The 55124-nt window shown below is 67.6% G+C and carries 53 protein-coding genes and 1 pseudogene (2 of these 54 cut by a window edge); 28 read left to right on the top strand and 26 right to left on the bottom strand.

The window, feature by feature from the left end:
* Positions 1–1481, bottom strand: the 5' portion of a protein-coding gene (locus tag DTS01S_RS02615; protein ID WP_017405564.1) for a penicillin-binding protein 1A. The gene continues 1045 nt to the left of window position 1, outside the view; the window shows 1481 of its 2526 coding nt (coding positions 1–1481); the start codon lies at positions 1479–1481; its stop codon lies beyond the left edge, outside the window.
* Positions 1482–1644: 163 nt separating this feature from the next.
* Entirely contained in the window at positions 1645–2214 is a 570-nt protein-coding gene (locus DTS01S_RS02610; RefSeq protein WP_017405563.1) for a ferritin-like domain-containing protein, read from the bottom strand.
* A 232-nt stretch (positions 2215–2446) separates the two neighbouring features.
* Between DTS01S_RS02610 and DTS01S_RS02605 the strand changes: the two genes are divergently transcribed.
* The 3 genes from DTS01S_RS02605 to DTS01S_RS02595 all read left to right on the top strand — a co-directional run bounded on the left by DTS01S_RS02605 (position 2447) and on the right by DTS01S_RS02595 (position 4699).
* Complete coding sequence (locus tag DTS01S_RS02605) at positions 2447–2953, top strand: glutathione peroxidase (protein ID WP_013804566.1); 507 nt, start codon at positions 2447–2449, stop codon at positions 2951–2953.
* A gap of 109 nt (positions 2954–3062) precedes the next feature.
* Complete coding sequence (locus DTS01S_RS02600) at positions 3063–4127, top strand: asparaginase (RefSeq protein WP_017405562.1); 1065 nt, start codon at positions 3063–3065, stop codon at positions 4125–4127.
* Positions 4128–4240: 113 nt separating this feature from the next.
* On the top strand, positions 4241–4699 hold the full coding sequence (locus DTS01S_RS02595; protein ID WP_017405561.1) for an RDD family protein: 459 nt from the start codon (positions 4241–4243) through the stop codon (positions 4697–4699).
* Between the two features lie 102 nt (positions 4700–4801).
* On the opposite strand, the gene DTS01S_RS02590 is transcribed toward DTS01S_RS02595, so the two are convergent.
* The 4 genes from DTS01S_RS02590 to sbcD all read right to left on the bottom strand — a co-directional run bounded on the left by DTS01S_RS02590 (position 4802) and on the right by sbcD (position 11409).
* On the bottom strand, positions 4802–5410 hold the full coding sequence (locus DTS01S_RS02590; protein WP_017405560.1) for a hypothetical protein: 609 nt from the start codon (positions 5408–5410) through the stop codon (positions 4802–4804).
* 206 nt (positions 5411–5616) lie between these two features.
* Complete coding sequence (locus tag DTS01S_RS02585; RefSeq protein ID WP_026062422.1) at positions 5617–6555, bottom strand: GSU2403 family nucleotidyltransferase fold protein; 939 nt, start codon at positions 6553–6555, stop codon at positions 5617–5619.
* Positions 6556–6637: 82 nt separating this feature from the next.
* Positions 6638–10135, bottom strand: coding sequence for an AAA family ATPase (locus DTS01S_RS02580; protein ID WP_061287297.1), 3498 nt, complete (start codon positions 10133–10135; stop codon positions 6638–6640).
* Positions 10132–11409 carry an exonuclease subunit SbcD gene (gene sbcD, locus DTS01S_RS02575; protein ID WP_017405557.1) on the bottom strand — a complete coding sequence of 426 codons (1278 nt, stop codon included), beginning with the start codon at positions 11407–11409 and terminating at the stop codon, positions 10132–10134. The genes DTS01S_RS02580 and sbcD overlap by 4 nt, the downstream gene beginning before the upstream one ends.
* A gap of 135 nt (positions 11410–11544) precedes the next feature.
* On the opposite strand from sbcD, the gene DTS01S_RS02570 reads away from it, so the two are divergent.
* Entirely contained in the window at positions 11545–11931 is a 387-nt protein-coding gene (locus tag DTS01S_RS02570; protein WP_012202828.1) for a VOC family protein, read from the top strand.
* A gap of 139 nt (positions 11932–12070) precedes the next feature.
* Here DTS01S_RS02570 and DTS01S_RS02565 read toward each other — a convergent pair whose 3' ends face one another.
* Together DTS01S_RS02565 and DTS01S_RS29345 are read right to left on the bottom strand one after the other, a co-directional pair.
* Positions 12071–12472: a hypothetical protein gene (locus DTS01S_RS02565; RefSeq protein WP_016449868.1), complete on the bottom strand. Its 402-nt coding sequence runs from the start codon at positions 12470–12472 to the stop codon at positions 12071–12073.
* 32 nt (positions 12473–12504) lie between these two features.
* Positions 12505–13146: a peptidoglycan recognition protein family protein gene (locus DTS01S_RS29345; protein WP_016452080.1), complete on the bottom strand. Its 642-nt coding sequence runs from the start codon at positions 13144–13146 to the stop codon at positions 12505–12507.
* A gap of 368 nt (positions 13147–13514) precedes the next feature.
* Here DTS01S_RS29345 and DTS01S_RS02560 point away from each other — a divergent pair, with 368 nt between their 5' ends.
* The 3 genes from DTS01S_RS02560 (at position 13515) to DTS01S_RS02550 (ending at position 16614) form a co-directional block, all read left to right on the top strand.
* Positions 13515–14126, top strand: a complete 612-nt coding sequence (locus tag DTS01S_RS02560) for a class I SAM-dependent DNA methyltransferase (RefSeq protein WP_016449866.1) — start codon at positions 13515–13517, stop codon at positions 14124–14126.
* On the top strand, positions 14123–14971 hold the full coding sequence (locus DTS01S_RS02555; RefSeq protein WP_017405555.1) for a tRNA-uridine aminocarboxypropyltransferase: 849 nt from the start codon (positions 14123–14125) through the stop codon (positions 14969–14971). Before DTS01S_RS02560 ends, DTS01S_RS02555 begins: the two co-directional genes overlap by 4 nt.
* A 494-nt stretch (positions 14972–15465) precedes the next feature.
* Positions 15466–16614 carry an acyltransferase family protein gene (locus tag DTS01S_RS02550; protein WP_061287295.1) on the top strand — a complete coding sequence of 383 codons (1149 nt, stop codon included), beginning with the start codon at positions 15466–15468 and terminating at the stop codon, positions 16612–16614.
* An 81-nt stretch (positions 16615–16695) separates the two neighbouring features.
* On the opposite strand, the gene DTS01S_RS02545 is transcribed toward DTS01S_RS02550, so the two are convergent.
* Positions 16696–17343, bottom strand: a complete 648-nt coding sequence (locus DTS01S_RS02545; protein WP_017406185.1) for a DUF924 family protein — start codon at positions 17341–17343, stop codon at positions 16696–16698.
* Positions 17344–17543: 200 nt separating this feature from the next.
* A complete protein-coding gene (gene yjjJ / locus DTS01S_RS02540; RefSeq protein WP_061287293.1) occupies positions 17544–18896 on the bottom strand; it encodes a type II toxin-antitoxin system HipA family toxin YjjJ in 1353 nt (450 codons plus the stop codon).
* A 497-nt stretch (positions 18897–19393) separates the two neighbouring features.
* Here yjjJ and DTS01S_RS02535 point away from each other — a divergent pair, with 497 nt between their 5' ends.
* The 3 genes from DTS01S_RS02535 to DTS01S_RS02525 all read left to right on the top strand — a co-directional run bounded on the left by DTS01S_RS02535 (position 19394) and on the right by DTS01S_RS02525 (position 21982).
* Complete coding sequence (locus tag DTS01S_RS02535; protein WP_223275342.1) at positions 19394–19843, top strand: DUF1439 domain-containing protein; 450 nt, start codon at positions 19394–19396, stop codon at positions 19841–19843.
* A 237-nt stretch (positions 19844–20080) separates the two neighbouring features.
* On the top strand, positions 20081–20803 hold the full coding sequence (locus tag DTS01S_RS02530; RefSeq protein WP_017406182.1) for a glutathione S-transferase C-terminal domain-containing protein: 723 nt from the start codon (positions 20081–20083) through the stop codon (positions 20801–20803).
* A gap of 132 nt (positions 20804–20935) precedes the next feature.
* A complete protein-coding gene (locus DTS01S_RS02525) occupies positions 20936–21982 on the top strand; it encodes a pirin family protein (RefSeq protein ID WP_012202840.1) in 1047 nt (348 codons plus the stop codon).
* 16 nt (positions 21983–21998) lie between these two features.
* Here DTS01S_RS02525 and DTS01S_RS02520 read toward each other — a convergent pair whose 3' ends face one another.
* Genes DTS01S_RS02520 through DTS01S_RS02510 form a run of 3 tightly spaced genes read right to left on the bottom strand, consistent with a single transcriptional unit; the run spans position 21999 to position 24898 of the window.
* The gene (locus DTS01S_RS02520; RefSeq protein WP_016452075.1) at positions 21999–22451 is read right to left on the bottom strand and encodes a carboxymuconolactone decarboxylase family protein; all 453 of its coding nucleotides are present in this window, start codon (positions 22449–22451) and stop codon (positions 21999–22001) included.
* 16 nt (positions 22452–22467) lie between these two features.
* Positions 22468–23856, bottom strand: coding sequence for a lyase family protein (locus DTS01S_RS02515; RefSeq protein WP_026062583.1), 1389 nt, complete (start codon positions 23854–23856; stop codon positions 22468–22470).
* A 16-nt stretch (positions 23857–23872) separates the two neighbouring features.
* Positions 23873–24898, bottom strand: coding sequence for a Bug family tripartite tricarboxylate transporter substrate binding protein (locus tag DTS01S_RS02510; RefSeq protein WP_026062582.1), 1026 nt, complete (start codon positions 24896–24898; stop codon positions 23873–23875).
* 101 nt (positions 24899–24999) lie between these two features.
* Here DTS01S_RS02510 and DTS01S_RS02505 point away from each other — a divergent pair, with 101 nt between their 5' ends.
* Together DTS01S_RS02505 and DTS01S_RS02500 are read left to right on the top strand one after the other, a co-directional pair.
* Positions 25000–25893 carry a LysR family transcriptional regulator gene (locus DTS01S_RS02505; protein ID WP_016449855.1) on the top strand — a complete coding sequence of 298 codons (894 nt, stop codon included), beginning with the start codon at positions 25000–25002 and terminating at the stop codon, positions 25891–25893.
* A gap of 111 nt (positions 25894–26004) precedes the next feature.
* Positions 26005–26475: an FKBP-type peptidyl-prolyl cis-trans isomerase gene (locus tag DTS01S_RS02500; RefSeq protein ID WP_026062580.1), complete on the top strand. Its 471-nt coding sequence runs from the start codon at positions 26005–26007 to the stop codon at positions 26473–26475.
* Between the two features lie 86 nt (positions 26476–26561).
* On the opposite strand, the gene DTS01S_RS02495 is transcribed toward DTS01S_RS02500, so the two are convergent.
* Positions 26562–27407 carry a class III extradiol dioxygenase family protein gene (locus DTS01S_RS02495; protein WP_017406178.1) on the bottom strand — a complete coding sequence of 282 codons (846 nt, stop codon included), beginning with the start codon at positions 27405–27407 and terminating at the stop codon, positions 26562–26564.
* A 47-nt stretch (positions 27408–27454) separates the two neighbouring features.
* Entirely contained in the window at positions 27455–27796 is a 342-nt protein-coding gene (locus DTS01S_RS02490; RefSeq protein WP_016449852.1) for a protocatechuate 4,5-dioxygenase subunit alpha, read from the bottom strand.
* A 76-nt stretch (positions 27797–27872) separates the two neighbouring features.
* On the opposite strand from DTS01S_RS02490, the pseudogene DTS01S_RS02485 reads away from it, so the two are divergent.
* A pseudogene (locus tag DTS01S_RS02485) lies at positions 27873–28891 on the top strand (LysR family transcriptional regulator).
* Here DTS01S_RS02485 and DTS01S_RS02480 read toward each other — a convergent pair.
* A complete protein-coding gene (locus DTS01S_RS02480; RefSeq protein ID WP_012202849.1) occupies positions 28793–29674 on the bottom strand; it encodes a gamma-glutamyl-gamma-aminobutyrate hydrolase family protein in 882 nt (293 codons plus the stop codon). The pseudogene DTS01S_RS02485 and the gene DTS01S_RS02480 overlap by 99 nt on opposite strands.
* 371 nt (positions 29675–30045) lie before the next feature.
* Here DTS01S_RS02480 and DTS01S_RS02475 point away from each other — a divergent pair, with 371 nt between their 5' ends.
* The gene (locus tag DTS01S_RS02475) at positions 30046–30426 is read left to right on the top strand and encodes an HPF/RaiA family ribosome-associated protein (RefSeq protein ID WP_016449850.1); all 381 of its coding nucleotides are present in this window, start codon (positions 30046–30048) and stop codon (positions 30424–30426) included.
* 97 nt (positions 30427–30523) lie between these two features.
* Here DTS01S_RS02475 and DTS01S_RS02470 read toward each other — a convergent pair whose 3' ends face one another.
* A complete protein-coding gene (locus tag DTS01S_RS02470; protein ID WP_016452068.1) occupies positions 30524–31462 on the bottom strand; it encodes a pirin family protein in 939 nt (312 codons plus the stop codon).
* 191 nt (positions 31463–31653) lie between these two features.
* On the opposite strand from DTS01S_RS02470, the gene DTS01S_RS02465 reads away from it, so the two are divergent.
* Entirely contained in the window at positions 31654–31950 is a 297-nt protein-coding gene (locus DTS01S_RS02465; RefSeq protein WP_016449848.1) for a hypothetical protein, read from the top strand.
* 81 nt (positions 31951–32031) lie between these two features.
* Here DTS01S_RS02465 and DTS01S_RS02460 read toward each other — a convergent pair whose 3' ends face one another.
* A complete protein-coding gene (locus DTS01S_RS02460) occupies positions 32032–32442 on the bottom strand; it encodes an OsmC family protein (protein WP_016449847.1) in 411 nt (136 codons plus the stop codon).
* Positions 32443–32499: 57 nt separating this feature from the next.
* Positions 32500–33396 (bottom strand): MBL fold metallo-hydrolase, encoded by an 897-nt coding sequence (locus tag DTS01S_RS02455; RefSeq protein ID WP_017404645.1) that lies wholly within the window; start codon positions 33394–33396, stop codon positions 32500–32502.
* Positions 33397–33477: 81 nt separating this feature from the next.
* On the opposite strand from DTS01S_RS02455, the gene DTS01S_RS02450 reads away from it, so the two are divergent.
* From DTS01S_RS02450 to DTS01S_RS02435, 4 genes are all read left to right on the top strand, one after another.
* Positions 33478–33795 carry an ArsR/SmtB family transcription factor gene (locus DTS01S_RS02450; RefSeq protein ID WP_017404646.1) on the top strand — a complete coding sequence of 106 codons (318 nt, stop codon included), beginning with the start codon at positions 33478–33480 and terminating at the stop codon, positions 33793–33795.
* Positions 33796–33820: 25 nt separating this feature from the next.
* Positions 33821–34351 (top strand): rhodanese family protein, encoded by a 531-nt coding sequence (locus DTS01S_RS02445; protein WP_017404647.1) that lies wholly within the window; start codon positions 33821–33823, stop codon positions 34349–34351.
* A gap of 100 nt (positions 34352–34451) precedes the next feature.
* Positions 34452–35834 carry an aminopeptidase P N-terminal domain-containing protein gene (locus tag DTS01S_RS02440; protein WP_026062188.1) on the top strand — a complete coding sequence of 461 codons (1383 nt, stop codon included), beginning with the start codon at positions 34452–34454 and terminating at the stop codon, positions 35832–35834.
* Complete coding sequence (locus DTS01S_RS02435; protein ID WP_016449842.1) at positions 35827–36645, top strand: hypothetical protein; 819 nt, start codon at positions 35827–35829, stop codon at positions 36643–36645. The genes DTS01S_RS02440 and DTS01S_RS02435 overlap by 8 nt, the downstream gene beginning before the upstream one ends.
* A gap of 39 nt (positions 36646–36684) precedes the next feature.
* Here the strand turns inward: DTS01S_RS02435 and DTS01S_RS02430 are convergent, their stop codons facing one another.
* Entirely contained in the window at positions 36685–37956 is a 1272-nt protein-coding gene (locus DTS01S_RS02430; protein WP_017404649.1) for a TIGR03118 family protein, read from the bottom strand.
* Between the two features lie 466 nt (positions 37957–38422).
* Here DTS01S_RS02430 and pyk point away from each other — a divergent pair, with 466 nt between their 5' ends.
* Complete coding sequence (pyk, locus tag DTS01S_RS02425) at positions 38423–39859, top strand: pyruvate kinase (RefSeq protein ID WP_016449840.1); 1437 nt, start codon at positions 38423–38425, stop codon at positions 39857–39859.
* 140 nt (positions 39860–39999) lie between these two features.
* Here the strand turns inward: pyk and DTS01S_RS02420 are convergent, their stop codons facing one another.
* Both DTS01S_RS02420 and DTS01S_RS02415 read right to left on the bottom strand, forming a co-directional pair.
* Positions 40000–40584, bottom strand: coding sequence for a phosphatase PAP2 family protein (locus DTS01S_RS02420; RefSeq protein WP_061287291.1), 585 nt, complete (start codon positions 40582–40584; stop codon positions 40000–40002).
* A 12-nt stretch (positions 40585–40596) separates the two neighbouring features.
* Positions 40597–41373, bottom strand: coding sequence for a phosphatase PAP2 family protein (locus tag DTS01S_RS02415; RefSeq protein WP_061287289.1), 777 nt, complete (start codon positions 41371–41373; stop codon positions 40597–40599).
* A gap of 93 nt (positions 41374–41466) precedes the next feature.
* Between DTS01S_RS02415 and DTS01S_RS02410 the strand changes: the two genes are divergently transcribed.
* From DTS01S_RS02410 to fba, 3 genes are all read left to right on the top strand, one after another.
* Positions 41467–42165 (top strand): response regulator transcription factor, encoded by a 699-nt coding sequence (locus DTS01S_RS02410; protein WP_026062623.1) that lies wholly within the window; start codon positions 41467–41469, stop codon positions 42163–42165.
* Positions 42162–43547 carry a two-component sensor histidine kinase gene (locus DTS01S_RS02405; protein ID WP_016449836.1) on the top strand — a complete coding sequence of 462 codons (1386 nt, stop codon included), beginning with the start codon at positions 42162–42164 and terminating at the stop codon, positions 43545–43547. Before DTS01S_RS02410 ends, DTS01S_RS02405 begins: the two co-directional genes overlap by 4 nt.
* A 129-nt stretch (positions 43548–43676) precedes the next feature.
* Positions 43677–44741 carry a class II fructose-bisphosphate aldolase gene (fba, locus tag DTS01S_RS02400; RefSeq protein ID WP_013804528.1) on the top strand — a complete coding sequence of 355 codons (1065 nt, stop codon included), beginning with the start codon at positions 43677–43679 and terminating at the stop codon, positions 44739–44741.
* 55 nt (positions 44742–44796) lie between these two features.
* On the opposite strand, the gene DTS01S_RS02395 is transcribed toward fba, so the two are convergent.
* Both DTS01S_RS02395 and DTS01S_RS02390 read right to left on the bottom strand, forming a co-directional pair.
* Positions 44797–45633, bottom strand: a complete 837-nt coding sequence (locus tag DTS01S_RS02395) for a sulfite exporter TauE/SafE family protein (protein WP_061287288.1) — start codon at positions 45631–45633, stop codon at positions 44797–44799.
* Positions 45634–45765: 132 nt separating this feature from the next.
* Entirely contained in the window at positions 45766–46554 is a 789-nt protein-coding gene (locus DTS01S_RS02390; RefSeq protein WP_061287286.1) for a nucleotidyltransferase family protein, read from the bottom strand.
* 117 nt (positions 46555–46671) lie between these two features.
* On the opposite strand from DTS01S_RS02390, the gene tkt reads away from it, so the two are divergent.
* From tkt to DTS01S_RS02375, 3 genes are all read left to right on the top strand, one after another.
* Entirely contained in the window at positions 46672–48717 is a 2046-nt protein-coding gene (tkt, locus tag DTS01S_RS02385) for a transketolase (RefSeq protein ID WP_016449833.1), read from the top strand.
* Between the two features lie 109 nt (positions 48718–48826).
* Positions 48827–49828, top strand: coding sequence for a type I glyceraldehyde-3-phosphate dehydrogenase (gap, locus tag DTS01S_RS02380; protein ID WP_012202871.1), 1002 nt, complete (start codon positions 48827–48829; stop codon positions 49826–49828).
* Between the two features lie 151 nt (positions 49829–49979).
* Positions 49980–50339, top strand: a complete 360-nt coding sequence (locus DTS01S_RS02375; protein ID WP_026062619.1) for a tRNA-binding protein — start codon at positions 49980–49982, stop codon at positions 50337–50339.
* A 101-nt stretch (positions 50340–50440) separates the two neighbouring features.
* Here the strand turns inward: DTS01S_RS02375 and DTS01S_RS02370 are convergent, their stop codons facing one another.
* Positions 50441–51334, bottom strand: a complete 894-nt coding sequence (locus DTS01S_RS02370) for a LysR family transcriptional regulator (protein ID WP_061287285.1) — start codon at positions 51332–51334, stop codon at positions 50441–50443.
* A gap of 141 nt (positions 51335–51475) precedes the next feature.
* Between DTS01S_RS02370 and dkgB the strand changes: the two genes are divergently transcribed.
* Together dkgB and DTS01S_RS02360 are read left to right on the top strand one after the other, a co-directional pair.
* Positions 51476–52297: a 2,5-didehydrogluconate reductase DkgB gene (dkgB, locus tag DTS01S_RS02365; protein ID WP_061287283.1), complete on the top strand. Its 822-nt coding sequence runs from the start codon at positions 51476–51478 to the stop codon at positions 52295–52297.
* Positions 52298–52455: 158 nt separating this feature from the next.
* The gene (locus tag DTS01S_RS02360) at positions 52456–54135 is read left to right on the top strand and encodes a long-chain-fatty-acid--CoA ligase (RefSeq protein ID WP_016449826.1); all 1680 of its coding nucleotides are present in this window, start codon (positions 52456–52458) and stop codon (positions 54133–54135) included.
* Between the two features lie 68 nt (positions 54136–54203).
* Here the strand turns inward: DTS01S_RS02360 and DTS01S_RS02355 are convergent, their stop codons facing one another.
* Positions 54204–55124 carry the 3' portion of an L-lactate permease gene (locus DTS01S_RS02355; RefSeq protein ID WP_061287281.1) on the bottom strand. Its footprint extends 525 nt past the window's final position, so the window shows 921 of its 1446 coding nt (coding positions 526–1446); its start codon lies off the right edge, out of view — the gene reads right to left on this strand; its stop codon occupies positions 54204–54206.

The following is a 55124-nucleotide window of genomic DNA, read 5'->3' as shown; positions in this document are numbered from 1 at the left end:
TGGATTTCCACGGGGCTGTCCACGCGCTTGTCGTCGGGGGTGGCGCCCTGCTGCAGCGCGGCGCCATAGACAAAGGGCTTGAAGGTGGAGCCGGGCTGGCGCCGTGCCTGCTGCACGTGGTCGTAGGCGTCCTGCGTGAAGTCGCGGCTGCCCACCCAGGCCAGCACTTCGGAGGTGGCCGGGTTCAGCGCCACAAAGCCTGCCTGCACGCGCGTCTTGTCCTCGCGCAGCTGCTTCATGAAGGCCTTGTCGGCCAGCAGGGCCTTGAGGGTGTCTTCCTCGCTGTCCTTGTCCGTTGCCTTGTCCTTGCCTTGGCCGTCCGCGCGTTTGCGCGCCGCGCGCCAGGCGGGGGTCTCTCGCACCAGCTGTTGCACCAGCGGATTGGCGGCATTCCAGCCGTCGCGCTGGCTCCAGGCGCCATTGGCCACGCCCTGCAGCGTGCGCGTCTGGCGCGCCACGGCCTGGTTGGCCCAGTTCTGCAGGCGCGAGTCGATGGTGGTGTGCACCACCAGGCCATCGGTGTAGATGTTGTAGTCGTTGCGGTCGGCCCAGTCGATCAGCCACTTGCGCAGCTGCTGCGCGAAGTGGGGCGCCATGCCCAGGGGCTCTTCCTGGCGCTCGAAGTTGATGCGCATGGGACGCTTCTTGAGCTGGGCGAACTCGGCCTCCTGCAGCACGCCGCGCTTGACCATTTGCGACAGCACCGTGTTGCGGCGGTACAGCGCGCGGTCGGGGTTGAGCACGGGGTTGTAGTAGCTCGTGCCCTTGAGCATGCCCACCAGCGTGGCGCTTTCCAGCACCGTCAGCCGCGCGGCCGGCTTGTCGAAATAGGTGCGCGCCGCCATCTCTATGCCGAAGGCGTTGTAGAGGAAGGGCACGGTGTTCAGATAGGTCTCGAGGATCTCGTCCTTGGTGTAGAGCGCCTCGATCTTGAAGGCCGTGATCGCCTCCTTGAGCTTGCGGTTGAGCGTGGGCGCGCGGCCGATTTCGGTCGGGTACAGGTTGCGTGCGAGCTGCTGGGTGAGGGTGGAGCCGCCCTGCGGATCGCCGCGCAGCGTGTGCACCACCGAGCCCAGCGTGCGGCGCCAGTCCATGCCGTGGTGCTCGTAGAAGCGGTGGTCCTCGGTGGCGATCAGCGCCTTGATCACCGAGGGCGACATCTCGTCGAGCTTCACCCACTGCCGGTTGCTGCGCTTGAACTGCGCGAGCTGCTTGCCATCCGCGCTCATGATCTGGGCTGGCTGCTCCAGCTTGGCCTTGCGTATGTCGCGGATGCCGGGCGTGAACGGGATCAGGGCCAGCACATACAGCGCGAACAGCAGCGGCAGCGCAGCGGCGAACAGCAGCCATTCGCGCCGGGTGGGCCAGCGGTGCCACCAGGGCAGGGCCGCCACGCGCTGGCCGATGCGGCTGGCCAGCAGCCTTTGCCAGGCTGCGAGCACAGCGTCGGGCAGCTTCAAGTCATTGAAAGAAAAGCGCATATTGCAAGACGGCCCTGATGACAGGACATCAGGGCCGATAGGGCGGGACCATTCCGCGAAGGCTAGAGAATGCCCAAAAAAGCGGCACCCCGCTCGCGCGGGGTGCCTTGCCTATGGGCCAAGCCCCGGTATTGTCGGGCTGGCGTGTACTGGCGGGAAGTGCTTATTTCTCCAGCCAGTCGGACAGCTCGTCCGCGTGTTCCTGCTCCTGCTCCAGGATGGACTCGATCAGCCGGCGCGTGGTCGGGTCCTTGTCGCCGATCAGGTCGATCATCTGGCTGTAGGCCTCGATGGCCACGCGCTCGGCGATCAGGTTGGTGCGGATCATGGCCTTCAGGTCCGTCTCGCCGTTGTAGTCGGCATGGCTGCGCTGGGTCAGCGTCTGGGGGTTGAAGTCGGGTTCGCCGCCCAGCTGCACGATGCGCTGGGCCAGCTTGTCGGCGTGGGCCATTTCCTCGTTGGCATGGACCAGGAACTCGTCGGCGATGGCCGGCGAGGCCAGACCGACGGCGGTGAAGTGATGGCGCTTGTAGCGCATCACGCACACCAGCTCGGTGGCCAGCGAGTCATTGAGCAGCTTGATGATGTCCTCGCGCCAGGGCCCGAAATGCGGGGTCACGGCGCCATCGTCCAGGCTGCGCTTGGCAGCCTCCAGGGCCTTGGGGTCCAGCGCCAGGTGGCCGTTGCCGGGGTTGGATTTGGCTTGCTTCGTGGGGGTGCTGTTGGCGTTCATACAGGTGGTCTCTTCATCGTGGGACGGAAACTACGGCAGGCATGCGCCTATGCGGCTTGTAAACACCTGCCAGCGAAACGGGACCAGGCGGGCCGCTGTGCCCGCCTGTTGCCTTCCAAGGTAAGTTTTTGGCCGCCTGCTGTCTGTGAGACAAGTCCGCATCCCCATGCCCGGCCAGCGCGCCCCCGGGTGTCCCGGCGCTACCATGGATGCTCCACTTCAGGAGCACCGCATGAATGACACCGCCGCCGCGCCCCGCTCGGCCTACGACTTCGAGGCCACCTCCATCACGGGCCAGGCCGTCCCCCTGTCGGACTACCGTGGCAAGGTGCTGCTCATCGTCAACACCGCCAGCGCCTGCGGCTTCACTCCGCAGTACGCGGGACTGCAGGCGCTGCATGAGCAGTACGGCGAGCGCGGCCTGGTGGTGCTGGGCTTTCCGTGCAACCAGTTCGGTTCCCAGGAAAAGGGCAGCGAATCGGAAATCGCCAGTTTCTGCGACCTGAACTTTGGCGTGCGCTTCCCGCTCATGGGCAAGATCGACGTCAACGGCGCCAATGCCCACCCGCTGTACCGCTGGCTCACGGCCGAGGCGCCGGGCGTGCTCGGCACCAAGGCCATCAAGTGGAACTTCACCAAATTCCTCGTCGGCCGCGACGGCCAGGTCATCCGCCGCTATGCGCCACAGGATGCGCCGGCCAAGCTGTCCACGGACATCGAGGCCGCGCTGGCGCTTTGATGCGCTGACCGCGCCTGTCCATCGGGGTTTCACGCAGGGCCGGCAGCGCGGGCCGGCCGCACGCCATGGTTAGCATGCTCCTTGACATCACAACAAGGAGACAACACCCGTGAAAGCCTTCCGCCGCACCGCCCTCGCCCTGCTCACTGCCTGCACCCTGCCCATGATTGCTGCCAGCGCCGCCGCCCAGGACAAGCCCGTGGTCCAGTTCATCGCCACGGGCGGCACCATCGCCATGAAGATCGACCCGGTCAAGAACGCGCCCGTGCCCGCGATCTCGGGCGACGACCTGCTGGCCACCGTGCCCGACGTGGGCAAGTACGCGCGTATCCAGGTCAACAACCTGTCCAACGTGCCCTCCGACTACATGGACCCGGCCCGCTGGGTGCAGCTCACCCAGGCCGTACAGGCCGCGCTGGCCCGCCCTGAGGTGGCTGGCGCCATCGTCTCGCACGGCACGGACACGCTGGAGGAAACCGCCTTCTGGCTGGACCTGACCGTGCAGTCGTCCAAGCCCGTCGTGCTCATCGGCGCGCAGCGCAATGCCTCGGTGTCCGACTTCGACGGCCCGCGCAACCTGCTCAACGCCGTGCGCATCGCCGTGGACCCCAAGGCGCGCGACAAGGGCGCCATGCTGGCCATGAACAACCAGATCAACGCCGCGCGCTACGTCACCAAGACACACACGGCCAACGTGGAGACCTTCCGCTCGGGTGAATTCGGCTTCCTGGGCGAGGTCTACCCGGACCGCGTCAGCTTCGCCTCCGCCCCCGCGCGCCGCCAGCACCTGCCCATCCAGGCGCAGACCATGCCCGAGGTGGAGATCTTCCCCATGTACGGCGGCGCCAACGGCCAGGCCGTTCGCCAGGCGGTGGACCGTGGCGTCAAGGGCATCGTCATCGACGCCCTGGGCATGGGCAACATGAACGTCGCCATGCTCGATGCCGCCAAGTACGCCATCGGCAAGAACGTGCCCGTGGTCGTCAGCACGCGCGTGCACAACGGCCGCGTCATGCCCAGCTACGGCTTCGAGGGCGGCGGCAAGACCTCGTTCGAGGCCGGCGCCGTCATGGCCGACGACCTGCGCGCGCCCAAGGCGCGGATCCTGCTGATGCTGGCGCTGCAGTCCGGCGTGACGGGGCAGAAGGACCTGCAGGCAGTATTCGATCGCTAGTTCGACCGACAGGCCGCCGCAACGCTGCCGCGCAGGCCCTGGCCTTGCGCGGCATTTCTGGCGGGGCACCGAGGTGGCACACTGGCAGCCCCATATGCCAACCAGGGCGCACCATGCAGGATGACGATCTCGAATACGTGGGCTTCTGGGCCCGCACCGGCGCCGCGCTGATCGACACCGTGATCCTGCTCGTGCTCATGCTGCCGGCCCTGATCTCCATCTACGGATGGGAATACCTGGAGTCCGAAAAACTGTTGCACGGCCCGGCCGATTTCGTCATCTCCTGGGTGCTGCCTGCCATTGCCGTCGTCATCTTCTGGATCAAGAAACAGGCCACGCCGGGCAAGATGCTCATCGCCGCCCGGATCGCGGACGCGCAGACCGGCGCGGACATGAGCACACGGCAGGCCGTCATTCGCTACCTGGCCTATTTCGTGTCCATCATCCCGCTGTGCCTGGGGCTGATCTGGGTGGCCTTTGACCCGCGCAAGCAAGGCTGGCACGACAAGATTGCGGGCACCGTGGTGGTCAGGCCCAAGCACCGGGGCGTGCAGCCGGTGAAGTTCCACTGATATCCATATCGCACTGCTCCAGCGCGCTGGCCGTTTGTGCCTCGGCCTGCTTCAACGCCTTCTGGCTGTCTGCCAGGCTGCGGGCAAGGCCCGCCCCGTGGCTCAATCCTCTTCCAACCCCGGCTCGTCCACCACGAAGCCCGAGCCGTCCTCGTCGCAGAACACGCATTGCCGCACGAAGCTGTCCATGCTGCTGGCGTGGAACCAGATCAGGCCCTGGTCTTCGTCGCAAAGCATGTCGGTCTGCTCGTCCACGCTGGCGGCGGCAAAGCCGCTCAGTTCCATTTCTTCGAGGAACTGCTCCAGGTCCTCGCAGCCCGCAAACAGCTCATGGTCCAGGCTGCCGATGCGGCCCTTGAAGGCGCCGTGCAGCACTTCCACGAAGGGGTTGCCGCCGGGGTCTTGGCCAATGACCATGAAGTGCGCGGCAAACAGGTTCTCGCGCTGGTGGTCCTCCACGTCGCAGTGCTCCGAGCCTGCGCGGAAGTGGTGCAGGGTGCGCAGCCAGGCGTGGTTGTCGCCGGTCTCGTCGTCGGCCTGCAGGTAGTCCTCGCGGTCGGGCGCCGCTTCGAGCCGGTCGAAGTCCAGGCCGTTCTGCGTGATCAGGAACTGCGCGTAGGCGTCGGAGAAGCCTTGCGCGGCCTGGTACTCGCGCACCGCCTGGGCGTCGGGCAGGGCCAGGCCGAAGGGATTGGGAAAGCGCACTTGCATGGAGCGGTCCTTGAAAAGGAGTGAACGGCGGCCACGCAGGCCGTGCCCGCAGGATGGTGCAGGCGTTGGGAGGCAGTTTGGTGACAGTTCTGTATTGAGCTGCAGAGCTGAGCAAAGCAGTGGCACGCAATGACTTCCCATATGTGCGTTGAACCCAGGCCTGCCTGCTCACACATTGCACAGGTCTCAGACGTATCCGAAAGCACTCATAGAGGCAAGTACCCGTCCACCAGCGCTTGCACCACGTCCGCTTGCAGTACATCCCGCCTGCGCTTGATGGCCTCTCGCTCGCGCAGGCCGGCCATCCATCGCTTGAACGCGACGAAGGTTGCCGGGTGGACGGTATGCATGCGCGCCATGGCTCCATTGCTGGCGACGATGACGGCTGAAAACGGTGGCGCATCCAGCAGCACGTTGGCACGCCTGGCCTGGGCCACCCAGAAGTCTTCCTCGGCGTCGCTGAGTTTGATGGGGTGGGGATCGTCTGCCACACGTTCGCGACGGATGATGTCCACTTCAAAACCGTCTTTGTTGACGGCCGTGTAGAGCTGGCTTTTGCGCAGGCGGAACGTGCTGTCCACCTTCTTCAGTACGCCGAGCATGGAGCTGTCTACGCGGGCGAGTTGCGTGGCAAATTGCAGCCGCTTGCGGGTATCCCACAACAGGTCCATGTCGCGCGTGGCCAGGGCATCTGCCTGTAGCCGCAAGCCGGCTGCTGCCTCGTACGCGTAAAGCGCATGCGTTCCTACCACGCGAAAGTGCGGACTCAGCCCGGTGATCGACAGACGGTTGAGCAGCTCCACCACCAGCGGGTCCACCCTGCCTACGCGCAGCGCACGATTCAGTCGCTGGTGCTGGGCCAATGCGGCCTTGAGCCCGGCCAAACGCTCGGCGCTTTCCTGTTTGCGCTGCATGAAGCGTTCATAGATGGCTTCGGTTTCCGGCGTGCGAAGACCGAGGCTGGTTTCGGCGCCCGCAGGCGTGGTGCGGATCAGGTAGCTGGATTGAGGAGACGACGCCGGACCCGCATGCCAATACATGCCACCGCGTACTTGAGCCCCTTCATCCCGGGCTTCTTCCAGGGCTTCGAAGGTGGATACGGCGTCTATGTACTGGCGGGCCGCTGATGGCTGGAGGTCTTGCATTTCGGTATTTTTTTGAGAATTTCTCTTTTATACCGAAATTCTTTTAAAAACAACAGCCTAAGAGATTTTGAAACGCTTCGGATCACGAAGAAACCACCAGCCTCGAATGCCCCACGCCACCGCCTTTCTCCACCCGCACCTGCACGGCGATGCGCTCCTTGAGCGCCTCCACGTGGCTGATGATGCCGATCATCTTGCCGCTGTCGTTGAGCCGGTCGAGTGCGTCGAGGGCGATCTCCAGCGTGTCGGCATCGAGCGTGCCGAAGCCTTCGTCGAGGAACAGGGAGTCGATGGAGGTCTTGTGGCTGACCAGGTCGGACAGCGCCAGGGCCAGGGCCAGGCTGACGAGGAAGGCCTCGCCGCCCGACAGCGTGCGCGTGTCGCGCGGGGTGTCGCCCTGCCAGCTGTCGACGATGTCCAGTTCCAGCTCGCCTTCGGGCTTGCGGCGCAGCAGGTAGCGGCCGTGCAGGCGCGCCAGGTGGAGGTTGGCCAGGTGCAGCAGATGGTCCAGGGTGAGGCCCTGGGCAAAGCGCCGGTATTTGTCCCCCTTGGCCGAGCCGATGAGGCCGTCCAGGTGCTGCCACAGCTCGCTGTCGCTGGCCTGGGCCGCAATGCGCTCGAACAGGGCCTGCTGGCCCTGGCGGCGGCGCTGGTCGTCGGCCAGCTGGGTGCGGACGCCGCCCAGTTGTTCGCTGAGTGCGTTGCGGCGTTCCTCCAGCGTTTGCAGGCGGGCCTGGATTTCTTCGGGCGCCGCCTCGGTCAGGGCCTGGGCCTGCAGTTGCGCGTGCTCGCGCTGTGCGGCTTCGAGCAGGGTGGCAGCGCGCTGTTGTGCCGCCTGCAGTTGCTGGCGCAGCGCGACCAGGCGCTGGCGTTCGGGTGCGGGGAGCAGGGCCTGCAGGTAGGCGGGTTCGTCAGCAAAGGGACTGGCGGCCAGGGCGGCCTGCCATGCGGATTCGGCCTGCCCCGCTTCCTCGCGCAGGCGGGCCAGCGTGGCCTGGGCCTGTTGCTGCTGGCCTTGCAGGGCATCCTGCTGCCGCGTGAGAGCGGCGATGTCGCTGGCGCATTCGGCCAGGGCCTGCGGCAGCTGTTCCAGGGGCGGCATGGGGAGTGAAGGCGGCTCTGCCACAGCCGTATCGACGGGATGGTGCTGCGCCGTTCTCTGCACCTCGCACTGTGCCTCCCACTGTGTTTCCGACTGCTTTTTCCAGCGCTGCGCATCGGCCTCGGCCGCCTCGCATTCCTTGCGCTGCAAGGCCATCGATTGGGCCAGTTGCTGCAGGTCGTGCCGGGCCTGCTGCCAGTGCTGCCATTCGGCTTCGCGCGCTTCAAGCCAGGGCTGGGCGTCGTCGGGCAGGGTGTGGCCGGCCTCGCCGAGCGAAGCCTGCAACTGCGCGTTCAGCGCCTGGGCTTCGGCCTGCAGGCCGGCGATGGATTGCTGCAGCTCTTCGCGGCGTGCGCTGTGGTCGGCCAGGGCCTGCTGCTGCAGCGCAAGCTGGCCTTGCGCGGTCTGCAGTGACTGGCGGCTGTGCTGGGCGGCGTCCTTGGCCTGTTGCACGGCCTGCTCGCCTTGCTCGGCGGCCTGCACGGCGCGCTTGAGCGTGTCCAGCTGCCGGGCGCAGGCCTGGGCCGATGCGGCGAGGGTGTCGGCCTGTTGCCAACTGTCTGGCGCGAGTTGCAGGGGGTGCATGAGGCCCTGCCATGTGTCGTTCCATGTGTCGTGCCAGCGTGCGATGTCCTGTTCCAGTTCGTCGGCCTGGCGCTGGCGCGCCGCCTGCGCGGCCGTGGTGGCGGCCAGCGTGGCGCGGGCGGTTTCGCCCTGGGTTTGCAGGGCGTCGAGTTCCTCCTGCTTGCGGCGCAGCGCGGCTTCGGTGGCCGAGGCGTCCAGCGCTTCGTAGGCGGCCACGGCCGGGTGCTCTTGCGCGCCGCACAGCGGGCAGGGCTGGCCGGGCTGCAGGGCGTGGCGGTGCTCGGACAGGCTTTGGATGCGCTGCTCCTGCAGGAGCAGGGTCTGCTTGTCCGCGACCTGTTCCTTGACGCTCTTGTACTGCTGCCGCAGGGCTTGCAGCGATGTGTCCTGCGCCCGCGCCTGTGCCTCTCCATCGCGCAATTCCTGCTCCAGCGCAGCTTGCTGGCGCGCAAGTTCGCGGCGCTGCGCGGCCTGGGTTTCTGCCTGGCGCCACAGGTGCAGGCGGTCCTGCTCTGCCTGCTCGCGCGCGCGCAGCTCGGTCATGCCGCCGCTGCCTTGAAGGCGCTGCGCCTGTTCGTCCTGCGCGTGCTGGAGTGCGGCGCTGGCGCGGGCCTGGGCATCGGTGGCGGCCTGGACCTGGGCCGCGCCGGCTTCGACGCTTTGCGCCATGCGGGCCTGTTCGGCATCCAGCTTGCGCAGGGCCTGCTGCTGGTGGGCCGCCTGCTGTTGCTGGCTGGCGCGCAGCTTGAACTGCTGGCGCCAGCTGCCCAGGCGCTCGCCCAGCAGGGCATGGGCTGCATGGTGGGTGCAGAACTGTTCCAGCGTTTGGTGCTCGGCCTGCTGGCGGGCCAGGGTGTCTTGCGCAGCCTGGGCCAGGCGGGCGGACAGGGCCTGGGCATGGCGGTGCTGCAGCAGCAGGCGGGCCTGGGTCTGCTGTTCGTGCTCGCGCAGGTGCTGCAGTTGCTGGCGGCTGTCATCGCAGGCGGCAGTGCTGCGCTGCCAGGCCTGGTGCAGCGGCTGCAGCGCCTGCGCGGGCTCGTCATGGGCCAGGCTTTCCAGTTCTGGCGCGGCCTGCTCCAGTGCCTGTGCGGCGTCTGCGCAGCCGGTGCGGGCGGCCTGCAGTGTCTGGGTGGCCTGGGCCAGTTGCTGATGCCATTGGTGCTGGGCCTGGGTGCGCAGGTAGTCGGCCTGCAGCGTGGCCTGCTCCGTCACCAGGCTGTCGGCCTGGGCCTGCAGGGCATCGCGCGCCTCGGGTGTCAGCAGCTCCACGCCATCGGCCTGGGCCTTGAGCTGGTCCAGGCGCTGGCGGGCGTCGCGGGCGCGTTCGAAGACTTTCTGCGAGATCAGGCCGTAGATTTCCGTGCCGGTCAGCTCCTCGAGCAGGGCTGCGCGGTCGTTGGCATTGGCTTCGAGAAAGGCCGCAAAGCCGCCCTGGGCCAGCAGCATGGATTTGGTGAAACGCTGAAAGTCCAGCCCGGTGATGGCGGCGGTCTGCTCGAGCTTGTCGCGCGTCTGGCTGCTGAGGATGCTGCCGTCGCCTCGGGCCAGTTCCACCTTGGGCGCCTGCAGCGCGCCATCCACCCTGTCGCGTGCGCGGCGCTGGCTCCAGAAGGCGCGGTAGACCTGTCCCTTGACCTCGAATTCGACCTCGGCCAGACAGTCGGCCGTGTGGCGCGTCATGAGGTCGTTGGCGGATGCCGAGATGGTCTTCAGGCGCGGTGTCTCGTGGTACAGCGCCAGGCAGATGGCATCGAGCAGGGTGGACTTGCCCGCGCCCGTGGCCCCGGTGATGGCGAACAGGCCGTTGCCCGCGAACGGTGCCTGCGTGAAGTCGATGCGCCATTCGCCCTTGAGCGAGTTGAGGTTCTTGAGCCGCAGCGTAAGGATCTTCATGCGCGGGCCTCCTCGCCGTGTTCGCCGGCGCCTGGGTGGGGCGCATCAAGCCCGGCCACCACCTCCTGGTAGCGCCGGGTGAGGGCCTGGGCCATGCCAGGCTCCAGTGTTTCCAGCGCCAGGCGGCGCTCGAAGACGTCGGCGGGGCTGATCTCGTGCAGCGACTCGCCAGCGGCGGCGGCCATGCCGGCCACCGCCCGGCCGCGCTGGCGCCGCACGCGCAGCAGTTCCACGGGCAGCTCGTCGGCCAAGGCCTGCACGCGGTCGGTGAGCTGGAGCAGGTAGTCGTCCTGCTCCACCACCACCTCCAACCACACGGGCCGTGCAGGGCTGCCGGCCTGGGCGGTGGCGCGCATCAGATCCGGCAAGGCGGCCAGGCGGCCCGCGACCGAGGCCATGGGCTGAAAGCAGGGCACGGGCAGCGGCGTGACGGCCTGCAGCCCTTCGGGGCCCAGGTCCACCAGCAGCATCTGCTTGGACTGGCGGGCCTCGTCAAAGCTCAGCGCAATGGGCGAGCCGCTGTAGCGGATGTGCTCCAGGCCGCCCACTTTCTGCGGCTGGTGGATGTGGCCCAGGGCCACGTAGTCGGCGGGCGGAAAGGCCGAGGTGGGGAAGGCGTCCAGCGAGCCCACATAGATTTCGCGCACGGACTCGCTGCTGCTGGCGCCCACGGTGGTGAGGTGGCCCGTGGCGACGATGGGCAGGCGCTCGCCGCGTGTGGCGGCCAGCGCATCACGGCGAGCGATGGCGGCGTCGTGCACGTTGCGGTAGCAGGCCTCGATGGCGGCCTGCAGCGCCTGCTGTTTTTGCTCGGCGCTTTGGCCCGCCTGGCTCAGCATCACGTCGCGCGGGCGCATGAAGGGCAGGGCGCAGACGATGCAGCCAGGCATGGCAGGCTGGCCCGGCCGGCGCCGCAGCGGCAACTCCACCACGTGGCTGGCCGTCTCGCCCACGGCGGCCACCACGGTGGTGTCCAGGCAGGCCAGCAGCTCGCGGCTTTCGGCCAGCGTGGCCACGGAGTCATGGTTGCCGCCCAGCAGCAGCAGGGCCACGCCCGCCGCGTGCAGGCGCACCACGAGCTGGCTGTACAGCTCGCGCGCATAGCTGGGCGGCGCGCCGGTGTCGAAGATATCGCCCGCGATGAGCACGGCATCCACCGCCTGGGCATCGACCTGCTCCAGCAGCCAGTCGATGAGCGCGGCATGTTCTGCCTGGCGGCTCTTGCCCATGAAGTGCTGGCCCAGATGCCAGTCGGAAGTGTGAAGAAGGCGCATGGTTTCGGTATCGCGGGGTCCAATGTCCGCCGGCTCTGGCGGGGGCGACAGTATGGTCGCTGGCGCGCATGGGTGACAGCAGGACGGCTTGCCGCAGCTAACATCCCGGTTCGCATCAACCAAGGAGACACAGGCATGTTCAGCCACGTCATGGTCGGGGTCAACGACCTCGAAAAATCCAAGCAGTTCTACGACGCATTCCTGGGCGCGCTCGGCATTGCGCCGGGCATGGCCAACAAGAACCGCTATTTCTACCGCAGCGCGGGCGGCACGTTTGCCATTTCCACACCGATCAACGGCGAGGCCGCCTGCCACGGCAATGGCGCGACCATCGGCTTTGCGACGCAGTCGCCCGAGCAGGCCGACGCGGCCCATGCCGCCGCCGTGGCAGCCGGGGGCGTGACCTGCGAGGATCCGCCCGGCTGGCGCGAGGCTTCGCCCGGTGGCCGGCTGTACCTGGCCTATGTGCGGGATCTGGATGGCAACAAGCTGTGCCTGTTGCATCGGCCGCCGAAGGCCTAAGTTTCTGACCGTGCCGGACGGTGTTTTTTCGGGGCTGGAGCCCTGACGTCGAAACGCCAAAATGCAAATAGCCGATGTGCCATAGCTGCACTCGGCTGTTTTTATTGCGATTGGCCAACGTGGTGCCGCGCCAGAACAATCACCATTGAAATGGCTTGAACTTGCATTTTGGGCAGTGCAATACCGTCTTGTCCCTGCCCTCCAGGAACAGCGCACCGCCCCGGAACTGGTTGATGCTCCAACTTCCACGGCTGCCATCGCTGAATGCGATTTCGCCGCTTGCATAGCAGGGCGACCAGTCTAGCGTGTAGTGTGCGTCGTTTTCGTTGGTGGTTTTTGCCTGTTGAAAATAACGGCGCACCTGGGAGATGGTCAGGACAAAGTTGGCGCAACTCACCGCTGGGTCTTTTTCGACGGGCGATTTGGCCGCGTTTTCCTGGATGGTGATCTGGCTGATCTTGGGAAGTATCAGTGGGCACAGTGGCGGCTCGAACTCTGAGCCTTTTGTGCATTGATTGGCGGCGGAGGCGGTGCTAGCCATAACAACTAGCAGGGGTAAGGTTAATAGTGATCTCACCATTTTGCTGAAATCGCTTCCGTAGGATTTTTTCTAGAGACTTCTGGGTGCCTGAAAACTTCGCTCATAGATATTCTTAGTGTCAGCGTTAATTCCGCGATAAGCCACTGTAGTGCATTGTTCTGCTCGCTTGTAACGGCCTGATAAGTTTTCTTTTCGTCTGGTATGTTCCCGCCACGAGGAAGTGCTTCACCTACCAATTCAATGCCAATGCTGTCTTGGTTGGCCGGAAATCGTGCTGGAACCTTTTTCAGCATCTCGCGCTTGTTCTCTTGGGTTGGATTGAAGCGTTGTAACGATTTTAATTCAACTGGCGTGCATCGCTTTTCCAGTAAACAACGCGCTTTTATTTTGCCAATGTGCCATGTTTGTTTGTAAAGGGAAGCGGTTTGATATATTGTTCCATCTTTCTCTATCAGGAAATGTGCTCCATTTGCTGATGGGTTTTTGTAACTATCAATTGAAGACTGTGCTGTCGATCCTCCAGTTTGATGAACAATGATGCCATGAATTTCCTTCATTTCACCACGTTCAATGGTGGGTGCGATGGCTCGCTTTATAAGGGAGTGGATTGCTATTCCATTTCTATCAATTATTAGCATTTTAGTACCAATGATGTAGGCCTGCCGATGGCCCATGGGTGTTAATTTGGTATTTTGCTGGATATCGTAATTGCCGTTGATATGTTAGCCATGATGGGTATTGAGTGGTTGGGTTGAATTTGTAAAATTATGCAATCCTGATCTTTTTGTCATATCTCGCAGTTTTTTAGATGTTTGGGCGGCTGTTGTTGTGATCTGATATGCAAATCAGTCTGTCTTGCGGAGTAGCAACTGTCTTGGCTTATGCGGGCGATCAAGAAATTGGTCGACAACCGGGCAGGCCCGGCCTCGGAAAAAAGCATCACCCGGCAGGGGCAAAAAACACGCGTTCCCATACCCACTGCCCTCTGCGCCATACTCCCGCCCGAACGCGCCCACCGGGCGCTCACCCCCAAGGAGAATGCGTGCAATCAGCAAGTGACCAGTGGTTCGACGAGGCGTACTACCAGCGCTACTACTTCGACAAGAAGACCAGCGTGGTCGACACCGAGCATGTGAACCGGCTGGGCGCTTTCGTGTGTTCCTATCTGAACTATGTGCGGGTGCCGGTGCGCCGCGTGCTGGATGTGGGCTGCGGCATCGGTCTGTGGCGCGAGGCGGTGCAGCGCCACTTCCCCGGTGCCAGCTACCACGGCGTGGAGTTCAGCGAGTACCTGTGCGGGCGCTTCGGCTGGGAGCGCGGCTCGGTGGTGGACTATGCGGCGCATGATCCTGCAGAGCCCTTCGATCTGGTGATCTGCCAGGGCGTGCTGCCCTATCTGAGCCCGCCGGATCTCAAGCGCGCGCTGGCCAATCTGGGGCGGTTGAGCCGAGGCGGCCTGTATGTGGAGGCGGTGGCGCGCGAGGATTACGAACGCGGCGTGATCGATGAGGATCTGACCGATCCGCGCCTGTTCCGCCACCGGGCCGATCTGTACCGGCGCGGGCTGGCCGAGCATTTCAAGGAACTGGGCGGCGGCGTGTGGCTGAGCCGCCGCGCCGAGCTGCCGCTGTTCGAGCTGGAAAGCGTGGGATGAGCATGGAGCTGCCTGACCAGGCTCCGGCGTCTCCGGTGCCCCTGTCCTATTTGCGTGGCGTGGATTCGGGCGTGGCGCCGCATGCGGTGTCGCGCCTGCGCACCCAGCGGCTGGCGCGCAGCACGCGGCCGTTCCTGTCGCGCGGCGGGCCGCGCGGCGAGCGCTGCGAGGGTTGCCGGCTGCGGCCTTCGCACTGCATCTGCGCGCTGCGGCCCATGCTGCCGACGCGGGCGGGTTTTTGCCTGCTGATGCACGATGCAGAGCCGCTCAAGCCCAGCAACACGGGCTGGCTGATCGCCGATGTGGTGGAGCAGACGCACGCCTTCGGCTGGGCGCGCACCGAGGCCGATGCGGGCCTGCTGGCGCTGCTTGCCGATCCGCAGTGGCAGCCCTATGTGGTGTTTCCGGGCGAGTTCGTACAGCCGCCGCAGCGCGTGGTGCACACGCTGCCGGTGCCCCAGGCCGCGGTCATGCCGGGCCAGGAGCGGCGCCCGCTGTTCATCCTGCTGGACGCGACCTGGCCCGAGGCGCGCAAGATGTTCCGCAAGAGCCCTTACCTGGACCACTTTCCGGTGCTGAGCCTGCACCCGGATCAGGTCTCGCAGTACCGCCTGCGCCGCTCCCAGCGCGAAGACCACTTCTGCACCAGCGAGGTGGCCGCCCTGTGCCTGGAGCTGACGGGCGATGCGGGCGACCGGCGCGCGGGCCGCGCGCTGGAGAGCTACCTGGCGCTGTTCACCGAGCACTATCTGCGCGCCAAGAACCAGCAGCCGGTGCAGGCAGACAGTGCCGCGCACCGGGGTCTGCAGGACGCCGTCTCATCCCGCTGTACGCCTGAAGAATAAAAACGATAGCGGTAAACGCTTGTGTTCATTGGGATTGGCGTCGTTTTGTTCCAAATTGTTGACGGCACATCCATCGCACCGGCCCGGTGTGCGCCGGTGGCTTCACGGGGTGGAATGGGCCAGGGTGCAGCGGCGCCAGCACAAACCTCCTGTTACGTTCTGGCTGCAGGGCGCCTCCCATACTCGCGGCGTGCGAAGAAAGGCGGGTGGACGGCAGGGCGGGGGCATAGGATCCCGGGCTGAATGTCCATCGAACCTCGTCCCCGGGCGGTGATGGCTAGAATCGGATTTCGCTGAAATTCATCGGCCTGGCCCCGCTCAAGCGGGGCTTGTTCGTGCACGCAGGGCTGCCCGTCGAGGTGGCCCGCATCCTCAGGGCGCGCCGCACCGCGGCACGCGGATTGCTGTTCACCGCATCCGCCGGGAACCTTGGGACGTGCCGTCTCTCTTATCGCGCTGGACCATGCGTTGCACCCTTCGGGGCCGGTTGCGCCATGGCCGCGTGCTCCATTTTCTTGGGGTTTGTTCATGGCTCGGGGCCCATTGCTCCGGCGTTGGAAAGGTGTCCGGTTTTGGTGGTCAAGGATTTCAAACTGCGCTACAACCCCGCCCTTGACGGGCTGCGGGGCGTGGCGATCCTGTTGGTGATCTTGTCGCACTCCCATGCGCCTCTGTTTGATGGCGCGTTCTTCGGGGTCGACCTGTTTTTCGTGCTCAGCGGCTATCTGATCACTTCGCTGCTGCTGATGGAGAACGATTCCGAGGGCCGCATCGGCTTCTGGCGCTTTTACCGCCGCCGCTTCTTCCGCCTGATGCCGGCGCTGGCCCTGTTTCTGGCCGCGTACTGCATCTTCGCGCCCATGCTGTGGCCGGACCTGAACGACATCTACTCCGATGCGCTGGTCTCCATCCTCTATCTGGCCGACTACGGCATCGCCTTCTTCGACAGCCCGGACACGCTGCTGCACATGTGGTCGCTGTCGGTGGAGGAGCACTTCTACCTGATCTGGCCGCCGCTGCTGGTGCTGCTGCTGCGCTTTTCCAAGCCGGGCCGCCTGTGGCGCCCCATTGCCCTGCTGTGGGCGCTGAGCTGGCTGTGGCGCGTGTACTGGGTGGACCAGGGTCAGCACTTCTATGAGATCTTCTTCCGCTTCGATACCCGCGCCTCGGGCCTGTTCGCCGGTGCGCTGCTGGCGGCGCTGATGATCGAGCGCCCGGACTTCATCGCTGCGCTGAAGGCGCGCATTCACCACGCCATGTGGGTGCCGCTGGCCGTGCCGCTGTTGATGGCGCTGCAATGGGACAACCAGGACGCCATGGTCTGGGGCATCACCGTGGTGGAGTGCGCGGCCGTTGTGCTGCTGGTGGCGGTGAGCCAGGGCTCGGGCCTGGTCTACGACATGCTGTCGTCGCCCATGCTGGTGAAGCTGGGACGCCTGTCCTATGGCGTCTATCTCTGGCACTACCCGGTGGTGCGCTATCTGCGCGCCGACTTCTCGTGGCCCGTGGTCGTGGTGCTGGGCCTGGCGATCTCGGTGGTGCTGTCGGCGCTGTCCTTCTACACCATCGAGCGCTGGGCGCTGCGCATGCGCGATGGCGAGCGCAAGGGCGGCGAGCGCCAGCCGCAGGCGCAGCCGGCCTGAATGCCGGCAGCGCGCCGAAAGCAAAAAAGGGAACGTTGGCACGTTCCCTTTTTTTGTGGGTGAAGGAGATCCGCTGCGCTCTCAGAACCCTGCGCCGGGCTGGGACAGGTACTGCAGTTCCTCGGGCGTGCTGGTGCGGCCCAGGATGGCATTGCGGTGCGGAAAGCGGCCGTAGCGCACGATGGCGTCGCGGTGCCTGTGGGCGTAGTCCAGCGTGCCGGCCAGGAACTCGCGCACGCCCTCGCCGACAGCGTCACTGGCCTGGTCGGCCAGGGCCTGGAAGGCGGCCACGCTGCGGTCCTGCAGGGCCAGGTCCTCGGCATGCTCCAGCGGCAGGTAGCAGAAGATGCGCGCCACGGCAGGCAGGTCGGCATGGCGGTCATGGCCCTGGGCGATGCCGTCCAGCGCCAGTTGCAGCGCCTGCGGGTCGCCTGCAAAGCTGCGTGCCGTGCCCCGGAACAGGTTGCGCGTGAACTGGTCCAGCAGCACGATCAGCGCCAGCCTGCCCAGCGCCGTGCCTGCCCAGGCGTCGAGTCGGCCGGCCAGCGCGTCTTCGACCAGGGCACCGAAGCGCTCGCGGATCTGGTTGTCGGTGGCATCGGACTTGATAAACCACAGGTTCTTGCAGGCCAGGGCGCTTGCATTGTCGGGGCGGGTGGAGCCCAGCCAGTAGCCGAGCACGTCGGCAATGCGGGGGTCTGCGGCGGAGGAGGGTGCAATGCTGGTCATCGGGGGCCCGTGTCTGGTCGGATGAGGAAAGCTTCGATTGTGCAGGCGGTGGCGGGCCGAGGCTGTGGATGGCCGGTTCTCCGCAGATGGATAACAGTTTGTGCAGAGGTATTTCCAACCAATATGCACAGATTTTTCAAGAGGATTTCTATTGGTTATCAACAGGTGGCGTCATTGATTCCATTGGAGGTGCTTGAAAATCAGGCGGCAATGGCATCAAGATTGCTTTCGGCAATACTGCGGAATTCCCCGGAGATGCGCGCATCCTGCGCCACGGCCCGCCAGAAGCGCCGCGCCATTGCCTGGGCGCGCGGCCATTCGGCCAGCGTGGCGGCCGTGGGGCGCGGGGGCTGGGCGCTGAAGTCGCGCTCCACGATCTCGCCATTGATGGGCATGTAGAGCATGGGCAGCATGTCGTAGGTGGGCGACAGCGCCCAGTCGCCCTGCGGCTGCGGCAGCACGAAGGAGATGTTGCCGTAGTGCCGGTCGGTGTTGGCGATGAGCTGGCCGTAGGCCTCGAGCAGGCGCAGGCTGCGCGCATCGGTCTCGGTGATGAGGCCACGCGCCGCCAGGCGGCTGGCCGTGGCGGCCCAGTTGTCCACCTCGCCCACGTACTGGGCATTGAGCACCTGCAGGGAGACCATGCCTATGCGTCCGGGGTTGCGGTCCGGCGGCGGTGCGCAGCCCGGCTCGGGCTGGCTGCGATCGAAGCGCTCCGATTCGAGAAAGGCCCGGCCGCCATCAATGAACAGCCGCGTGCGCGCGGCGGGCAGGCCGTCTTCGGCCAGGGTCTGCAGCGCCAGATGCTCGCAGACCAGCAGGTCGCGTATGCGCTGCTCGGCCGGCGCGTCGCCTGCCGGGGAGAACTTGACGATGACGCTGCGCCCGGCCGTGGTGCAGCAGAACTTGGGCTGCTCGCCGCCCGCCGACGAGCCCGGATGCGTGCCCTGCATGGCCTGCATGGCCAGGCGCGGATACTCGGCCGGCGACTCGGCGCGCAGCGCGCGGGCGGGCAGGGTGTGGAAGCGCTCGAACGCGGCTTCGCCCACGATGAGGTTGCCCGGCAGGTCCTCGCCGAAGCGGGCCAGGGCGCGCAGCACGTCGTCCTCGCCCCATTGGCGCGGGTCGCCGCCCAACTGCAGTTCGGGATGGCTGTGCGCAAACGTGCGGCCGATGAAGCCCTGGGGCCGCATGTCGTCCAGGAACCAGGGCAGGCCGTCGTGCTGCTCGCTGAGGCCATCGGCCTCGTCCACCCAGAAGCCGCCGCCGTGCAGCGCGATCATGCGGCCGAAGGGCGATGCGTGGCCTTCGGTATCCACGCGCATGATGGCCACCTCGGCGCCCACGCCCGTCACCTGGCGCGGCAGCACATAGCGCTGCGTGCGCGCCGCACCCACCTTGCGCACCTGGCCCGACCGGATCAGCGGCGCCAGCGCGCGCGACACGGTGGGCTGGCTCACGCCCAGCATCTGCTGCAGCTCGCGCGCCGCCAGCGCACCGCCCTGGCGGCGCAGTGCCGCCAGTACCTGGGTGGAGAGGTCTTCCAAGGCCATGGGAATCAATTGATGAATGAATAAAAATAGAGAGTAATTTATTAAAAATCAATGATTTATGCAAATCAGTGAATGAATATATGAATAGATTCATGCGCCGGTGGAGGGCTGTGCCCAAGGCCGCGGCAAAGCTGGGCGGGCGGGAGGGCCGGCCAGAAGGATTGGGTGATGTTTCCGTACGGGTGGCGGTACTGCCTATGTCCGATGGGCACTCGCTGTGAAGCGCCTTCGCGCAGGTGCCGGGCAACACCCACTGCAGGGACAGGGAATAGCCCCTGGCGGGACAATGCCGATCTCAAAAAACATAGCGCCATGCGTATGGCATGCATGGCGCTTCAGGGTTTCGTGTCGGGCTTTCTGGGGCTTGTGCTGTCGTGATGAATCGCCGCTTTTTGTTGATGGTCCTGGCCGCGGGCTGCAGCCTGGCTGCGACCGGATGTTCGGGAAAGTCCGGGCCTGGAAATGTCTCGATTTCGCGGCAAAGGCTGCAGGAGGTGGTGGCCCAGCGCTTTCCACGGCAATTCCCCGTGGCCGGCATGCTGCAGCTCAAGCTGCATTCGCCGGTGCTGGGATTGCTGCCCGAGCGCAACGCGCTCAATGCGGTGTTGCAGGCCGATCTGTCGGGACCCGTGCTCAAGCAAGCCTATGGCGGCCATCTGAACCTGGACTTCGCGCTGCGCTACGAGCCCACGGACCGCACGCTGCGCGCCCACCAGATCAAGGTCAACAGCCTGGTCATCAACGACCTGGCCCCCGCCATGAGCGACATGATCACCACCTACGCCAGCGCCCTGGCCGAGCAGGCGCTGGGCCAGCTCGTGCTCTACCAGCTGCAGGACAAGGACCTGGCCCTGATGGACTCTCTGAACATGGAGCCCGGCGCCATCACGGTGACGCCGGACGGCCTGAGCGTGGCCCTGGTCCAGAAGCCCGTCGCGCCGCGCTGAGAGCTGCGCCGGGCGGGCGGTGCTCGGTTCAGCCGTGCGCCTCCATCCGAGCGCCTCGGTAGCCGGTGCATGGCGGCGAGCGGGGAGACTGGCCATGCAATCTGCGTGGGTTGTCATGACCCGGCGGCAGGGCCGGGTCCGCCGTTATTTGGCGTGCCAAGCATGGCTGGGCGCCGAACGCTACGATGCAGCGGCCATCGATTTCTTGGCGAACCCGTCCAGCCTTCAAGGTGCCCCATGACTCCACAGAATCCGCTTTCCGCCTTTTCCGTCACGCGCAAGTGGCCGGCCATGCAGCCGGACCGCATCCAGCTGTATTCCCTGCCCACGCCCAACGGCGTCAAGGTGTCGATCGCTCTGGAGGAGATGGGCCTGCCGTATGAGGCGCACCGCGTGGGCTTCGAGAGCGATGACCAGCTCTCGCCCGAGTTCGTGGACACCTTTCCCAACAACAAGATCCCGGCCATCCTGGACCCGCAGGGTCCGGGCGGAAAGCCGCTGGCGCTGTTCGAGTCGGGCGCCATCCTGGTCTACCTGGCCGAGAAGTCCGGCAGCCCGCTGCTGCCCGCCGGCCCGGCCGCGCGCTATGAAACGCTGCAGTGGCTGATGTTCCAGATGGGTGGCGTCGGCCCCATGTTCGGCCAGCTGGGGTTCTTCCACAAATTCGCGGGCAAGGACTTCGAGGACAAGCGCCCGCGCGACCGCTACGTGAACGAGTCCGTGCGCCTGCTGGGTGTGCTGGAGCGCCGCCTCGCAGGCCGCGCCTGGGTGATGGGCGAGCAATTCACCATTGCCGACATCGCCCTGTGGCCCTGGGTGCGCAACATGGTGGTGGAGCAGGGCTACAACGCGGCCGAACTGCTGGGCTGGGAGCGCTTTCCCGAGCTGCAGCGCGTGCTGGCCGCCTTCGTGGCGCGCCCGGCCGTGCAAAAGGGCCTGGTGACGCCGCCGCGCAACTGAGCCGGCGGGCGGTGCATTCCTGGGCCGCACTGTCCCAGCCATGGTGGCTTTCAAAACCGGCGCGGGGGCCGCATCTGTCCGAGAATGCAGCGCCCCCTTTTTTCTTGCGGGCGCAGCCTCACAGGAGCCACGATGACCGCAGCCACCACCCCCGTCCTCCAGAGCCAGCCGCTGGGCCCGCTGTGGCCCACCATGGACCCCTTCCTGTTCTGTGCCCACCATGACGATGCCTATCCGCCCAGCGATGGCCGCCTGGGCGTGCAGGCCGTGGACCTGGAAGGCCGCCAGATGGGCAGCGACTTCAGCCGCAAGGACGGCTTTTCCATGTACCACGGCGATGGCGTGCCGGGCTTTCCCGGCCATCCGCACCGTGGCTTCGAGACCGTGACCCTGGTGCGCAAGGGCCTGATCGACCATTCCGATTCGCTGGGCGCGGCCGCGCGCTTTGGCGGCGGCGACGTGCAGTGGCTCACGGCCGGCAAGGGAATCCAGCATTCGGAGATGTTCCCGCTGCTCAACAGCGACGCGCCCAATCCGCTGGAACTGTTCCAGATCTGGCTGAACCTGCCTGCGCGCTCCAAGATGGTGGAGCCGCACTTCACCATGTTCTGGAACGAACGCATCCCCCGCCTGGAGCATGCGGATGCCGCAGGCCGAAGGACCGTGGTCACCGTGGTGGCAGGCAGCCTGCCCGGCACGGCGGCCGCCCTGCCGCCGCCGCCCGAATCCTGGGCCTCGCAACCCGAGGGCGACGTGGCCATCTGGACGCTGCGCCTGGAGCCCGGCGCACGCTGGACGCTGCCGCGCGCAGCCGGTGCGGACACGCAACGCATGCTGTATTTCTTTGCGGGCCAGGCACTGCAGGTCGGGCCCACGGCCCTGGCCCAGCATGCGGCCCTGCATGTGGATGCCACGCAGGACTGGGAGCTGCACAACAGCGGCGCCGACGCCGTGGAATGCCTGGTGCTGCAGGGCCGCCCCATTGGCGAGAGCGTGGCGCAGTACGGCCCCTTCGTGATGAACACGCAGCAGGAAATCATGCAGGCCATGCAGGACTACCGGCGCACCCAGTTCGGCGGATGGCCCTGGGCCGAGCAGGACCCGGTGCATGGCGCAGAGAACCGGCGCTTTGCGCGCTACCCGGGCGCTGCGGCCGAGGAACAGCCTCCGGCCGCCTGAGTCCGGTCAGGCCGTGTCAGGCCGTGTCTGAGGGTGGATGAAAGCTGGCCGGCGCGGGCGTGCGCCCCAGCTCCTTGAGGATCTTCAGCGTGATGGCCATGCCGGTGTTGCCTGCGGGCACGCCGGCATAGACGGCGGTCTGCAGCAGCACTTCGCGGATGGTGTCCAGGTCCAGCGGCGCGGCCTCGGCATCGGCCGGGTCGGCCAGCAGCCCTGTGCGGATGTGCAGCTCGAACTCTTCCCAGCGGCCCATGGAGGCCGTGATGGCCAGCACCATGATGCGGCGCGTGCGGCGCTCCAGGCCGGGGCGGCTCCAGATGCCGTCCCAGGCATAGGCCGTGATCATGCGCTGGAACTCCACATTCAGTTCGTTGGCGCGCGCCACGGATTGGTCCACCCATTCATCGCCCAGCACGCGGCGGCGGTTGGCAAGGCCGCGCTGCAGGGCGTCGGCGGAAGGTTCGGTCATGGCGGGGGGTCCTGTGTCAGGCATGGGCATGGGCATTGGCGTTGGCGTTGGCGTTGGCGTGGGTCTGCGGCGCTGCCAGCAGCGCCAGGCACGCATCATGCGATGCCTGCACGGCGCGTGCCGGGTCGCAGGCCCGGGCCAGCGCATCTTGCAGCGCTTGCAGGGCTGCTGCGTCCAGCCGGGGCGCGGCCCATTCGGCCAGCAGCAGGCGCAGCTCGCGCCCCTGCTCCAGCGCCTGCGGGGCCAGCAGCTCCACGGCGGCCAGGGCCTCGGGCTTGCCCGTCCAGGGCGCCATGGCGTGCACGCAGGCCTCTGAAAACACCAGTCCGTGCAGGCCCCGCACATGGCCCAGCATGCGCTGCGGAAGCACCTGCAGCGACTGGGCGGCCTGGCGCAATGCGGCGGCGGCGCCATGCACATGGCGCCACAGGTCGGGCCAGTGCGCGACCTCGGCCTGCCACTCGCCCAGCGCGCGTTCATGCGCCTGGGCCATGCAGCCCAGCAGCAGGGCCGCGAGTTGGGGGATGGCCTGGGCCTGTGCCACCGCCTGCATCAGGTGCACGGGATTGCGCTTGTGCGGCATGGCGCTGGAGGTGCTGCCGCGCGGCGCCTCGGCGATCTCGCCCACCTCGTACTGCGCCATCAGCGACCAGTCCCGGGCCAGCTTGGCCAGGCTGCCGCCGCACACAGCCGCCTCCATGGCCAGGCGCATCCAGTCGTCGCGCTGGGTATGCCAGCTGCGGCCGCAAGCCGACAGGCCCAGGCGCCGGGCCAGTGCCTGCTCCACCTCGGCACGGTGGCTTCCCAGCACGGCGCCATTGCCCACGGCGCCGCCCAATTGCACGCACAGCGCAGCGGCGGCAAGCCTTTCAAACTGTTCGATGCTGCGCTGCACGGCGGCAGCCGACTGCGCGCACTTGAATCCGAAGCTGGTGATCTGCGCGGGCTGCAGCAGGCTGCGCGCCAGCATGGGCGTGGCCGCGTGCGTGCGGGCCAGGGCCTGCAGTGCGGACTGCAGCGCGTCCAGCTCGGCCAGCAGCGCCTGCAGGGCCTGCTGCGTGAGCAGGGCCTGCGCCGTGTCCACGGCGTCCTGCGTGGTCGCACCCCAGTGCAGCCAGGGCAGGCCTTCCGGGGCGTGGGCCTGCAGCCACTGCTGCAGCGGCCGCACCACGGCCAGGCCCAGCGCGCCGCTGGCGCGTGCCTGCTCCACCACGCCTTCGCACGTGAGCGGCGCCTGCGCGCAGGCGCGCGCAATGGCCTCGGCGGCCGGGCGCGGCACCAGGCCGCAGTCGGCCTGGGCCTGGGCCAGCGCGCTCTCGAAGCGCAGTAGCGCGTCCAGCCAGCGCGCGTCTGCAAACCAGTGGCCGCTGTCGGCCGGGCCCAGATAGTCCTTCACCAATGACATGCTGTCCTTGCCGGTCTCAGGCCGTGGCGCCCGAGGCCTTGATCACGGCCGCCCACTTGGCGCTCTCCACCTGTATGCGGGCCGCGTACTGCGCGCCATCGCCCAGCAGCGGCACGGCGCCCTCGATGCCCAGGCGCGACTGGAAGGAATCGGCAGACGCCACCTTGAGGATGTCGCGCCCCAGCGCGCGCACCGTCTCGGCAGGCGTGCCCTTGGGCGCGAGGATGCCGTAGGTCAGCGAGCTTTCGAAGTCGGCCAGCGCACGCACGCCGGACTCGGCCACCGTGGGCACGTCGGGCAGCTGGGGCTGGCGTTTGGCGCCGGTCACGGCCAGGGCGCGCAGCTTGCCGGCCTTCACCAGGGCCATGGCCGCGGGAATCACGCCAAAGCTGAAGTCCACATTGCCGCCCACCAGGTCGGTCAGCGATGGGGCCGTGCCCTTGTACGGCACATGGATGGCCTTGGCGCCCAGCGCGTGGGCAAACATCTCGCCCGTCAGGTGGCCGCCCGTGCCCGAGCCGCTGGAGGCGTAGTTCATCTCGCCGCTGCGCTTGCGCATCTGCTCGGCCAGGTCGGCCACGCTGCGCACGGGCGAGGAAGCCGGCACCACCAGCAGCAGGGCCGACGATGCGAACATGGCCACCGGCTGCAGATCGGTGGCCGCATTGAACTTGAGGCCCGGATACAGCGAGGGATTGATGGACACCGTGCCCGTATGGCCCAGCAGCCAGGTGCCGCCGTCGCCGGCCGCACGCACCACGGCTTCCGTGCCCAGGTTGCCGCCCGCGCCGGCCTTGTTCTCCACGATCATCCCGTAGCCGAAGGACTCGTTGAGGCCATGCGCCATCTGCCGCGCAAATACATCGTTGCCGCCGCCCGGCGCAAACGGCACCACCAGGCGGCTGCCGCGCTTTTGGGCCCAGGCCGGCAGCGCACAGGCGGCCAGCGCGGCGGCGGCGGCGGACAGCCACATCCGGCGCGGCAAAGAGGTCTGAGAGGCTTGAGCGGTTTGAGAGGTTTGAGCGGTGGGCCGGGAATCCATGCGTCTGTCTCCTGGAAATAGTCGTTGTCACGCAGTGTGGTGCAGCGCAGCCTGGGAAAACAGCAGTTGCATCTGCGTTGTGATTCAAGAAAATGTGTGAAATGGACGTGAGATACATACACAATTTCTTGAGAGTGGTGGACACCGGCTCCATGTCCGAAGCTGCTCGCCAGCTGGATCTGAGCCCCTCGGCCATTGCCCAGCAGATGCGCGTGCTGGAGGGCGAGCTGGGTGCGCCGCTGCTGGTGCGCCATGGCCGCAGCGTGCGCGCCACCGAGGCGGGCGAGCGGCTGTTCGAGCGCGGCCGCCAGCTGCTGCAGGACTTCGAGGGCCTGCGCGAATGGGTGGCCTCGGATACAGACGGCGGCGAGCTGCGGCTGGGCACCGTGAACACGGCGCTGCACGGCTTTGTGCCCGCCGTGATGCGGGCCTTCGTGGCGCGCCACGCCGAGGTGCGCATCAGCGTGCGCGCCGGCCTCACGCCCGAGCTGTACACGGCCCTGGTCCAGTCCGAGCTGGACGTGCTGATCTGCCTGCAACCCTCGTTCGACCTGCCCAAGACCGTGTGCTGGGCCGAGCTGCGCCAGGAGCCATTGGTCGTGCTGTGCCGCGCCCGGGATGCGCAGCAGGACCCGCTGGCCCTGCTGCGCACCCGGCCCCTGGTGCGCTACGACCGCTCCCTGGCCGGTGGCCGGCTGGCCGACCGCTATCTGCGCTCCCAGGGCATTGCGCCGCTGGAGCGCATGGAGCTGAACTCGGTGCTGGCGGTGGCCATGATGGTGGACCAGGGGCTGGGCGTGGGCCTGGTGCCCGACATCGGCCCCGTGCTCTCCCAGGGCCGCGACGTGCGGGTGCTGGCGCTGCCCGATCAGGCCGGCGGCGAAGGCCCCCGGCCTGCCGATGCGCGCAAGGTCGGCCTGCTGTGGCTGAACACCTCGGCCCGCGCGCGCTGGGCGCGCAGCCTGCTCGAATGCGCGCGCGAGTGCCTGGGCTGAGGCTGGGCAGCCGGTGAACCCCCGGTCCCGACGCTGGAATGCCCCAGGTCGCCGACAATGGCGGCTTTGCGCGGCGCGCCTTTTGCGCTGCGGTTTTCCAAGGCCTTTGCCATGAACATCACCAAAGACACCGCCGTCACCATCAACTACAAGATCACCGACAAGCTGGGCAAGCTGCTCGACAAGGGCGATGTGGCCTATCTGCATGGCGGCTACGACAACATCTTCGCCAAGGTGGAAGCCGCCCTGGACGGCAAGACCGTGGGCGACACGCTGACCGTGGACCTGGCCGTGGAAGACGCCTTCGGCGCGCGCGACGAGAGCCTGACCCGCACCATCCCCAAGGGCGAGTTCCCGCCCGGCGTGAAGGTGGGCGGCCAGCTGCGCGGCACGGATGACCAGGGCCAGCCTCAGATCTACCACGTGGTCAAGATCAAGGGCCCCGTGGTGCTGCTCGACGGCAACCACCCGCTGGCCGGCATGGCGCTGCACTTTGCCTGCAAGGTCACCGAAGTGCGCGCGGCCAAGCCCGAGGAAATCGAGCACCGCCACGTGCACGGCGGCCACGGCCACCACCATTGAGAGGCAGGGCCGGGATACACCCGGTCCGCACGGCCCCGCAATGCACAAAGGCCGCCTGGCATGCCCGGCGGCCTTTGTGTTTCCGACTAGACCGCCTCCAGCGCCAGCAGCGCCGTGGCGGTGTTGGAGATCGGTATGTGGTAGTTGCCGTGCACGCGGCGCACGCCGGGCGCAGCCGCGGACAGGGCGCCGCGCATGGCCAGCCACATCAGCAGTTCCACGCCCTGGGTGCCGGTCTTTTCCACGAGTTCATGCACGCTGAACTGCGTGGCCCATTCGGGATTGGTGGCCATGCTTTCAAGGAACTGCAGGTCGAAGGCCTTGTTGATGAAGCCCGCGCGCTCGCCATCGAGCTGGTGCGACAGGCCTCCTGAGGCAATGACGGCCACGCGCTGGTCGCTGTTCCAGCGCGCAATCGCCCGGCCCACGGCCTGGCCCAGCGCATAGCAGCGGCGCGCCGAGGGCAGCGGGAACTGCACGGTGTTGATGCACACGGGCACGACGGCCACAGGGCAGTCGCCCTCGGGCCAGAACAGCTTGAGCGGCAGCGTGCAGGCGTGGTCCACCAGCATCTCCTGGCAGCTGACCACATCGAAGTCCTCGCCCACCAGGGACTCGATCAGGTGCCATGACAGCTCCGCGTGGCCGCGCAGCGGTGCCAGCGTGGGAATGCCCCAGCCTTCGTCGGCGTTGCAGTAGCGCTCGGCCGCGCCCACGGCGAAGGTGGGCATCTTGTCGAGGAAGAAGTTCAGGCCGTGGTCGTTGTAGAACACCACCACCACTTCGGGGCGCTGGGCGGCCAGCCATTCGCGGATGGGCGGGAAGCCGTCGAAGAAGGGCTTCCAGTACGGCTCGTTCTGCAGGCCCTTGTGGATGGCGTTGCCGATGGCGGGAATGTGCGAGGTGCCGAGGCCGCCGATGAGATGTGCCATGGTGGGTGTCTCCTGTACTGTGTCTTGCGTGTGGTCTGCGGCGGGGCTCAGGCGTGCGAGCGCAGCAGGGCCTGGAACTCGGCCTTGGTCATGCCGGTCTGCTGGGCGCCTATGTCCTGCATGTCCAGGTGGAAGATGCCGGCCAGCTTGGCCAGGTAGTAGGCGTTGCCGCCGGCCGCGATCATCTGCAGCACGTTGCGCGCGCGCACGGCCTCGGCCTGCTCCTGGTTCAGCCCGTAGCTGCGCATATAGGCCTCTTCGTCGGCCAGGAAGGCCTGGCGGTTGGCCAGCTCGTTGAAGGAAAAGCACATGCTGTTGAGCGCATAGCCCTTGCGGGCCTGCCTGCCGTCGAACAGGGTGGTGCCGGGAATCTGCGGCTGATCGGCCATGTTTTGTCTCCGGTATTTGCGTTGGATCAGCGGCAGTGTCCGGCCCGCGTTGCCAAAGATAAAGCGGCGGCCAATCATGGAATGCATGAGACAAATCGATGGATCGCAGCTCGATGGCAGGCTGCTGCAACTGCTGCTGGCCGTGCTGGAGACCGGCAGCGTCACGGCGGCGGCGCAGCGCCTGGGCGTGACGCAATCGGCCGTCAGCCATCTGCTGGACAAGCTGCGCGCCATCACGGGCGACCGATTGTTCGTGCGGCAGGGGCGGGGCATTGCGCCCACGGCCCATGCACTGGCGCTGCAGGGCCCTGCGCGCGAGCTGCTGCGGCAGATGCAGCAGTTCGGCCAGGGGCCCAGCTTTGACCCCGCGCACTGGCGTGCCGAGATCACCATTGCCGCCAACGACCTGCAGCGCGAGCTGCTGCTGCCCGCACTGGCCCGGCGCCTGCGCTCAGCCGCGCCCCGGACGGTGCTGCGCGTGATCGACAGCGGCGCGCCCGATGCCGAACTGCTGCGCTCGGACGCCTGCCTGCTGGCCATCAGCCCGCGCCCGCCCGATGCCACGGACATCGTGCAAAAGCGCCTGTTCAGCGATGAGTACGCCGTCTTCTATGACAGCGCCGTGCGACAGCCGCCGGCCAGCCTGGCCGACTATCTGCAGGCCGACCACGCCACCGTGGCCTATGCCGACCGCCAGGCGCTGGACCTGGACCTGCAACTGCAGGCGCGCGGGCTGGAGCGCCGCTTTGCCGTGCGCGTGCCGGGCTTTGCGGCGCTGGCCGCCTTTGTGCGCGGCACGCCGCTGCTGGCGACGGCGCCATCGCTGCTGGGCCGCACGGCCCTGTCATCGCTGGCCAGCGTTGCGGTGCCCGTGGACTGCCCGCCGCTGCCCATGTTCATGTCTGGCACGCGCGCCACCAGGCCGATCCCGCCCATGCGTGGCTGCGCGGGCAGTTGCAGCAGGTGGTGGCGCAGGCGCTTGGCGGCGCCGGGCCGTCAATGCCTGCGAAGCAAGGCGCGGCGCAGCAGGCGCGCGGCGCGGTTGCGGATCTGGAAGGGGCTGTGGCTCACGGCCGGGCTCACGCGGGCGCGTGAGCAGGCGGCCAGGAAGTCGCGCAGCAGCACGCTGTCATCCAGCGTGCTGGTGTCCGGGTTGCGGAACTGGAATTCGGGGTGCCACTGCGTGGCCGCGATATAGCTCTTGAGCGTGCCGGGCTTGCGGAAGATGGCCTCGGGAATGCGGTCGGGCAGGCTCCAGGCCTCCACATCGAACTCTGGCGCCACGTCCTTGATGCCCTGGTGGTGGATGCTGTTGACGCGTGCGCGGTCCAGCGTGGGGTACAGCGCCTCCAGCCGGCTGCCGGGCACGATGGCGATGTCGTGGTAGTGGCGGTCGTACTCGGTGGGATTGCGGTGCAGCTGCGAGCCGGGCACCTGGGTCTCGATGTCCTGGTAGAGCGTTCCGCCGAAGGCTACGTTGATCAGCTGCAGACCGCGGCAGACGCCGAAGATGGGCTTGCCGGCCTGGGAAAACGCCTCGACCACGGCCAGGTCGTAGAGATCGCGCACGCGGTCGCCCAGCCATTCGGGGCGCATGGGTTCCTCGCCATAGCTGCCGGGCCAGACGTCGGCGCCGCCATGCATGACCACGCCATCCAGCCACTCGGCATAGTGCTCCAGCGTCACATCGCCGCGCGCGGTCTCGCCTGTGGGGCAGGGCACCATCACCACCATGGCGCCGGCCGACATGATCCAGTGCGCTATCGATTGCTCCACGTACTGCAGCGTCTTGCCCGTGAAAAGCGGACGCTGCGGGTCCGCATGGGAGAAACAGGCCGAAAGGCCGATCTTGAGGCGGCGTGAGGCAAGTGGGCTCATGGGGTGGGGGGCAAGGGGAAAGTCCTGATGGTCACGTTGTAAGCCCAATCGTGCCTGCGACCTGTAGGAAGGGGTTGAACGCCCGCGACCGGCGCAGGGCCATCACCGCAAATAGGTGTAGGTGAATGCAAGAGTTGTCTTGAGGCATCTCAAGCTTCTTCAGCGCGCTGAACCCGGCGTCGCCCCTCTGGGTGTAGCCTGTAGGCAGGGTGGGGACTGCGGATGCTGCAGTGCGAAAAACCTGACGACGCAGGGTGCGACTTGCTGTGCAGGCAGCCCGCATGGCGTTACGATGGTTTCGCCAGTTCATCAATGGCCCCGACAACCCCGCCGCGCCGGTGGTGCGGCTTTTGGCGACTAGGAGGATATGCATGCAAGTTCAGGTTCATGCCGACGATTCGATCCAGGGTGGCGAGTCCTTGGCGCAATGGGCGCAGGAAGAAATCAACGCCAAGCTGGCGAGATTGAAGGACTATGTGGTGCGCGTGGAGGTGTTCCTCACGGGTGTCGATGCGCTCAAGACCTCGGGGGCTCCCGGCAAGCGCTGCGTTCTGGAGACCCGGGCCAATGGACGCCCGCCGATCGCCGTGAACGCCGAGGCCGAGAAGGTCAAGGACGCCTTCAACGCCGCCATCGATAAGCTGAAGCGGGCGGTGGAAACCGATCTGGGCAAGCTCAAGGACAAGCATGGCCGCGAGAGCGTGCGCGGCGTGGAAGATGGCACCGAGGTGGATGCGGCCAGCCCGGCCTGACCCTCGAAACTCCCGCAACATCAACGGCAAGGCGCCCCTTTCGGGGCGCCTTTTTGCTGGGGCGGCGATCGCCGCGAAGGCTGCGGTACGGCGCGTTTCAGCGCGAGGCGCGCAGCACCACGCCGTCCAGCGAAGGCGCATGCAGCGGCGCCAGGGGCGAAGCCAGCGGCGGTCCGAAGCGGCGCGCCGCAGTGGCGGGCTGCCGGGTCTCGGCCTCCCACTGCGCGCGGGCCTCGGCGATTTCCTCTCCCGTGCGCGCCACGAAGTTCCACCACAGCAAGATGGCTTCATCCATGGGCTCGCCGCCAATGACCAGCAGGCGGCTGCCGGGCGCCGCTTCGATGGCGACCGAGGGCGTGCCCAGGGGCAGGTAGAGCAATTCCTCCACCGGCAGCGGCTGGCCGTTCACGCGCACGTCACCTTCCAGGCTGAGCACGGCATGCTCGAAATCGGCGCGCAGCGGCAACGTGGCGACGGCATTGGCGCTGCGTGCGCTGTCCGCATGCAGGTCCACGCTCATCAGGGGCGTGTGCACCTCGGCGGGCGACGTCAGGCCCAGCGCCTCGCCGGCCAGCACCGTGGCCGTGAAGTCCCCCACCGTGGTCCTGGGCAGCTCGGGGTAGTGCTGGAAGCGGGGCGGACCGTTGCGGTGCGATTCGGGCAGCGCAATCCACAGCTGGGCGGCGTGGATGTGCGAGGGCGTCTGGCTTTCCTCGGAATGGGCGATGCCGTGGCCTGCCGTCATCAGATTGACCTGTCCGGGCCGGATGATCTGGGTGTTGCCCAGGCTGTCGCGGTGCAGCACTTCGCCGCGGATCATCCAGGTGAAGGTCTGCAGGCCGATATGGGGATGCGGGCCGACCTGCATGCCGGGCGGCGCGGGATCGGCGGGGCCGGCGTGGTCGAGAAAGCACCAGGCACCGACCTTGCGCAGGGCGCGCTGCGGAATGGCGCGCTGGATGGGAATGCCGCCCACGTCGGCGGTGCGGGTGGGAAGGTGCTGGGGCTGGGAGTTGGGTGGGGACGTGTCGGACATGGGCGGATCGGCCTGGTTCGTGGGGGAGGCCACCAGTGTCGTGCAGCTCGGCGCAGCAGGCAAACCAGGATCGCAGATATTGGGCCTGTTCGCTGACAGCGCATTCTCAGGAACATTGTTTACATTCGAGGAACGGCCCGGCGCCCGTCCTTTTGGCGGGCGCCGGCCTCACTCTTACAGGAGAAAACGCCATGAATACATCCGTACAGACGCACGCCGAAGCCGCTGAAGAGGCGGTCCAGAGCGCCGTGGAAGTCCAGCGATTCCCCGAGAAATTCGAAGCCACGGTCACCGGCAATGTGCAGCACCGGGTAGGCGATGGCCAACTGGAAGACATTCCGCGTGGCACCCGTGTGCAGGTGGCCACGGCCATCGGAAGCTATGTGCTGTCCTGGACCCAGGAGGATCAGCCGATCACCGTGTCGCTGGCCAAGCGGGAGTTCGAACTCTATGTCGATACGGGGGAGATCGAGGTCAGCGAAGCCTGACGCCGGCCATGTCCCCGTCCACTCCGAAGGCCCTGCGGCATACCTGCCGCAGGGCCTTTTGCATGGTGGCCAGTCCTTCGCTCAGGCGGGCAGCTGCAGCGCGGTCTGGATGTGCACTTCGCCGGCCAGCAGCTTGTGCACGGGGCAGGCCTCGGCCACCTGCAGCAGGCGCTGGCGCTGTTCGTCGTCCAGGTCGCCTTGCAGGGTAATCTGGCGTTCGATCAGGTTGCCGCTGGCCGGCGTGCCTTCGGGGTTCAGGCGCAATTGCACATCCACCTGCTCCAGCTTCCACTGCTTGCGCGCCGCATACATCTGCAGCGTGACCGTGGTGCAGGCGCCCAGGGCCGACAGCAGCAGCTGCAGGGGGTTGGGCGCCGTGTCGCCGCCGCCCTTGTCCGCGGGCTCGTCCACGTGCCAGCGGTGTCCTTGGGGGTCTGCGAGCGTGACGCGATAGGGGGTGTCCGTGCTGGTGGCATGGGCGCTGTGGATCATGGAAGGTCCTTTGTCCTGGGGGTGTCGCAAGAGGGGTGGGGGAGCCAACGGACGACTCTACGCCTGCTTCGCGTCCGCTGCCTGGGGCCGATGCTTCATGCGCAGCGGAATTTTGAGGTAGTGCACGCCGTTGGCCTCGGCCTCGGGCCAATGGCCTGCGTGCATGTTGACCTGGATGGCGGGCAGCAGCAGGGCGGGCGCCGACAGCGTGGCGTCGCGCCGGTTGCGCATGGCCACGAAGCTGGCCTCGTCCACGCCCGCGTGCACATGCACGTTGCCGGCACGTTGGTCGGCAACGGTGGTTTCCCAGGCGTGGCGGTCGCGGCCCGGCGCCTTGTAGTCATGGCACATGAACAGGCGTGTTGCGGGCGGCAGGGCCAGCAGGCGCTGGATGGAGCGGAACAGCGTGCGCGCATCGCCGCCCGGAAAGTCGGCGCGCGCCGTGCCGTAGTCGGGCATGAACAGCGTATCGCCCACGAAGACCGCATCCTCGATGCGGTAGGACACGCAGGCGGGCGTATGGCCGGGCGTGTGCAGCACCTCGATGCGCAGCCCGCCCAGGGGCAGGCTGTCGCCGTCTGCCAGCAGTCGGTCGAAAGGCGGCTCCCCGGCGGGCGCGGGCAGGTTGAAGACGGGGCGGAAGATGCGCTGCACCTCGCGGATGTGCTCGCCCACGGCGATCGGGGCGCCCGTGCGCTCGCGCAGGTACGGGGCCGCGCTGAGGTGGTCGGCATGCGCATGGGTTTCCAGGATCCAGCGCAGGCGCAGGCCCTGGGCCTGCGCGGCGGCCAGCACGGCATCGGCCGAGCCGGTGTGGGCCTGGCCGCTGGCATGGTCGTAGTCGAGCACGGGGTCGATGGCGGCGGCCTCGCCCGTGTTCGCATCCCAGACCAGGTAGGTCACGGTATGGGTGGCTTCGTCGAAGAATGGCGCGATGCGCAGCGGCGAGGTCATGAAAGCACTCCTTTGTCGATGGCTCCAGTGCAGCCTGCCGGCAAGTATATTAGAATTTGCTAAATTAGATTTTTCTTAATCATGAACCAACCCATCCTCTCCTCCGAACAGGCTTTCCTGCAGCAGGGTGCGGCGCGCGCCGCCGCCCTGCTGCGCGCCGTGGGCAACGAGAGGCGCCTGCTGGTGCTGTGCCTGCTGATCGAGCATGGCGAGCTGTCGGTGGGCGGGCTGCTGGAGCGCATCCCGCTGAGCCAGTCGGCCCTGTCCCAGCATCTGGCGCGCATGCGCGAGGAGGGCCTGGTCGCCTACCGCCGCGAGTCGCAGACCCTGTACTACCGCATCGCCGATCCCGATGCGCAAAAGCTGGTGGCGGCACTCAAGAGCATCTTCTGTCCCTGAAAACCCCCACCCCAGGAGTCGTCCCATGTCCCTTCCCCTCATCTCGGCCCAGGCCGCCCGCCAGTTGCAGGCGCAAGGCGCCTGGCTCATCGACATCCGCGCGCCCGACGAACATGCGCGCGAACGCATGGCAGGCGCCCGCAGCATGCCCATGGAGCGCCTGGGCGCCCAGGCCTGGGGCGATGCGCCGGCCGCCGTGGTCTTTCACTGCCGTTCCGGCAACCGCACGCGGCTCAACGCCCAGGCCCTGGCGGCTGCCTTGCCGCCCGGCTGTGCCGGCCATGTGCTCGACGGCGGCCTGGACGCCTGGAAGGCCGAAGGCCTGCCCGTGCTGCACGACAGCCGCCAGCCGCTGGAGCTGCAGCGCCAGGTGCAACTGGGTGCGGGCGGGCTGGCACTGCTGGGCGCCGTGCTCGGTGCCACGGTTTCACCGTGGTGGCACCTGCTCTCGGCCTTCGTGGGCTGCGGTCTGATCGTGGCTGGTGCCACCGGCTTTTGCGGACTGGCGCGCATGCTGATGAAGGCGCCCTGGAATCGGCGCGCCCTGGGGCAGTGACGGTGTCTGCGCTGAAGTCCACCTGACGCCGGCCGACTGCCCCCCTCCTTCCCCTGTTCCGGGGACTGTGGAGAACCCCGGACGGCAGTACGATAGCTGCATGACATCTGTTTATGCCCAACGCCGCGCACGCTTGGCCGCCCAGTTGGGCGCCGGCGGCATCGCCATCATTCCCACCGCTCCCGAGCGCCAGCGCAACCGGGACACCGGCTATCTGTACCGCCACGACAGCTATTTCTATTACCTGACCGGCTTTGCCGAGCCCAATGCCTGCCTGGTACTGGCCGCCGATGGCTCCAGCGTGCTGTTTTGCCAGCCCAAGGACCTGGAGCGCGAAATCTGGGACGGCATCCGCCTGGGCCCCGAGGCTGCCGTGGCCACGCTGGGCGTGAGCCAGGCGTTCTCCAGCTCCGAGATCGATACGCGCCTGCCCCGCCTGCTGGAGAACCGGGGCCGCCTCTGGTATCCGTTCGCCACGCACGAAGGGCTGGCCGTGCGCGTGGAAGGCTGGCTGGGCCAGGTGCGCGCACGGGTGCGCTTTGGCGCGCTGTGCCCGTCCGAGCAGGGCGACCTGTGCACGCTGCTGGACGAGATGCGCCTGGTCAAGGACGCCCACGAGCAGGACATCATGCGCCGCGCCGCCGCCATCAGCGCCCAGGCCCATATCCGCGCCATGCAGCGCTCGGCGCGCATGCTGCGCGCAGGCCAGGAAGTGCGTGAATACCACCTGGATGCCGAGCTGCTGCATGAATTCCGCCAGCAGGGCTCGCAGTACGTGGCCTACGGCTCCATCGTGGCCGCCGGCGCCAATGCCTGCGTGCTGCACTACCAGGCCGACAAGGCCCCCGTGCGCGCGGGCGAACTGGTGCTCATCGACGCCGGCTGCGAGCTCGACGGCTACGCCAGCGACATCACGCGCACCTTCCCCGCCGATGGCCGCTTCACCGGCCCGCAGCGCGCGCTCTACGAGCTGGTGCTGGAAAGCCAGAAGGCTGCCGTGGCGGCCACGCGGGCCGGCGCGCGCTTCAACGATCCGCACGACGCCACCGTGGCCGTGCTGGCGCAGGGCATGCTGGATCTGGGCCTGCTGGACAAAAAGGTCTATGGCAATGCCCAGGACGTGATCGAGCAGCGCGCCTTCTTCCAGTTCTACATGCACCGCACCGGCCACTGGCTGGGCATGGACGTGCATGACTGCGGCAGCTATGTGGAGCCTTCGGAGCTGGGCCAGTCGCACGAGCGCAAGGACCCGCTGTCGGGCGAGACCATCACCAACCGCCCCAGCCGCATCCTGCGTCCGGGAATGTGCACCACCATCGAGCCGGGCATCTACGTGCGCCCTGCGGCCGGCGTGCCCGAGCAGTTCCACAACATCGGCATCCGCATCGAGGACGATGCCATCGTCACCGAGACCGGCTGCGAGCTGATCACGCGCGGCGTGCCCGTGGAGCCCGACGAGATAGAAGCCTTGATGCGTGACTGACAACGCCAGCCTGCCCACCACCGGCCCCGTGTCCACTCTCATGCCCGCGCCATCGGCCTATGCCGCACCCGCACTGCCCCGGCTGAGCTGGCGCATCTTCACGGTGCTCTGGCTGCTGGGGCTGCCCGGCGTGGCGGCCATGGCCTGGTTCGTGCTGCCCGACTGGATGCGCATGCTGGGCCTGCCCGTGGAGCCGCTGGTCACGCCGCTCACCGGCATCGGCGTGATGGCCGCGCTGCTGGCCCTGCCCGTGGGCGTGGGCGTGTGGCTGGGGCCGCGGCTGGGCCTGTCCGCACCGCTGCTGACCACCTGGGTGGCCGGGCGTTCGCCCCAGCGCGCCGTGCGCTACCTCACGCTGCCGGGGCTGGCCGGCGGCGTGGTCGGCGCGGCCTGGCTGGTGACCCTGGCCCTGGCCTGGCCCGACGACCTGACCCTGATCGACCCCGTCTACGCCATGCCGCTGGGCGCCAAGATGCTGTACGCGGGCATCACGGCCGAGCTGGTGATGCGGCTGGGCGGCATGACGCTGGTGATGTGGCTGCTGTGGCGGCTGAGCGGGCGCACAGACCGCCGCCCGGGATGGACGCTGGGCTGGTGGTCCGTCATGCTGTCGGCCCTGCTGTGGGGCATGCTGCAGCTGGCCCTGGCCTGGAGCACCTGGGGCGGCCTGTCGGACGCGCTGGTGCTGCAGTTGCTGCTGTTTGAGGTCGTCCACGGCGCCGTGGGCGGCTTCCTGTTCTGGCGCTATGGCCTGGAGGCGGCCATGGTGGCCCATGCCATCACCTACCTGCTCTCGCACGGGCTGGTGTGAGGCCTGGCGTCTGCGCAATGACACCGCCAGGATGAAGCGTCACAGAAGCCTCAGCGAGCCGAACAGGCCCTCGGTTTCGTCCTCGGGGCCGGCGGCGAAGTAGAGCGCGTCGCTGTCGCCCAGGGCCACGCCGTTGCCGAACTGCAGGGCCCACAGGCCGGGGATGGCCACGGGGCGGTGCTGCGCGTCGCGCAGATCGTCCACATAGCGGCCCGTGGACAGGTCGAAGGCACAGATGCGGCCTGCTCCCCCGAAGTTGCCGACCAGCAGGTGCCCCGCCAGTGCGCCAAAGCCGTCAGGAGCGATGGCCACGCCCCAGGGCGCATTCAGGCGTCCATCGTCCTCATACATGCGCAGCAGGCGGCCGTCGAGGTCGAACTCGGCCAGCCTGCCGCGCGCAGGCTGGTTGCCGCTGGCCGCTTCTGCGGCTGCGTCCAGCGCATCCTCCTCGCCGGCATGGAACGCCAGGGGATCGTCCGGATCGGGCTGGCTGATCGCATAGAGCACGAACACGCGGTCGCGGCGGCCGTCGTTGACGACCTGGATGTTGAAGGGCACCGGATCACCGGGCCGGGCCTCGCCTGCCGCGCCTGATGCGAACGGGTTGGCGAAGCCCTGGGTGGGCACCAGTTGCCACTGCGCGTCCAGCGTGCGGATCTGGGGCCGTGCGCCGAAGTCGGCCACCCACACGCGGTCCCATCGGCCCGTGTGGATGGCGGCCCCGAAGAAAGCCATGCCCTGGTCGGCGCCATTGAACATTTCCACCGCAGGGCCATCCACCCGGACGATGGCGCCCGTCTGCGCATCGCGCTCCGTCCAGGCGCTGACGCTGCCGCTGTCGGTCACGAAGACGAAGCGGGCCGAGCCCTCGAGCAGGCGTCCGGCGGCAGGCTGCTGCCGGACCCGCAGCAGCTGCGAGTCCAGGGGCGCACCGTTGTAGACCACGCCGGTGACTTTGCCGGCACTGTCATCGCCGGTCAGGGCATCGGAGCGCGGAACGGCCACTTCGCGCAGGCCGTCCTGGTGCAGGGCGCGCATCCCGGGATCGGCCGAGCGAGCCACGTCACCGATGAACTGCCAGGACGTGCCCCCGCCGCCAATCCAGAAATGGCCTCCCGCGCCGGCCGGGCGGATGGCGATGCCCCAGCCGTTGACGAAGCCGGGCTGCGTGAAGCGCGCGCCGTAGCGCGCATGGCTGGCGAGCAGGGGAGTCTGGACATAGCGGTTGGCGGCAACATCGCCACCCGCGCCGCAGGCGGTCAGCGCCGGGGAGGCCAGGGTGGTCAGAACAAAGCGTCTGCGGTCAAGCATGGTGGATTTCCTGGTGGCATGGCAAAGCTGTGGATGGACTGGCTGAGCATGCGAAACCAAGGGGAACCGTATGTTCTGGCTGCGGCCTGCGGGCCGGGTGGACCACAGGAATATGAAGGCGATGCTAGGAAGCAGGGGCGGGCCGCGTCAATGTGGACCAGTCTGATTCTGTGGTGTCCTGCGGCGCGGTGAGCATTGCGAACGCGGCGGGCAAAACTGCTTTCACAGGAGGCCGGCATGGCACAGCGCCTTTGCCGGGAATGCTGCCGTGCAGCATCAAAAGCAATAGCGGCAAAGGCAGTGCACCGCAGTGTTCGGCGATGGCAACGGCATCCGGCCGCCCCCTTGCGCAGGCTCAGGATGCGGGGTCTTCAGGCCCGCACCGCATGCCGGAATGTTGCCTTCATGTAACCGCATTCGTGTGAGAATTGAAACCCGATTACAAACCCTGAGCGAGAGACATTCCATGCAAGTGAGCCGTGCCACCAAGATCGTCGCCACCCTGGGCCCCGCTTCCAGCGACCCGCAACTGCTGGAACAGATGGTGCGCGAAGGCGTCAACGTGGTGCGCCTGAATTTCAGCCACGGCAAGGCGCAGGACCACATCGACCGCGCCACCATGGTGCGCGAGGCGGCCCAGCGCGCAGGCCGCGAGGTGGCCATCATGGCCGACCTGCAGGGCCCCAAGATCCGCGTCGGCAAGTTCGCCGAAGGCAAGGTCATGCTGGAGCCCGGCGCGCGCTTCGTGCTCGACGCGTCGCGCACCGAGCCCGGCGACATCAACGGCGTGGGCCTGGACTACAAGGAACTGCCGCGCGACGTGAAGCCCGGCGACGTGCTGCTGCTCAACGACGGCCTGATCGTGCTCACCGTGGACCATGTGCGTGGCGACGAGGTGCACACCACCGTCAAGCTCGGCGGCGAACTGTCCAACAACAAGGGCATCAACAAGCAGGGCGGCGGCCTGACGGCCCCGGCGCTGACGGCCAAGGACATGGAGGACATCAAGACCGCCATGAGCTTCCAGGCCGACTACGTGGCCGTGAGCTTTCCCAAGAACGCCACCGACATGGAGATGGCGCGCCAGCTGTGCAACGTGGCTGCGGCCCAGTACGGCCACAAGCCCGGCCTGATCGCCAAGATCGAGCGCGCCGAGGCCATTCCGCGCCTGGAAGAGATCCTGCATGTCTCCGACGGCATCATGGTGGCGCGCGGCGACCTGGCCGTGGAAGTGGGCAACGCGGCCGTGCCCGCGCTGCAAAAGAAGATGATCCGCATGGCGCGCGACATGGACAAGTTCGTGATCACCGCCACGCAGATGATGGAGAGCATGATCACCAACCCCGTGCCCACGCGCGCCGAGGTCAGCGACGTGGCCAACGCCGTGCTGGACGGCACGGACGCCGTCATGCTCAGCGCCGAGACCGCCGCCGGCAGGTACCCGCTGGAGACCGTGCAGGAAATGGCCAAGATCTGCGCCGCCGCGGAAGCGGCCGAAGACCCGGACAGCGATGCCGAGTTCACCGGCCGCCAGTTCTCGCGCATCGACCAGTCGATCGCCATCGGCGCGCTGTTCACGGCCCACCACCTGGGCGCCAAGGCCATCGTCGCCATGACGGACAGCGGCTCCACCGCGCTGTGGATGAGCCGCCACCGCATCCACATCCCCATCTACGCGCTCACGCCCAAGATCTCCACGCAGCGCAAGATGGCCATGTACCGCAACGTGCGCCCCCTGCTCATGGACACCAGCGCCGACCGCGACACCGCGCTGGACCAGGCCGAAGGCCATCTGCGCGCGCGCAACATCGTGCAAAGCGGCGATGTCTACGCCATCACCTGCGGCGAGCCCATGGGCCAGCCCGGCGGCACGAACATGCTGAAGATATGTCGTGTGAACTAACCCCCTGAGGCGCTTCGCGCCTTCCCCCTCTCGCTACGCGGGGGGGGACGACACCCTCGCGGCGGGGCGGCCCTTGCTCGGTGTCCCTCGTTCTGGGGTGCGCCAGTTTTATGTGCGGTGCGCTATGCCTTCGCCATGGTCTATCGGGGCCTGCCTGAGTGGGTTCGTGCGTTGTAGGGCAGCAGGTTGGGCATGACGGCAAGGCGGCGCCACAGCGCAGCATGCCAGACCAGGGTGGCGCTGCAGATGCCCACGATGGCACCGCCGACCACATCGGACGGGAAGTGCACGCCCAGGTGCACGCGGCTCCAGGCCATGCCCAGGGCCAGCGACCAGGCTGACACCATGACCCAGCGGCGGTGGCGCGTGCAGCCCAGGGTCAGCGCCTGGGCCAGGGCAAAGGCGCCCGTGGCGTGCATGCTCGGAAAGCTGGACCGCAGCGCGTGTTCCACCCATTGCACGCCCATGCCCAGCTGGGCAGGACGCGGCGCCGGGAAGCTCCAGCGGATCAGCCGTGCCACGGCCCAGGCGGCCAGCATGGACAGCAGGGCCAGCACCAGGGTGCGGCGCAGGGCGGGCGAGCCGCGCAGCAACCCGACCATCACGGGAACGGCGCACAGCGAGGGAAGCCAGGACGAGATGGCGCGCGCCGCCTCGATCGAGATGGCGGGCGTTTGCGCGTTGGCGTTCAGCAGCGTGAACAGGGCGGGGTCCAGGGGCAGCATGGCAACGCTTGATCAGGGAGTGGAAGGCGGAAGGCTGGCGGCGGGCCACAGGGAGTCAGGCGCGCTGCCCCGGGTGCGCAGCGCACGCGTGACCGCCAGGTCGAAGAGCCAGCCCGCCGTCCAGCACAGCCAGCCGGTCCACAGCGTGTGGCTCATGAAATGGGCGCCGCGCATCTGCTGGGCCAGGCCCATCGACAGGCCTGCGGCCAGCGAGACGGCCAGCCAGATCCAGGCTGCGCGCGGTGCATGGCGGCGCAGCGCGAAATAGCCGGCCAGAAAGGCGAAGCCTGCCGAGGCGTGGCCTGCGGGAAAGCAGCGGCCCGGCCCGCCGTCGGCCAGGCCCAGCGACCAGTGCGAGACATGGCGCGCCACGCCGCCGAACTCGGCCAGGTCCCAGGGGCAGCTGGTCGCGCTGGTGTACTTGAGCAGCGAGATCAGGGCCAGCGACAGCAAGATGCCCGCCACCAGCTGCACGCGCCGCCCGTGAGGCAGCAGGCGCAGCGGGCCGATGGGCCGCCAGACGCACAGCGTCAGGCCCAGCACCACCAGCCAGGCCAGGCGGCGTGCGCCTTCGTGGGCGATGTTCACGAAGAACCAGTCCGAACGCAGCGCAAAGCCATCGGCGTCGCCGAACCAGCGGGCCATGGCCAGGTCCAGGGCGCCGGCATCCCAGGCCAGGACCACGGCCAGGGCCGCCAGGGTCCACAGCAGGGTGCTTTTGAAGGAGGGGCCCTGCGCGGGGGCGGCGGAGAAATCTCGGGGGTCGGGTGTCGGCATGGCCGGCAGCATGAGAAGCGCGGCTTAAACCCGTCTTAACGCATGCCCCGGCGTGCGGCCATCGTCTGGCGCCGCAGCCGGCAGCGGCCATTGCACAATGCGCGCATGCGAATACTGGTCGTCGAAGACAACGCGGGCATTGCCGCAGGCCTGCAGGCCAATCTGCAACAGCGCCGCTATGCGGTCGACGTCTGCTCCACCGTGGCCGATGCCTGGCATGCGCTGGAGATGGAGCGCTTCGACGCCGTGCTGCTGGACCTGGGCCTGCCCGACGGCGATGGCAGCGAAATCCTGCGCCGCCTGCGGAGCCCGCGCCGCCCGGGTGGCGACAGCCACGCCCTGCCGGACCCCAACACGCCCGTGCTCATCCTCACCGCGCGCGACCAGGTGCGCGAGCGCATCGCCGGGCTGGACCTGGGTGCCGATGACTACCTGGTCAAGCCCTTCGACATCGACGAGCTGGAGGCGCGGCTGCGCGCCATGCTGCGCCGCGCAGGAGGCCAGGCGGCACCCGTGATCCGCCATGGCGAGCTGGAAGTCGATCCGGCCGCGCGCACCGTGCGCCGCGACGGAAAGCTGGTGGAGATGTCGCCGCGCGAGTTCTCCGTGCTTTGGGTGCTGCTGCAGGCGCGCGGGCGCGTGCTCTCGCGCCAGCAGATCGAGGAACATCTCTACAGCTGGGGCACGGCCGTGGAAAGCAATGCCGTCGAGGTCCACATCCACCACCTGCGCAAGAAGCTGGGCAATGCCAGCATCGTCACCATGCGCGGCGTGGGCTACTTTCTTCCTGCGGAGAACCCATGAGCACCGCGCAGCAGCGCCGCCCCTCGCTGATCTGGCATCTGATGGCCTGGATGCTGGGCGCGCTGGTCGTGGTCTGGGCCAGCTTCGTGGCACTGGGCTACCAGACCGGCGTGCACGAGGCAGACGAGCTGACCGACGGCCACCTGGCCGGCGTCGCTGCGCTGGTGCTCAACCTGGAAGTCGCAGGCGCCGTAGGCCAGGGAGCAGCCACGCCCGTGCATGAGCCCCCCGGCCTCATGGCCCACGACTACCAGCAGTCGCTGAGCGTGGCCCTGTGGGATGGCGCGGGGCGGCTGATCTCGCGCACGGGCGATGCGCCCGAGCCCGCCTTCGACACCGAGCAGGGCTTTGCCACCCTGCGCCTGGGTCCCGAGCATCGGGCCTGGCGCAGCTTCACCCAATGGAGCCGCGACCATGCACGCAAGGTCAGCGTGATGATCGAGCTGCAGGAGCGCGACGAACTGGCCGACGACATCGCGGGCCAGATGATCGAGCCGGGCCTGTGGCTTTTGCCTGTGGTCGCGCTGGCGCTGGGGCTGGCCATTCGACGCGGCATGCGGCCGCTCAACGAACTCTCGCGCGAGGTCGAGCGCCTGGACCTGGCCCAGGCCGAGCGCGTCTCGCACCGCCACGCGCTTCGGGAATTCATGCCCGTGGTGAACTCCATCAACACCTTGCTGGACCGCCAGCAGGAGGCGCTGGAGCGAGAGCGCAGCCTGGCCAACGAAGTGGCCCATGAACTGCGCACGCCGCTGGCCTCCATCGCCTTGCAGGCGCGTGCCCTGGGCGATGCGCCGGCCGGCGCCATGGATGCCCCGGCCCAGCGCGCCGCGCTGGCGCGCATAGGCCAGGACGCGCTGCACGCCGGCCATGTGCTCAGCCAGCTGCTGGCACTGGCGCGCGCAGGACGCGCCATGCTGGCCGACCCGCCCGTGCCCGTGGACCTGGCCGCGCTGGCCCGTCAGGTGGTGGCCGCCCATGCGCAGGCGGCCTGGCAGCGCGGCTGCAGCCTGTCCGTGCAGGCGCCTGAGGCACTGGGCGTGATGGGCAATGCCGTGCTGCTGGAGCTGGCGCTGCGCAACCTGGTGGAAAACGCCCTCAAGCACACGCCGCACGGCACGCAGATCGAGGTGCAGGCCGGGCAGGGGCCGGATGGCGAGGTCTGGCTGCAGGTCTGCGATGACGGCCGCCGTAGCGACGGCCGCCGTGACGGCGCAGAGCGCGCGGCAGCGCCCGTGGACAGCCTGCACCTGGGCCACGAGATCGTGGCGCGCGTGCTGCGCGCCCACCAGGGAAGCTTTGGCGAGGCCGCGCCGCCCGAAGGCTTCACGACCTGCTACCGCATGGGAATGCCCGGGACAGGGTTGGCGGCAGCTGGTTAAAATCGCCAGTTACCAAGCGGTTACTGCCGCGATCCCCCGGCCGCAGCCCCGCAGCGAACCCATGACGCAGCGGCGGCCGCCATGCGGCAGGGGCATCCCCCTCTCAACAACTTGATACGGACCCTACACATGCCTCTCGTTTCGATGCGCGAACTGCTGGACCACGCTGCCGAAAACGGCTACGGTCTTCCCGCCTTCAACGTCAACAACCTGGAGCAGGTGCAAGCCGTGATGTCGGCCGCCGACGAAGTGGGCGCGCCCGTCATCCTGCAGGCCAGCGCAGGCGCCCGCAAGTACGCCGGCGAGCCCTTCATCAAGCACCTGATCCAGGCCGCCGCCGAGCAGTATCCCCACATCCCCCTGGTCATGCACCAGGACCACGGCACCTCGCCCGCCATCTGCCAGGGCGCGCTGAACCTGGGCTTCGGCTCGGTGATGATGGACGGCTCGCTGATGGAAGACGGCAAGACGCCTTCCTCCTTCGAATACAACGTGGACGTGACCCGCAAGGTCGTGGAAATGGCCCACAAGCTGGGCGCCACCGTCGAAGGTGAACTCGGCTGCCTGGGCTCGCTGGAAACCGGCATGGCCGGCGAGGAAGACGGCGTGGGCGCCGAAGGCGTGCTCGACCACTCGGCCCTGCTGACCGACCCCGAGGAAGCGGCCCAGTTCGTCAAGGCCACGCAGCTGGACGCGCTGGCCATTGCCATCGGCACCAGCCACGGCGCCTACAAGTTCACGCGCAAGCCCACGGGCGACATCCTGTCCATCCAGCGCGTCAAGGAAATCCACGCGCGCCTGCCCAACACCCACCTGGTCATGCACGGCTCCTCCTCCGTGCCCCAGGAACTGCTGGAAATCATCCGCCAGTACGGCGGCGCCATGAAGGAAACCTACGGCGTGCCCGTCGAGGAAATCCAGGAAGCCATCAAGCACGGCGTGCGCAAGATCAACATCGACACCGACATCCGCCTGGCGATGACCGGCGCCGTGCGCAAGTTCCTGGCCGAGAACCCCGAGAAGTTCGACGCCCGCGAATGGCTCAAGCCCGCCCGCGAAGCCGCCAAGCAGATCTGCAAGGCCCGCTACATCGAGTTCGGCTGCGAAGGCCAGGGCGCCAAGATCAAGGGCTACACGCTGGAGCAGATGGCAGCCAAGTACGCTGCCGGTTCGCTGCAGCAGGTCGTGAACTGATCGGTTCCTTCCCCTTCAAAAAAGCCCGCCGGTCCGCCTGCGGGCTTTTTTGTTGTCAGCGCGGCGCGGGGGCCGCAGCCTGGGACCGCTGGGGCACGGCCATGGCCATCTCGTCATCGGGCACCACGGGCTGGGGGTGGCTGGTGTTCCAGCCCGACACCAGCAGGCTGGTGCCCGACAGCACCAGCAGCAGGCAGACCATCCATTCGACCAGCCGCTTGGGCAGGGCGGGCGGATGGCGCATGTGCAGCCAGGTCACCACCGTCACCACGGGAAAGGCCAGGGCCGCCGCCAGCAGCACGCTGGCGGTGATCTCGCCCTCCCAGGCCACCATCACCAGGCGCAGCAGCGCGCAGGTGAGGAACATGGCAAACAGGCACTGGCGCACCACCAGACGGTCCAGCGGCTGGCGGTACAGGTGGTAGACCATGGGCGGGCCTGGCGTGGCAAACAGCCCGCCCAGCAGCCCCGAGGCCACACCGGCCACCCACAGCGACACCGGCCCCGACACCTGCGCGTTGACCTGCTTTTGCAGCAACAGCAACAGCGCGCAGGCCACGATGGCCAGGCCCAGCAGCATGCGCAGCCCGCTCAGCGCATTGCCGCTGAGCCACTGCAGCAGCAGCACGCCGCCGATCACGCCGATGACGCTGCTGATCAGCATGGGCTTGAGCAGGGACCACTGCGGCACCTGGCGGTGGGCGCGCAGGTAGGCCACGCCGTTGACCACGGACAGCAGGCAGGCCACGTTGGCCGCATCGCCAATGCCCATCAGGTGCGTGGCACCGGCCACGCCCACGAAGATCAGCCCGAAGGCAAAGCCCGTCAGGTTCTGGCAAAACGTGGCCAGGCCCACCAGGGCCAGGAAAATCACATACTGGATCACACTCATCGAAACGCTTTCTGGCGCGCCGCTGCGCCGAACCGGCGACGCTAACACGGAGCGCCTTCGCCTGCCCGGGCGCCGAAGTCACCAGCGGGCGCCCCAGGCCAACGTGCCAGGCCGGCGTGTCAGTCCGACGTCTCAGGCGGCCGGCGTGTTGAGCCGCTGCAGCCGCTCGGGCGTGCCCACGTCGGTCCAGCGCCCGGCATACAGGCTGGCGCTCACCTGGCCGGCGGCCATCGCCCGGCGCAGCAGCGCCACCAGCGGCACGCGCCAACCGTCGGGGTTGCCGGGCGGGATGTCGCACCAGGGCGCGGCAAACAGCTCGGCGCGCAGCAGCGCAATGGTGCCGTAGGTCTGGCGCGGGCGGGCATCGCCCTCGGGCCAGTCGCAGGCCAGGCCCAGTTCGTCCACGCCGAAGTCGCCACGCCGATGGTGCTCGGGGTTGGGCACCAGCCACAGATGGGCCAGCCGTCCGCTGGCGGCAAATTCGCGGGCCGCCTCGAACGGGAAATCGAAGTCGGGCGCGTAGACATCGCCGGCCGCCAGCCAGAACACCGTGTCCAGAAGCGGCAACGCGCGCGCAATGCCTCCTGCGGTCTCCAGCGCCTGCTCGGGCTCGGGGGAATAGGCCAGATGCAGCGGCTCGCCACCTGTGTCGGGCGCGAAGCGCGCCCCGAAGCGCGCGGGAATCTGCTCGCCCAGCCAGCCCGTGTTGACCACGGCGCGGCGCACGCCGGCCTGCGCAAGGGCCTGCAGGTGGTGCTGCAGCAGTGGCCGGCCCTGCACCTGCAGCAGCGGCTTGGGGCAGGTGTCGGTCAGCGGCCGCATGCGCTCGCCACGGCCTGCGGCCAGCAGCATGGCCGGTGGCTGCTCGGTGAGGAAAAGCGCCTTGGCGGCGGGGAACGGCTGGATGGGCGAGGCGGTCATGGAGCGCAACTGTAGACCATTGCCAGCGGCCATTGCCCCGCGCGCGGGAGCCGAAAACCCGCGTCCTTTAAAATAGCCGGCTTACTCTGATTACCCCCTCCTTCACGGAGCGCCCTGATGGCCAACACTCAACAAATGGCGAATGCGATCCGCGCACTCGCAATGGATGCCGTTCAACAAGCCAACTCCGGCCACCCCGGCGCCCCCATGGGCATGGCCGACATGGCCGTGGCACTGTGGAGCCGTCACCTCAAGCACAACCCCGTCAACCCGCAATGGGCTGACCGTGACCGCTTCATCCTGTCCAACGGCCACGGCTCCATGCTGATCTACGCGCTGCTGCACCTCACGGGCTACGCGCTGCCGATCGACGAACTCAAGAACTTCCGCCAGCTGCACAGCAAGACGGCCGGCCACCCCGAAGTGGGCATCACCCCCGGCGTGGAAACCACCACCGGCCCGCTGGGCCAGGGCATCACCAATGCCGTGGGCTTCGCGCTGGCCGAAAAGCTGCTGGCCGCCGAGTTCAACCGCGCAGGCCACGCCATCGTCGACCACCACACCTACGTGTTCCTGGGTGACGGCTGCCTGATGGAAGGCATCAGCCACGAGGCCGCGGCCCTGGCCGGCGCCTGGAAGCTGGGCAAGCTGGTGGCGCTGTACGACGACAACGGCATCTCCATCGACGGCAAGGTCGCCCCCTGGTTCATCGACAACACGCCCGCCCGCTTCGAAGCCTATGGCTGGAACGTGGTGCGCGACGTGGACGGCCACAACGTGCAGGCCATCGATGCCGCCATCGCCGCCGCCAAGAAGAGCAGCGACAAGCCCACGCTGATCTGCTGCAAGACCAGCATCGGCAAGGGCTCGCCCAACCGCCAGGACACGGCCAAGGCCCACGGCGAGCCCCTGGGCGCCGAGGAAATCGCACTGACCCGCGCGGCCCTGGGCTGGGAGCACGGTCCCTTCGACATCCCCGCCAGCGTCTACGGCGACTGGGATGCCAAGGCCGCCGGCGCCAAGGCCGAAGCGGCCTGGAACAAGAAGTTCGCCGCCTATGCCAAGGCCTTCCCCGAACTGGCTGCCGAATTCAAGCGCCGCATGGCCGGTGACCTGCCCGCCAACTTCGGCGAGATCGCCGCGCAGATCGCCTCCGACGCGCACGACGCAGGCGCCACCGTGGCCAGCCGCAAGGCCAGCCAGCTGGCCCTGGAGGGCCTGACCGCAGCCCTGCCCGAACTGCTGGGCGGCTCGGCCGACCTGACCGGCTCCAACCTGACCAACACCAAGAGCACGCCTTCGCTGCGCGTGGACGACAAGGGTGCCGTGGTCCTGACCGAAGACGGCAAGATCGGCCGCCACATCAACTACGGTGTGCGCGAGTTCGGCATGGCCGCCATCATGAACGGCATCGCCCTGCATGGCGGCTACATCCCCTACGCAGGCACCTTCCTGACCTTCAGCGACTACAGCCGCAACGCCATCCGCATGGCCGCGCTGATGAAGCAGCGCGTGGTCCATGTCTTCACGCACGACTCCATCGGCCTGGGCGAAGACGGCCCCACCCACCAGTCCATCGAGCACGCCGCCTCTCTGCGCCTGATCCCGGGCCTGGATGTCTGGCGCCCTGCCGACACCACGGAAACCGCCGTCGCCTGGACCGTGGCCCTGAGCCAGAAGAACAAGCCCACGGCCCTGCTGCTGTCGCGCCAGAACCTGGCCTACGCAGCCAAGACCGAAGACGCGCTGGACGACATCGCCTGCGGCGCCTACGTGCTGTCCGAGCCCAAGGCCGTCGGCCTGAACAAGAAGGCCCAGGCCGTCATCATCGCCACCGGCTCCGAAGTGCAGCTGGCCCTGGCAGCCCAGAAGCTGCTGGCCGAGCGCAAGGTCGCCGTGCGCGTGGTCTCCATGCCCAGCACCACCACCTTCGACAAGCAGGACGCCAAGTACAAGAGCCAGGTGCTGCCGGCCAACCTGCCGCGCATCGCCGTGGAAATGGGCGTGACCGACTTCTGGTGGAAGTACGGCTGCGCCGCTGTCGTCGGCATCGACACCTACGGCGAATCGGCCCCAGCGCCCGTGCTGTTCAAGCACTTCGGCTTCACGGCCGAGAACGTGGCCGACACCGTGCAGGCTGCGCTGCAGCGCGCCGGCAAGTAAAGCTGCGAGAAGGGGCCTGTGGCCCCTTTTTGCCGCCCGCCAGGCCCGGCCTGGCCCTCACCGTTTCAGTTTTTCCGTTTTTCGCAATCCGTCAATCCAAGAGGCAAATATGACGATCAAGATCGGTATCAACGGCTTCGGCCGCATCGGCCGCATGGTGTTCCGCGCTGCCGTGCAGAACTTCAGCGACATCGAAGTCGTGGGCATCAACGACCTGCTCGAGCCCGACTACCTGGCCTACATGCTCAAGTACGACAGCGTGCACGGCCGCTTCAAGGGTGAGGTCTCGGTGGAGGGCTCCAACCTGATCGTCAACGGCAAGACCATCCGCCTGACGCAGGAGCGCGACCCCGCCAACCTGAAGTGGAACGAAGTCGGCGCCGACATCGTGATCGAGGCCACCGGCCTGTTCCTGACCGACGAGACCGCACGCAAGCACCTGGCTGCCGGCGCCAAGAAGGTCATCATGTCCGCGCCTTCCAAGGACAGCACCCCGATGTTCGTCTTCGGCGTGAACTGCAAGACCTACGCCGGCCAGGACGTGATCTCCAACGCCTCCTGCACCACCAACTGCCTGGCTCCCGTGGCCAAGGTGCTCAACGACAAGTGGGGCATCAAGCGCGGCCTGATGACCACCGTGCACGCTGCCACCGCCACGCAAAAGACCGTGGACGGCCCCAGCAACAAGGACTGGCGCGGCGGCCGCGGCATCCTGGAAAACATCATTCCCTCCAGCACGGGCGCAGCCAAGGCCGTGGGCGTGGTGATTCCCGAGCTCAACAAGAAGCTGACCGGCATGTCCTTCCGCGTGCCCACCTCCGACGTGTCGGTGGTGGACCTGACGGTGGAGCTGAACAGCGAAGCCAGCTACGAAGAGATCTGCGCCGAAATGAAGGCCCAGTCGCAAGGTGCGCTCAAGGGCGTGCTGGGCTACACCGAAGACAAGGTCGTGGCCACGGACTTCCGCGGCGAGTCCTGCACCTCGGTGTTCGATGCCGAGGCCGGCATCGCCCTGGACAAGACCTTCGTGAAGGTCGTGTCCTGGTACGACAACGAGTGGGGCTACTCCAACAAGTGCCTGGAAATGGTGCGCGTGGTCGCCGCCAAGTAATCCTGGCGCGAACCGCTGCGGGGCCTGTCGAGGGCCTCGCACCAGGCCGGCATCGGACGCGATGCCGGCCTTTTTCATGGCGGACAGTGTGCCCCGGCACTGCAAGCGTTGCTCGACAAAGCCGGCACCGGCGGCGCGGCATCATGGCCGCATGACTACTTCATCCGCATTGCACGAGACCATTGGCTTTGACGACTTCCTCAAGGTGGAGCTGCGCGTGGGCCGCATCGTGGACGCCCAGGTGTTCAAGGAGGCGCGCCGCCCGGCCTATGTGCTGCAGGTCGATTTCGGCCCCGAACTGGGCCTGCGCAAGTCCAGCGCCCAGATCACGGCGCTGTACCGGCCCGAGGAACTGATAGGCCGCCAGGTGGTGGCCGTGCTGAACTTTCCCAGCAAGCAGATCGGTCCCATGCGCTCGGAATGCCTGGTCACGGGATTCCACAACGAGAACGGCGAGGTCGCGCTGTGCGTGCCCGACCGCGAGGTGCCGCTGGGCACCAAGCTGCTGTGACGGCCTTGCGGACTATTCGATGCGCGCGCCGGCCGCCTTGACGATGCGGCCGGCTGCCTCCCAGTCGTTCCCGGGGCGGCGTCGGAATGCGACGCCCCCTCTCAACCTGCCGCCATGCGCTGCGCGAGAAAGTCCAGGAAGGCCGTGATGCGCGCGGCCAGCGCCGTGTTGCGGTAGTAGACGGCGTGGATGGGCTGGCGCTGCTGCACGGTCTCGCGCGCCAGCACCTGCACCAGCTCGCCCTGGGCGCGGTCTCGCACGGTCATGAAGTCGGCCAGGCAGACCACGCCCTGGCCGGCCAGGGCCAGCTGGCGCATGGTCTCGCCGCTGGATGCCGTGAGCTGGGGCGCGGCATCCCAGCGGTCACCGCCCTCGGGCGTGCGCAGCGGCCAGTGGTTCAGGCCGGGCACCTGGCTGTTGCCAATGCGCTGGTGGCGCGCCAGCGCAGCCACGCTCGCCACGGGGCCATGGGCCTGCAGGTAGGCGGGGCTGGCCAGCACGCGCAGCACGCTGTGGCACAGCAGCCGAGCATGCAGCGTGGAGTCGCGCAGCTCGCCGATGCGGATGGCGATGTCGGTGCGCTGGGCCAGCAGGTCGATGTGCAGGTCATCGGTGTTCAGCTCCAGCGTGATCAGCGGATAGAGCGCGCGGAACTCGCCGACCAGCGGCACGATGGCATGCAGCATGAAGGGCGAGGCCGCGTTGACGCGCAGCAGCCCGGCCGGCGCCTGGCGCCGCGCGGCCAGTTCCTCCTCGGCCGCGTCCAGGGCCTGCAGCACCTCGCGCGCGCGGGCCAGGAAGCGCTGGCCTTCCTCGGTCAGCTCCAGGCTGCGCGTGGTGCGCCGCACCAAGGTGGTGGCCAGCTTTTTCTCCAGGCGCGACAGGCTGCGGCTGATGCCCGAGGTGGTCTGTCCCAACTGCTCGGCCGCCGCCGTGATGCTGCCGCAGTCGATCACGGCGCGAAAGGCCTGCAACTCGTCCAGCGTGGTTTTCATGGGGCGCCAGCTTGGCGCAATTGTTGCTGCAGCGTCAAATATTTTCTGCCGATACCAGGCTTTATCTGCAAGCGTTAACCCGCCAGACTGCAGTCTTCGGGGCGTGGTTCCGCGCCTTGTTTGCTTTTTTGAAAGACCTGCATGACATCGACTGCCTCTCTCGCTTCCGTGGTGCCCGCGTTCGGCCTGGGCACCTTCCGCCTCAAGGATGAGGTGGTGCGCCACTCCGTGGGCCAGGCCCTGGAGGTGGGCTACCGCGCGATCGACACCGCCCAGATCTACGGCAACGAGGCCGATGTGGGTGCCGCCATCGCCGCCAGCGCCGTGCCGCGCGATCAGCTCTTCCTCACCACCAAGATCTGGACCGAGAACCTGTCCGCCGACGCGCTGATCCCCAGCCTGGAGCGCAGCCTTGAAGCCCTGCGCACCGACCATGTGGAGCTGACGCTGATCCACTGGCCTTCGCGCAGCGTGCCGCTGGAGGACAGCCTGGGCGCCCTCATGCGCGCCAGGGAGCAGGGGCTGACGCGCCACATCGGCGTGTCCAACTTCAACATCGCGCTGCTGCAGCAGTCCATCGCCGCCGTGGGCGCCGCGAACATCGCCACCAACCAGATCGAGCTCAGCCCCTATCTGCAAAACCGCGCCGTCACCGACTTCGCACGCCAGCAGGGTAACCACACCACCTCGTACATGACGCTGGGCTACGGCAAGCTGCTGGCCGATCCCGTGCTGGCCGACATCGCCGCCGCCCGCGGCGCCACGCCCGCCCAGGTGGCGCTGGCCTGGGCCATGGCCATGGGCTATGCCGTCATCCCCTCGTCCACCCGGCGCGCCCACCTGCAGGCCAACCTGGACAGCTGCCAGCTGGTGCTGGGCGCCGAAGACATGCAGCGCATCGCCGCGTTGGAGCGCGGCGACCGCCAGGTCAGCCCAGACGGGCTGGCTCCGGCCTGGGATTGAACCGCGGTCGTGACGGAGGGCCTGGGCGGCCCGGCGAGCTTTGACCTGGAGCAACGCAATGCGGACCCTAGGGGTAGTACTAGGGTTATCACAGTATCGAACGACCGTGCTTTTTATGAGAATGCACGATTAGTCGAGACAACCAGGAGACAAGCAGCATGAGTGACCGCCCATGGCTGGGTGCCTATCCGGCAGGTGTGCCCGCCGACATCGATCCCTCCCAATACCCTTCGCTGGTGGCCCTGATGGAGGAGGCCTTCAGCCGCTACGCGGACCGTGTGGCCTATTCCTTCATGGGCAAGGAGCTGACCTACTCCCAGGTCGATGCGCAAAGCCGCGCCTTCGCTGCCTATCTGCAGAGCCTGGGCCTGGCCCGCGGCGACCGCGTGGCGCTGATGATGCCCAACGTGCCCCAGTACCCCGTGGCCGTGGCCGCCGTGCTGCGCGCCGGCTTCGTCGTGGTCAACGTCAACCCGCTGTACACGGCGCGCGAACTGGAGCACCAGCTCAAGGACTCGGGCGCCAAGGCCATCGTCATCATCGAGAACTTCGCCCACACGCTGCAGGCCTGCAAGGCCGCCACGCCCGTGCAGCACATGGTGCTGTGCACCATGGGCGACCAGCTGGGCATGCTCAAGGGCGCCATCGTCAATTACGTGGTGCGCAAGGTCAAGAAGCTGGTGCCGCCGTTCTCGCTGCCAGGGGCCGTGCGCTTCAACGACGCGCTGGCCAAGGGCATGCGCTCGCCCTTCCAGGCGCCGCAGCTGCAGGCCTCCGACATGGCCCTGCTGCAGTACACGGGCGGCACCACGGGCGTGAGCAAGGGCGCGGTGCTGCTGCACAGCAACATCATCGCCAACGTGCTGCAGTCCGAGGCCTGGAACCAGCCCGCCATGGGCAAGGTGCCGGCCGGCGAGCAGCCCACCAGCATCTGCGCGCTGCCGCTGTACCACATCTTCGCCTTCACGGTGAACATGATGCTGTCCATGCGCACGGGCGGCAAAACCATCCTGATTCCCAATCCGCGCGACCTCAAGGCCACGCTCAAGGAACTGTCCACGCAGCGCTTTCACAGCTTCCCGGCCGTGAGCACGCTGTTCAACGGCCTGGCCAACCACCCGGACTTCAACACCGTGGACTGGTCGCACCTGAAGGTCTCGGTCGGCGGCGGCATGGCGGTGCAAAGCGCCGTGGCCCAGCTGTGGCTGCAAAAGACCGGCTGCCCCATCTGCGAGGGCTACGGCCTGTCGGAGACCAGTCCCTCGGTCAGCTGCAACCCCGTCACCTCCACCGAGTTCTCGGGCACCATCGGCGTGCCCCTGCCCAGCACCTGGATGAAGCTCGTCGATGACGAAGGAAACGACGTGACCACCATCGGCGAGCGCGGCGAGGTCGCCATCAAGGGCCCGCAGGTCATGGCCGCCTACTGGCAGCGCCCCGACGAAACCGCCAAGGTCTTCACCGCCGACGGCTACTTTCGCACCGGCGACATCGGCACCATGGACGAGCGCGGCTACTTCAAGATCGTGGACCGCAAGAAGGACATGGTCCTGGTCAGCGGCTTCAACGTCTATCCCAATGAAGTGGAAGACGTGGTCTCCAACTGCCCCGGCGTGCTCGAATGCGCCGTGGTCGGCGTGCCCGACGAGAAGACCGGCGAGGCCGTCAAGCTGGTCATCGTGCGCAAGGACGACAGCCTCACCGAACAGGCCGTGCGCGACTTCTGCCACGACAACCTCACGGGCTACAAGCGGCCGCGCGTGATCGAGTTCCGCACCGAACTGCCCAAGACCCCGGTCGGCAAGATCCTGCGCCGGGAGCTGCGCGACAGCAAGTAACGCGGGCGGCTTGCCGTGTTTGCAAAGAGGCGCTGCGGCGCCTCTTTTCATTGGGAGGGAACACGTCTTCAGAACACGCCCGGACCCGCCAGGACCAGCGCCGCCAGCGCCACGGCCGCCGCATTGACGCAGGCCAGCGCAAAGCCGAAGCGCACCAGCTCGCCTTCTTCCTGCGCGGTGGTCCGTGCCAGGCCCAGCACCAGCATCACGATGGACAAAGAGCCCAGCGCCGCATGCCCGGCGGCGCTGTTGTGCACGGCGGCCAGCAGCAGGCGCGAGGACTCGGGCAGCAGGGCGATGGCGGGCATGAAGATCGCGTTGCCGCCCACGTTGGAGCCCGTCATGTAGCCGGCCAGCGCACCGAAGGCGGCCACGATCGGCGCCAGGGCCGCAGGCGCCAGTTCGGCCAGCATCTGCACCAGGCCGGACAGGAAACCGGCCTTGACCATCATCTGGGACATCGCCAGGAAGAAGAAGATGGTCAGCAGCGGGCGCTTGGCGCGGGCGGCCAGAGCACCAGCCAGGGCAACGCCACGGCCAGCCCCGCGCGCCAGCAGCAGGGCCAGCACCAGGGTCAGCGCCACGCCCGGGGAGGCCAGAGGCTTCCAGGCCACCTGGGCGCCCTGCACGATCCAGCGCTGGTCCCACTGCGTGGCCAGGGCCAGAAGCTTGAGCAGCACGATGGCAAGGGCGAGCGCCAGATACGGCCAGGCCTGTCGCGGCCAGCCGGGTGCCGCCTGGGCCGTGCCGCGCAGCAGCAGTGCGCGTACCAGCATGCCCAGCGCCACCGCAAAGCCCGCGCCCACGCCCGCCACCTCGGGACCCAGCCAGCGGCTGATGCCATGCAGCACGCCCACGAACAGCAGGCCAAAGCCGCCCAGCAGCAGCCAGGCCCGCGCACCGCGCTCGCCGGCCAGGTGCAGGGACAGGGCGCCCAGCACCAGGAACACCGGCGCGCTGGTCAGCGAGGACACAGCGGCCAGCGCGGC

The sequence above is a fragment of the Delftia tsuruhatensis NBRC 16741 genome, from assembly GCF_001571325.1.
In the GTDB taxonomy this organism is placed as follows: Bacteria; Pseudomonadota; Gammaproteobacteria; order Burkholderiales; family Burkholderiaceae_C; genus Comamonas; species Comamonas tsuruhatensis.
The sequence above is the reverse complement of the archived record's forward strand: the minus strand, read 5'-3'. Positions and strand labels throughout refer to the sequence as shown.

Coding starts and splice junctions, on each gene's coding strand:
- DTS01S_RS02610 (WP_017405563.1), bottom strand. CDS start 2,214: ATGAACGCCAACAGCACCCCCACGAAGCAAGCCAAATCCAACCCCGGC.
- DTS01S_RS02605 (WP_013804566.1), top strand. CDS start 2,447: ATGAATGACACCGCCGCCGCGCCCCGCTCGGCCTACGACTTCGAGGCC.
- DTS01S_RS02595 (WP_017405561.1), top strand. CDS start 4,241: ATGCAGGATGACGATCTCGAATACGTGGGCTTCTGGGCCCGCACCGGC.
- DTS01S_RS02590 (WP_017405560.1), bottom strand. CDS start 5,410: ATGCAAGTGCGCTTTCCCAATCCCTTCGGCCTGGCCCTGCCCGACGCC.
- DTS01S_RS02585 (WP_026062422.1), bottom strand. CDS start 6,555: ATGCAAGACCTCCAGCCATCAGCGGCCCGCCAGTACATAGACGCCGTA.
- DTS01S_RS02580 (WP_061287297.1), bottom strand. CDS start 10,135: ATGAAGATCCTTACGCTGCGGCTCAAGAACCTCAACTCGCTCAAGGGC.
- sbcD (WP_017405557.1), bottom strand. CDS start 11,409: ATGCGCCTTCTTCACACTTCCGACTGGCATCTGGGCCAGCACTTCATG.
- DTS01S_RS02570 (WP_012202828.1), top strand. CDS start 11,545: ATGTTCAGCCACGTCATGGTCGGGGTCAACGACCTCGAAAAATCCAAG.
- DTS01S_RS02565 (WP_016449868.1), bottom strand. CDS start 12,472: ATGGCTAGCACCGCCTCCGCCGCCAATCAATGCACAAAAGGCTCAGAG.
- DTS01S_RS29345 (WP_016452080.1), bottom strand. CDS start 13,146: ATGGGCCATCGGCAGGCCTACATCATTGGTACTAAAATGCTAATAATT.
- DTS01S_RS02555 (WP_017405555.1), top strand. CDS start 14,123: ATGAGCATGGAGCTGCCTGACCAGGCTCCGGCGTCTCCGGTGCCCCTG.
- DTS01S_RS02550 (WP_061287295.1), top strand. CDS start 15,466: ATGGCCGCGTGCTCCATTTTCTTGGGGTTTGTTCATGGCTCGGGGCCC.
- DTS01S_RS02545 (WP_017406185.1), bottom strand. CDS start 17,343: ATGACCAGCATTGCACCCTCCTCCGCCGCAGACCCCCGCATTGCCGAC.
- yjjJ (WP_061287293.1), bottom strand. CDS start 18,896: ATGGCCTTGGAAGACCTCTCCACCCAGGTACTGGCGGCACTGCGCCGC.
- DTS01S_RS02530 (WP_017406182.1), top strand. CDS start 20,081: ATGACTCCACAGAATCCGCTTTCCGCCTTTTCCGTCACGCGCAAGTGG.
- DTS01S_RS02525 (WP_012202840.1), top strand. CDS start 20,936: ATGACCGCAGCCACCACCCCCGTCCTCCAGAGCCAGCCGCTGGGCCCG.
- DTS01S_RS02520 (WP_016452075.1), bottom strand. CDS start 22,451: ATGACCGAACCTTCCGCCGACGCCCTGCAGCGCGGCCTTGCCAACCGC.
- DTS01S_RS02515 (WP_026062583.1), bottom strand. CDS start 23,856: ATGTCATTGGTGAAGGACTATCTGGGCCCGGCCGACAGCGGCCACTGG.
- DTS01S_RS02510 (WP_026062582.1), bottom strand. CDS start 24,898: ATGGATTCCCGGCCCACCGCTCAAACCTCTCAAACCGCTCAAGCCTCT.
- DTS01S_RS02505 (WP_016449855.1), top strand. CDS start 25,000: ATGGACGTGAGATACATACACAATTTCTTGAGAGTGGTGGACACCGGC.
- DTS01S_RS02500 (WP_026062580.1), top strand. CDS start 26,005: ATGAACATCACCAAAGACACCGCCGTCACCATCAACTACAAGATCACC.
- DTS01S_RS02495 (WP_017406178.1), bottom strand. CDS start 27,407: ATGGCACATCTCATCGGCGGCCTCGGCACCTCGCACATTCCCGCCATC.
- DTS01S_RS02490 (WP_016449852.1), bottom strand. CDS start 27,796: ATGGCCGATCAGCCGCAGATTCCCGGCACCACCCTGTTCGACGGCAGG.
- DTS01S_RS02480 (WP_012202849.1), bottom strand. CDS start 29,674: ATGAGCCCACTTGCCTCACGCCGCCTCAAGATCGGCCTTTCGGCCTGT.
- DTS01S_RS02475 (WP_016449850.1), top strand. CDS start 30,046: ATGCAAGTTCAGGTTCATGCCGACGATTCGATCCAGGGTGGCGAGTCC.
- DTS01S_RS02470 (WP_016452068.1), bottom strand. CDS start 31,462: ATGTCCGACACGTCCCCACCCAACTCCCAGCCCCAGCACCTTCCCACC.
- DTS01S_RS02465 (WP_016449848.1), top strand. CDS start 31,654: ATGAATACATCCGTACAGACGCACGCCGAAGCCGCTGAAGAGGCGGTC.
- DTS01S_RS02460 (WP_016449847.1), bottom strand. CDS start 32,442: ATGATCCACAGCGCCCATGCCACCAGCACGGACACCCCCTATCGCGTC.
- DTS01S_RS02455 (WP_017404645.1), bottom strand. CDS start 33,396: ATGACCTCGCCGCTGCGCATCGCGCCATTCTTCGACGAAGCCACCCAT.
- DTS01S_RS02450 (WP_017404646.1), top strand. CDS start 33,478: ATGAACCAACCCATCCTCTCCTCCGAACAGGCTTTCCTGCAGCAGGGT.
- DTS01S_RS02445 (WP_017404647.1), top strand. CDS start 33,821: ATGTCCCTTCCCCTCATCTCGGCCCAGGCCGCCCGCCAGTTGCAGGCG.
- DTS01S_RS02440 (WP_026062188.1), top strand. CDS start 34,452: ATGACATCTGTTTATGCCCAACGCCGCGCACGCTTGGCCGCCCAGTTG.
- DTS01S_RS02430 (WP_017404649.1), bottom strand. CDS start 37,956: ATGCTTGACCGCAGACGCTTTGTTCTGACCACCCTGGCCTCCCCGGCG.
- pyk (WP_016449840.1), top strand. CDS start 38,423: ATGCAAGTGAGCCGTGCCACCAAGATCGTCGCCACCCTGGGCCCCGCT.
- DTS01S_RS02420 (WP_061287291.1), bottom strand. CDS start 40,584: ATGCTGCCCCTGGACCCCGCCCTGTTCACGCTGCTGAACGCCAACGCG.
- DTS01S_RS02415 (WP_061287289.1), bottom strand. CDS start 41,373: ATGCTGCCGGCCATGCCGACACCCGACCCCCGAGATTTCTCCGCCGCC.
- DTS01S_RS02410 (WP_026062623.1), top strand. CDS start 41,467: ATGCGAATACTGGTCGTCGAAGACAACGCGGGCATTGCCGCAGGCCTG.
- DTS01S_RS02405 (WP_016449836.1), top strand. CDS start 42,162: ATGAGCACCGCGCAGCAGCGCCGCCCCTCGCTGATCTGGCATCTGATG.
- fba (WP_013804528.1), top strand. CDS start 43,677: ATGCCTCTCGTTTCGATGCGCGAACTGCTGGACCACGCTGCCGAAAAC.
- DTS01S_RS02395 (WP_061287288.1), bottom strand. CDS start 45,633: ATGAGTGTGATCCAGTATGTGATTTTCCTGGCCCTGGTGGGCCTGGCC.
- DTS01S_RS02390 (WP_061287286.1), bottom strand. CDS start 46,554: ATGACCGCCTCGCCCATCCAGCCGTTCCCCGCCGCCAAGGCGCTTTTC.
- tkt (WP_016449833.1), top strand. CDS start 46,672: ATGGCCAACACTCAACAAATGGCGAATGCGATCCGCGCACTCGCAATG.
- gap (WP_012202871.1), top strand. CDS start 48,827: ATGACGATCAAGATCGGTATCAACGGCTTCGGCCGCATCGGCCGCATG.
- DTS01S_RS02375 (WP_026062619.1), top strand. CDS start 49,980: ATGACTACTTCATCCGCATTGCACGAGACCATTGGCTTTGACGACTTC.
- DTS01S_RS02370 (WP_061287285.1), bottom strand. CDS start 51,334: ATGAAAACCACGCTGGACGAGTTGCAGGCCTTTCGCGCCGTGATCGAC.
- dkgB (WP_061287283.1), top strand. CDS start 51,476: ATGACATCGACTGCCTCTCTCGCTTCCGTGGTGCCCGCGTTCGGCCTG.
- DTS01S_RS02360 (WP_016449826.1), top strand. CDS start 52,456: ATGAGTGACCGCCCATGGCTGGGTGCCTATCCGGCAGGTGTGCCCGCC.